50 protein-coding genes and 2 tRNA genes (2 of these 52 running past the window's edge) are annotated in these 57671 nt (G+C 58.3%); 24 read left to right on the top strand and 28 right to left on the bottom strand.

All coding sequences use genetic code 11. The features are described 5' to 3' along the window. A protein-coding gene (locus tag ABJO75_RS10335) for an FAD-dependent oxidoreductase (RefSeq protein WP_348129890.1) crosses the window boundary here: on the bottom strand, positions 1 to 1500 show its 5' portion. 909 nt of this gene lie to the left of the window's left edge; the window shows 1500 of its 2409 coding nt (coding positions 1-1500); its start codon is at positions 1498 to 1500; its stop codon lies off the left edge, out of view. 265 nt (positions 1501 to 1765) lie between these two features. On the opposite strand from ABJO75_RS10335, the gene ABJO75_RS10340 reads away from it, so the two are divergent. Next, entirely contained in the window at positions 1766 to 2107 is a 342-nt protein-coding gene (locus tag ABJO75_RS10340; protein ID WP_348129893.1) for a hypothetical protein, read from the top strand. Positions 2108 to 2267: 160 nt separating this feature from the next. Next, positions 2268 to 4688, top strand: a complete 2421-nt coding sequence (locus ABJO75_RS10345; protein ID WP_348129896.1) for an FAD-dependent oxidoreductase — start codon at positions 2268 to 2270, stop codon at positions 4686 to 4688. An 84-nt stretch (positions 4689 to 4772) separates the two neighbouring features. Here ABJO75_RS10345 and ABJO75_RS10350 read toward each other — a convergent pair whose 3' ends face one another. From ABJO75_RS10350 to ABJO75_RS10365, 4 genes are all read right to left on the bottom strand, one after another. Further along, entirely contained in the window at positions 4773 to 6080 is a 1308-nt protein-coding gene (locus ABJO75_RS10350; RefSeq protein WP_348129899.1) for an HlyC/CorC family transporter, read from the bottom strand. Positions 6081 to 6151: 71 nt separating this feature from the next. After that, the gene (locus ABJO75_RS10355; protein WP_348129902.1) at positions 6152 to 7114 is read right to left on the bottom strand and encodes a tyrosine recombinase; all 963 of its coding nucleotides are present in this window, start codon (positions 7112 to 7114) and stop codon (positions 6152 to 6154) included. 2 nt (positions 7115 to 7116) lie between these two features. Next, positions 7117 to 8622, bottom strand: coding sequence for a hypothetical protein (locus ABJO75_RS10360; protein WP_348129904.1), 1506 nt, complete (start codon positions 8620 to 8622; stop codon positions 7117 to 7119). Next, positions 8612 to 8761: a hypothetical protein gene (locus ABJO75_RS10365; RefSeq protein ID WP_348129906.1), complete on the bottom strand. Its 150-nt coding sequence runs from the start codon at positions 8759 to 8761 to the stop codon at positions 8612 to 8614. The genes ABJO75_RS10360 and ABJO75_RS10365 overlap by 11 nt, the downstream gene beginning before the upstream one ends. Positions 8762 to 8840: 79 nt before the next feature. Between ABJO75_RS10365 and ABJO75_RS10370 the strand changes: the two genes are divergently transcribed. Next, positions 8841 to 9431 carry a shikimate kinase gene (locus ABJO75_RS10370; RefSeq protein WP_348129909.1) on the top strand — a complete coding sequence of 197 codons (591 nt, stop codon included), beginning with the start codon at positions 8841 to 8843 and terminating at the stop codon, positions 9429 to 9431. 2 nt (positions 9432 to 9433) lie between these two features. Further along, positions 9434 to 10552: a 3-dehydroquinate synthase gene (gene aroB / locus ABJO75_RS10375; protein ID WP_348129912.1), complete on the top strand. Its 1119-nt coding sequence runs from the start codon at positions 9434 to 9436 to the stop codon at positions 10550 to 10552. Positions 10553 to 10679: 127 nt separating this feature from the next. Here aroB and ABJO75_RS10380 read toward each other — a convergent pair whose 3' ends face one another. After that, positions 10680 to 14630 (bottom strand): S8 family serine peptidase, encoded by a 3951-nt coding sequence (locus ABJO75_RS10380; protein ID WP_348129915.1) that lies wholly within the window; start codon positions 14628 to 14630, stop codon positions 10680 to 10682. Between the two features lie 225 nt (positions 14631 to 14855). Between ABJO75_RS10380 and ABJO75_RS10385 the strand changes: the two genes are divergently transcribed. Next, entirely contained in the window at positions 14856 to 15404 is a 549-nt protein-coding gene (locus tag ABJO75_RS10385; protein ID WP_348129918.1) for a hypothetical protein, read from the top strand. Here the strand turns inward: ABJO75_RS10385 and ABJO75_RS10390 are convergent. Together ABJO75_RS10390 and ABJO75_RS10395 are read right to left on the bottom strand one after the other, a co-directional pair. Beyond that, positions 15380 to 17311: a BTAD domain-containing putative transcriptional regulator gene (locus ABJO75_RS10390; protein WP_348129921.1), complete on the bottom strand. Its 1932-nt coding sequence runs from the start codon at positions 17309 to 17311 to the stop codon at positions 15380 to 15382. The genes ABJO75_RS10385 and ABJO75_RS10390 overlap by 25 nt on opposite strands. 6 nt (positions 17312 to 17317) lie before the next feature. Next, positions 17318 to 18181: a YcaO-like family protein gene (locus tag ABJO75_RS10395; protein WP_348129924.1), complete on the bottom strand. Its 864-nt coding sequence runs from the start codon at positions 18179 to 18181 to the stop codon at positions 17318 to 17320. A gap of 223 nt (positions 18182 to 18404) precedes the next feature. On the opposite strand from ABJO75_RS10395, the gene ABJO75_RS10400 reads away from it, so the two are divergent. After that, a tRNA-Asp gene (locus tag ABJO75_RS10400) sits at positions 18405 to 18481 on the top strand. 164 nt (positions 18482 to 18645) lie between these two features. Then, positions 18646 to 18722, top strand: a tRNA-Asp gene (locus ABJO75_RS10405). Between the two features lie 9 nt (positions 18723 to 18731). Here the strand turns inward: ABJO75_RS10405 and ABJO75_RS10410 are convergent. Continuing rightward, positions 18732 to 19445 (bottom strand): hypothetical protein, encoded by a 714-nt coding sequence (locus tag ABJO75_RS10410; RefSeq protein ID WP_348129927.1) that lies wholly within the window; start codon positions 19443 to 19445, stop codon positions 18732 to 18734. A gap of 161 nt (positions 19446 to 19606) precedes the next feature. Between ABJO75_RS10410 and ABJO75_RS10415 the strand changes: the two genes are divergently transcribed. After that, positions 19607 to 20479 (top strand): glycosyltransferase family 2 protein, encoded by an 873-nt coding sequence (locus ABJO75_RS10415; protein ID WP_348129930.1) that lies wholly within the window; start codon positions 19607 to 19609, stop codon positions 20477 to 20479. 5 nt (positions 20480 to 20484) lie between these two features. On the opposite strand, the gene ABJO75_RS10420 is transcribed toward ABJO75_RS10415, so the two are convergent. The 4 genes from ABJO75_RS10420 to ABJO75_RS10435 form a co-directional block, all read right to left on the bottom strand. Next, a complete protein-coding gene (locus ABJO75_RS10420; protein ID WP_348129933.1) occupies positions 20485 to 21153 on the bottom strand; it encodes an META domain-containing protein in 669 nt (222 codons plus the stop codon). A gap of 176 nt (positions 21154 to 21329) precedes the next feature. Continuing rightward, a complete protein-coding gene (locus tag ABJO75_RS10425; protein ID WP_348129936.1) occupies positions 21330 to 22205 on the bottom strand; it encodes an alpha/beta hydrolase in 876 nt (291 codons plus the stop codon). Next, a complete protein-coding gene (locus tag ABJO75_RS10430) occupies positions 22202 to 23584 on the bottom strand; it encodes a M20/M25/M40 family metallo-hydrolase (RefSeq protein WP_348129939.1) in 1383 nt (460 codons plus the stop codon). Before ABJO75_RS10430 ends, ABJO75_RS10425 begins: the two co-directional genes overlap by 4 nt. A 62-nt stretch (positions 23585 to 23646) precedes the next feature. Beyond that, complete coding sequence (locus tag ABJO75_RS10435; protein ID WP_348129942.1) at positions 23647 to 23976, bottom strand: 5-aminolevulinate synthase; 330 nt, start codon at positions 23974 to 23976, stop codon at positions 23647 to 23649. 619 nt (positions 23977 to 24595) lie between these two features. Between ABJO75_RS10435 and hemA the strand changes: the two genes are divergently transcribed. The 6 genes from hemA (at position 24596) to ABJO75_RS10465 (ending at position 30923) form a co-directional block, all read left to right on the top strand. After that, positions 24596 to 25819 (top strand): 5-aminolevulinate synthase, encoded by a 1224-nt coding sequence (gene hemA, locus ABJO75_RS10440; protein WP_348129945.1) that lies wholly within the window; start codon positions 24596 to 24598, stop codon positions 25817 to 25819. Positions 25820 to 25940: 121 nt separating this feature from the next. Further along, complete coding sequence (locus tag ABJO75_RS10445; RefSeq protein ID WP_348129948.1) at positions 25941 to 27155, top strand: RodZ domain-containing protein; 1215 nt, start codon at positions 25941 to 25943, stop codon at positions 27153 to 27155. Positions 27156 to 27228: 73 nt separating this feature from the next. Further along, a complete protein-coding gene (gene ispG / locus ABJO75_RS10450; protein WP_348129951.1) occupies positions 27229 to 28359 on the top strand; it encodes a flavodoxin-dependent (E)-4-hydroxy-3-methylbut-2-enyl-diphosphate synthase in 1131 nt (376 codons plus the stop codon). 268 nt (positions 28360 to 28627) lie between these two features. Then, positions 28628 to 29341 carry an ABC transporter permease gene (locus ABJO75_RS10455; RefSeq protein WP_348129954.1) on the top strand — a complete coding sequence of 238 codons (714 nt, stop codon included), beginning with the start codon at positions 28628 to 28630 and terminating at the stop codon, positions 29339 to 29341. After that, positions 29334 to 30077: an ATP-binding cassette domain-containing protein gene (locus ABJO75_RS10460; RefSeq protein ID WP_348129957.1), complete on the top strand. Its 744-nt coding sequence runs from the start codon at positions 29334 to 29336 to the stop codon at positions 30075 to 30077. Before ABJO75_RS10455 ends, ABJO75_RS10460 begins: the two co-directional genes overlap by 8 nt. 27 nt (positions 30078 to 30104) lie before the next feature. Then, the gene (locus ABJO75_RS10465) at positions 30105 to 30923 is read left to right on the top strand and encodes a substrate-binding domain-containing protein (RefSeq protein WP_348129960.1); all 819 of its coding nucleotides are present in this window, start codon (positions 30105 to 30107) and stop codon (positions 30921 to 30923) included. 18 nt (positions 30924 to 30941) lie between these two features. On the opposite strand, the gene mmsB is transcribed toward ABJO75_RS10465, so the two are convergent. The 4 genes from mmsB to ABJO75_RS10485 all read right to left on the bottom strand — a co-directional run bounded on the left by mmsB (position 30942) and on the right by ABJO75_RS10485 (position 35250). Further along, positions 30942 to 31817, bottom strand: coding sequence for a 3-hydroxyisobutyrate dehydrogenase (gene mmsB / locus ABJO75_RS10470; protein WP_348129963.1), 876 nt, complete (start codon positions 31815 to 31817; stop codon positions 30942 to 30944). A 10-nt stretch (positions 31818 to 31827) separates the two neighbouring features. Next, the gene (locus ABJO75_RS10475) at positions 31828 to 32865 is read right to left on the bottom strand and encodes an enoyl-CoA hydratase/isomerase family protein (RefSeq protein WP_348129966.1); all 1038 of its coding nucleotides are present in this window, start codon (positions 32863 to 32865) and stop codon (positions 31828 to 31830) included. 6 nt (positions 32866 to 32871) lie between these two features. Continuing rightward, positions 32872 to 34014, bottom strand: a complete 1143-nt coding sequence (locus tag ABJO75_RS10480; RefSeq protein ID WP_348129969.1) for an acyl-CoA dehydrogenase family protein — start codon at positions 34012 to 34014, stop codon at positions 32872 to 32874. Positions 34015 to 34134: 120 nt separating this feature from the next. Then, positions 34135 to 35250: a carboxylate-amine ligase gene (locus ABJO75_RS10485; protein ID WP_348129972.1), complete on the bottom strand. Its 1116-nt coding sequence runs from the start codon at positions 35248 to 35250 to the stop codon at positions 34135 to 34137. A 155-nt stretch (positions 35251 to 35405) separates the two neighbouring features. On the opposite strand from ABJO75_RS10485, the gene ABJO75_RS10490 reads away from it, so the two are divergent. Continuing rightward, entirely contained in the window at positions 35406 to 36254 is an 849-nt protein-coding gene (locus ABJO75_RS10490) for a class I SAM-dependent methyltransferase (RefSeq protein WP_348129975.1), read from the top strand. A gap of 122 nt (positions 36255 to 36376) precedes the next feature. On the opposite strand, the gene ABJO75_RS10495 is transcribed toward ABJO75_RS10490, so the two are convergent. Next, positions 36377 to 36976 (bottom strand): L,D-transpeptidase, encoded by a 600-nt coding sequence (locus tag ABJO75_RS10495; protein ID WP_348129978.1) that lies wholly within the window; start codon positions 36974 to 36976, stop codon positions 36377 to 36379. Between the two features lie 347 nt (positions 36977 to 37323). Between ABJO75_RS10495 and ABJO75_RS10500 the strand changes: the two genes are divergently transcribed. Beyond that, the gene (locus tag ABJO75_RS10500) at positions 37324 to 37902 is read left to right on the top strand and encodes a VPLPA-CTERM sorting domain-containing protein (protein ID WP_348129981.1); all 579 of its coding nucleotides are present in this window, start codon (positions 37324 to 37326) and stop codon (positions 37900 to 37902) included. 135 nt (positions 37903 to 38037) lie between these two features. Here the strand turns inward: ABJO75_RS10500 and ABJO75_RS10505 are convergent, their stop codons facing one another. After that, entirely contained in the window at positions 38038 to 39537 is a 1500-nt protein-coding gene (locus ABJO75_RS10505; protein WP_348129983.1) for a CoA-acylating methylmalonate-semialdehyde dehydrogenase, read from the bottom strand. A gap of 106 nt (positions 39538 to 39643) precedes the next feature. Between ABJO75_RS10505 and ABJO75_RS10510 the strand changes: the two genes are divergently transcribed. The 3 genes from ABJO75_RS10510 (at position 39644) to coaD (ending at position 41761) form a co-directional block, all read left to right on the top strand. Then, the gene (locus ABJO75_RS10510; RefSeq protein ID WP_348129985.1) at positions 39644 to 40540 is read left to right on the top strand and encodes a LysR family transcriptional regulator; all 897 of its coding nucleotides are present in this window, start codon (positions 39644 to 39646) and stop codon (positions 40538 to 40540) included. 143 nt (positions 40541 to 40683) lie between these two features. After that, positions 40684 to 41124 carry a CBS domain-containing protein gene (locus ABJO75_RS10515; protein ID WP_348129988.1) on the top strand — a complete coding sequence of 147 codons (441 nt, stop codon included), beginning with the start codon at positions 40684 to 40686 and terminating at the stop codon, positions 41122 to 41124. A gap of 136 nt (positions 41125 to 41260) precedes the next feature. Continuing rightward, a complete protein-coding gene (gene coaD, locus ABJO75_RS10520) occupies positions 41261 to 41761 on the top strand; it encodes a pantetheine-phosphate adenylyltransferase (protein ID WP_348129991.1) in 501 nt (166 codons plus the stop codon). A 21-nt stretch (positions 41762 to 41782) separates the two neighbouring features. On the opposite strand, the gene ABJO75_RS10525 is transcribed toward coaD, so the two are convergent. Then, positions 41783 to 41926 carry a hypothetical protein gene (locus ABJO75_RS10525; RefSeq protein ID WP_348129994.1) on the bottom strand — a complete coding sequence of 48 codons (144 nt, stop codon included), beginning with the start codon at positions 41924 to 41926 and terminating at the stop codon, positions 41783 to 41785. Positions 41927 to 42011: 85 nt separating this feature from the next. Continuing rightward, a complete protein-coding gene (gene gap / locus ABJO75_RS10530) occupies positions 42012 to 43016 on the bottom strand; it encodes a type I glyceraldehyde-3-phosphate dehydrogenase (RefSeq protein ID WP_348129996.1) in 1005 nt (334 codons plus the stop codon). A gap of 183 nt (positions 43017 to 43199) precedes the next feature. Here gap and ABJO75_RS10535 point away from each other — a divergent pair, with 183 nt between their 5' ends. Next, positions 43200 to 44177, top strand: coding sequence for a DUF808 domain-containing protein (locus ABJO75_RS10535; protein ID WP_348129999.1), 978 nt, complete (start codon positions 43200 to 43202; stop codon positions 44175 to 44177). Between the two features lie 73 nt (positions 44178 to 44250). On the opposite strand, the gene tkt is transcribed toward ABJO75_RS10535, so the two are convergent. Further along, entirely contained in the window at positions 44251 to 46269 is a 2019-nt protein-coding gene (tkt, locus tag ABJO75_RS10540) for a transketolase (RefSeq protein WP_348130002.1), read from the bottom strand. A gap of 285 nt (positions 46270 to 46554) precedes the next feature. Here tkt and ABJO75_RS10545 point away from each other — a divergent pair, with 285 nt between their 5' ends. Genes ABJO75_RS10545 through ABJO75_RS10555 form a run of 3 tightly spaced genes read left to right on the top strand, consistent with a single transcriptional unit; the run spans position 46555 to position 47833 of the window. Continuing rightward, the gene (locus ABJO75_RS10545) at positions 46555 to 47088 is read left to right on the top strand and encodes a hypothetical protein (RefSeq protein WP_348130004.1); all 534 of its coding nucleotides are present in this window, start codon (positions 46555 to 46557) and stop codon (positions 47086 to 47088) included. Next, positions 47088 to 47483, top strand: coding sequence for a cell division protein ZapA (locus tag ABJO75_RS10550; RefSeq protein ID WP_348130006.1), 396 nt, complete (start codon positions 47088 to 47090; stop codon positions 47481 to 47483). Before ABJO75_RS10545 ends, ABJO75_RS10550 begins: the two co-directional genes overlap by 1 nt. Further along, complete coding sequence (locus ABJO75_RS10555) at positions 47480 to 47833, top strand: MliC family protein (RefSeq protein WP_348130009.1); 354 nt, start codon at positions 47480 to 47482, stop codon at positions 47831 to 47833. The genes ABJO75_RS10550 and ABJO75_RS10555 overlap by 4 nt, the downstream gene beginning before the upstream one ends. A gap of 83 nt (positions 47834 to 47916) precedes the next feature. On the opposite strand, the gene grxD is transcribed toward ABJO75_RS10555, so the two are convergent. From grxD to ABJO75_RS10585, 6 genes are all read right to left on the bottom strand, one after another. Continuing rightward, entirely contained in the window at positions 47917 to 48279 is a 363-nt protein-coding gene (gene grxD, locus ABJO75_RS10560; protein WP_348130011.1) for a Grx4 family monothiol glutaredoxin, read from the bottom strand. Between the two features lie 93 nt (positions 48280 to 48372). Beyond that, positions 48373 to 48615, bottom strand: coding sequence for a BolA/IbaG family iron-sulfur metabolism protein (locus ABJO75_RS10565; RefSeq protein ID WP_348130014.1), 243 nt, complete (start codon positions 48613 to 48615; stop codon positions 48373 to 48375). 152 nt (positions 48616 to 48767) lie between these two features. Beyond that, entirely contained in the window at positions 48768 to 49799 is a 1032-nt protein-coding gene (locus ABJO75_RS10570; RefSeq protein ID WP_348130016.1) for a hypothetical protein, read from the bottom strand. Between the two features lie 3 nt (positions 49800 to 49802). After that, positions 49803 to 51962: a phosphoribosylformylglycinamidine synthase subunit PurL gene (gene purL / locus ABJO75_RS10575; protein ID WP_348130019.1), complete on the bottom strand. Its 2160-nt coding sequence runs from the start codon at positions 51960 to 51962 to the stop codon at positions 49803 to 49805. Between the two features lie 216 nt (positions 51963 to 52178). Continuing rightward, positions 52179 to 54470 carry a mechanosensitive ion channel family protein gene (locus ABJO75_RS10580; RefSeq protein WP_348130022.1) on the bottom strand — a complete coding sequence of 764 codons (2292 nt, stop codon included), beginning with the start codon at positions 54468 to 54470 and terminating at the stop codon, positions 52179 to 52181. A 302-nt stretch (positions 54471 to 54772) separates the two neighbouring features. Next, positions 54773 to 55678, bottom strand: coding sequence for a LysR family transcriptional regulator (locus tag ABJO75_RS10585; RefSeq protein ID WP_348130025.1), 906 nt, complete (start codon positions 55676 to 55678; stop codon positions 54773 to 54775). Positions 55679 to 55841: 163 nt separating this feature from the next. On the opposite strand from ABJO75_RS10585, the gene ABJO75_RS10590 reads away from it, so the two are divergent. Beyond that, positions 55842 to 57671 carry the 5' portion of an indolepyruvate ferredoxin oxidoreductase family protein gene (locus ABJO75_RS10590; protein WP_348130028.1) on the top strand. It continues 1593 nt past the right edge of the window, so only the first 1830 of its 3423 coding nucleotides appear in the window; it begins with the start codon at positions 55842 to 55844; its stop codon lies off the right edge, out of view.

Below are 57671 nucleotides of genomic sequence, written 5' to 3' on the forward strand. Positions count from 1 at the left end.
CCAGTCGCGTGCGCGAAGGCCGGTGATCCGGTATTTGCCGAAATTCTGCAATTCGTTGATGCCGACGCCCTCGCGCACACCCCGCACTTCGCGCCCGGTGGCGGCAAAGGCGTCTGATCGGCGAAAGGATGGGGTTTCGTAGGTCGGCTCGTCCCCGCGCGCAAAGTAGTTGGCGACCTCCAGTCCGAATTGCTGGCCCCAGACCGCGCCCATTTTGCTGAAGATATCGTACATCGGGTTGGTGCGGTTCGGGCGTGCGGCGGGCAGTTCTTCGTTTGGATAGGCGACGGAAAACCGTTTCTGATAGTTCTCGGTAACCTTGGGCAGCGTATAACCGGGGCTGATCCAGCTGCCAAAACGCGCCACATCCATCGCCATCACGTCCCGTTCGGGTTCACCTTCGATCATCCACTGCGCCAGCGTGAGACCGACGCCGCCTCCTTGGCTGAACCCAGCCATGACACCGCAGGCTGACCAATAGTTGCGCAGACCTGGCACCGGGCCGACCAGCGGATTGCCATCGGGCGCAAAGGTAAACGGACCATGGATGACCGATTTCACCCCCGCCGTGGCGAGCACGGGAAAGCGTTTGTACGCAAATTCAATACTATGTTCGATTTTGTCGAAATCATCGGGCAGGAGTTCGTGACCAAACGACCAGGGCGTGCCGTCCACTGCCCAGGGGCGGCAGGTCTGTTCATAAAACCCGATGCAAAGGCCGCGCCCTTCTTGCCGCAGATAGGATTCGCCCGCCGGGTCCATCACATGCGGGTGCCCTTTGCCACGCTCATAGATTTCGGGGATGTCATCGGTGACGATATACTGGTGTTCCATCGGGTGCAGTGGGAAATAGACGCCAGCCATCGCTCCGACCTCGCGCGCCCAGAGGCCACCGGCATTGACCACGTGTTCGGCGTGAATCGTGCCTTTGTCGGTAACAATATCCCAAGTCCCGTCGGCACGATGGTTGGTTTCGCGGACCATGCAATGGGTTTCGATGGTCGCGCCACCCATCCGCGCCGCTTTGGCATAGGCGTGTGTGGTGCCTGAAGGATCAAGATGGCCGTCAAGCGGATCGTAAAGCGCGCCGATGATCCCGCCGAGATTGGTGATCGGTGCAATTTTGGCGATGTCGTCAGGCCCAACGATTTCAGTTTCCAGACCCATGAACCGATGCTTGGCCCGCTCGGCCAGCAGCATATCAAAGCGGTCCTGATTGTCGGCCAACGTGATGCCGCCAACATGGTGCAGCCCACAGGACATGCCGGTGATCTCCTCCAACTCCTTGTAAAGCCGGATCGTATAGCCCTGCAGAGCCGCCATATTGGTGTCGCCGTTCAGCGTATGAAATCCGCCCGCCGCATGCCATGTCGATCCGCTGGTCAGTTCGCTGCGTTCGATCAGCATGACGTCGGACCAACCGAGCTTGGTCAGGTGGTAAAGCACGGAACAGCCGACAACGCCGCCCCCGATGACGGCAACACGGGTGGTTGTTTGCATGACATATCTCCGGTTCGATCTTGCCTAGAGGATTGGCGTACGTGGCCGCCTTGGCTGGTTCAAATGCGACAGGATATGCCGTTTTGATGCGATTGATGGCACACCATTGTGCCGCTGACTTCAACCTCTGCGTCGGTGTTCTGAATCGGCGCGACATGGTATGATCCAGATCTTATGGGGCCGCATTTCTAAAGAGCGACGCGTTTCGGCATCAAATTGATGCGGGCGCGTTTCTGTCTATCAGAACTCATTTTGAGAACCATTGTTGCTGCCGCGTTTCCCGAGCGGGGAAACATTCATCGATTACACCGAGCCTGACGATTATGGGTATGTCGCTTTAGACGTGCCTGTCGTGCGCCCGTCGGTTGATGAAGAGCCGCTTGCACTGGATCAGGACGATCTTGGTGTATCTGATGGGCTGGTTCTCACATTCACCGAGTTTGTCGACGCCGAGAACAACCTGCCACTGAATTTGGCCCCCGGATTCTTGGCCAAGGTTGCCCCGAACACGACGGCACCGGATGCGATCACAAACATCCGGATGAGCGACGGTGGCGAAGTCCGCGTCAAAGGCAATTTCACCGATGTCGCTTCGCGGCTCAGATAGACGACGTGAGCGGGCTGTGCCCGGCAATCGGCTCCGAATGTGAGTTCGGCATCCGGTGCCGACTTGTCCAGCCGCGACGAAAAATGTCGCTGGTTCGCAATCGGGCGCGGATGGGAAACGTAAGAATGTCCGGCAGGACACTCACAAAGGATCGTTTCCCATGCGCACCCACGCACAGGCCGTTGTCATCGGAGGCGGAGTGATCGGTTGCTCCATCCTCTATCATCTGACCAAGTTGGGATGGACGGATGTTGTCCTGCTCGAGCGTGATGAACTGACCAGCGGATCAACCTGGCACGCGGCTGCCAACATTCACGGTCTGCATGACAGCACCAATATTTCGCGCATCCAGCACTATACAATGAATCTCTACAAATCGCTCGAGGCGGAAACGGGCCAGTCCTGCGGTGTATTTCAACCGGGTTCGCTTTATCTCGCGCAGACCGAGGCACGCGAGCACCAGTTGCGACTGCAGGCGGCCAAGGCAAAACTCTACGATATGAACTTTTACGAGATCAGCCGGGACGAGGCCGAGCGCCTTCACCCGCTGGTCAATTTCGACGGCATCCGGTGCATCATGTGGGAGCCCGATGGCGGCAATGTCGACCCAAGCGGCGTGACCAATGCCTATGCCTCGGGCGCGCGGCAGAACGGGGCAGAGATCATACGGTTCTGTCCGGTCACCGCCACCGAGCAGCAGCCCGATGGCAGCTGGATTGTCCGCACGCCCAAGGGCGACATTGCGACGGATTGGGTGATCAACGCCGCTGGTCTCTGGGGGCGCGAAGTCGCGGCAATGGCGGGGGTTACGCTGCCGCTGCAACCGACCGAACACCAGTATTTTGTTACCGAAACCATTGCGGACATTGCTGCCTTAGATCGCCGGTTGCCTTCGGTCAGCGACCGGGACGGCGAATACTATCTGCGACAAGAGGGCAAGGGATTGCTGGTCGGTGCCTACGAGCGCGACATGCGGTTCTGGGCCGAAGAGGGCACGCCGTTGGGCTTTGGCCACGAACTCTTCGCCGATGATCTCGAACGTATCGAGGACAACATGATGCGCGCCATCGAACGGGTGCCGGCGGTCGGCGAGGCGGGGATCAAACGGGTCATCAACGGTCCGATGATCTGGTCGCCGGATGCCAACGTGCTGTTCGGCCCGGTGCCGGAACTGTCGAACTACTTTTGCTGCAACGGCATCATTCCGGGCTTTTCCCAGTCCGGTGGGATGGGGCTGATGGCGGCGCAATGGATTGTCGAAGGCGAGACCAAGTATGACATGTTCGCCTGGGACATGGCACGGTTTGGCGATTGGGCCGACAAGACCTTTACCAAGGCGCGAGTCCGTGACCAGTATGCCCATCGCTTTGCCATCCATTTTCCCAACGAAGAACGCAGCGCCGGTCGGCCTTCGCGAGCCCGACCGGTCCATGATCTGCAAAAGGAAATGGGCGCTGTCATGGGGCTCAATATCGGTTGGGAACATCCGCTTTGGTTCGCGGATACGCCGGGGGTTACGGATACCAACGGGTTCACGCGACAAAACTGGTGGGAGCCGGTGGGCGCGGAATGCCGGATGCTGCGTGAACACGCGGGGATCATCGATATCTCCAATTTTGCCAAGTATCGTTGCGCCGGGCCGGCGGCCGAGGAATGGCTGAACGCTGTCTTTGCCAACCGGATGCCGCAAAAAGTGGGCCGCTCCTGTCTGACGCCCCTGATCGGCAAACGAGGTGGTATCGCCGGGGATTTCACCGTCACGCGATTGGCCGATGACGAATTTTGGATCATCGGCTCGGGTATGGCCGAGCGATACCACCAGAGGTTCTTCAAACAGGTGTCGCTGACCGGTGGCACGACATTCGAGAGCCAGACTACGGCGCTCTGCGGATTCAACGTGGCCGGTCCCGAGAGCCGCGCGCTGTTGCAACGTCTGACCAACACATCGCTCGCCACCGAGGACTTTCCCTTCATGCGCAGTCAACGGGTCGAGATTGCTGGCGTCGACTGCCTTGCCCTGCGGGTGTCCTTCACTGGTGATCTTGGCTGGGAACTGCATTGTGCAGAGGCAGACCAGTTGCGCCTCTACACGGCACTGATCGAGACTGGCAAGGCATTCGGCGCCGGCCCGGTGGGCAGTCGCGCCTTGATGAGCCTGCGCATCGAAAAGGGCTATGGCTCGTGGGGGCGGGAATATTCGCCGGAATACTATCCGCAAGAGGTCGGGCTGGACCGGCTCTGCAAGATGGACAAGGATTTTCTAAACAAATCTGCGGTCGCCGACACTCTGGCGTCGCCTGCACGGGAACAATTGGTGCTGCTGGCGCTGGATGCCAGCGACACGGATGCCTCAAATGCCGACGCAACCGGCGGCGAGCCGATCTTCAAGGACGGGCAGGGCATCGGCCGCGTTACGTCAGGAACTTATGGGTACACTGTGGGCAAGAGCCTAGCGCTTGGCTTTGTACGCGCCGCCATTCCCGGTGATAGGGTCGAGGTTATGGTTCTTGGCAAGCCTCATGGCGCTACCATCCTTGCCGAACCACCATTTGACCCAAAAGGGGCTCGGCTGCGCGTCTGACCTCTTTTATCTTTGTGGTAAATACTCCGGGGGCGAACGGAGAAAATCGCAGATTTTCACCGGAGGGGGCAGCGCCCCCTGATACTACAGCGGGCGTATCTTCAACCCGGTGATCCGGTTGCCATCTCTGGCCATGACTTCGAACCGAAAGCCGTGGAAGGAAAAGACCTGGCCGATCACCGGGATCATCTGCGCCTCGTGGATGACCAGCCCGGCGATCGTGTTGGCCTCGTCATCGGGCAGGCCCCAATCGGTGGTACGATTGAGGTCACGGATCGTCATGGCTCCATCAATGATGTATTGCCCGTCATCTGTACGCGTGACCGGCAGTTCGGCATCGGGGTCAAACTCGTCGGTGATTTCGCCAACGATCTCTTCCAAGATGTCCTCAAGCGTGATCAGCCCCTGCAGGCTGCCATATTCATCGACCACCAACGCAAAGTGTGTCCGCATGCGCAGAAACTGCCGCATCTGATCATCCAGCGTCGTGGTTTCGGGAATGAAGTAAGGCGGATTCGCCACATCGGTTATGCGGAACCGCTGCAAGGGTTGGGCGTTGCCGCTCGCACCGCTGACCAGCTTGTACATCGCGCGCAAAAGGTCTTTGGCGTGCACAACACCGATAATGTTTTCGGGCTCGTCGCGAAATACAGGCAGACGCGTATGGGGGCTGTCCAGACATTGCTGCAATATGTCTTCGGGTGGGCTGGACGTGTCGATCATTTCAATTCCGGAACGATGCAACATGATCTCTTCGACGGTGCGTTCCCCCAGATCGAGCGCGCCTAGGATGCGATCACGGTCTTCCTTTTCCACAACGCCTTCGGAATGACCCAATTGCAGTGCTCCGACGATTTCCTCGCGCACCGCGAGCACATGGCTGTCAGGGTCGACCTCGACGCCAAAAACACGCAGCACACCTCGTACGAGGAAACGCACGGCCATTACAACCGGGGCAAACACCGTCACCACCAGACTGATTACCGGTGCGACGGCGGCTGCGGCCTTTTCAGAATTGATGATCGCATAGGTCTTGGGCAGGACTTCGGCAAAGACAAGCACAAGAACCGTCATAACCAGCGTCGCCATCGCAACGCCGGATTCCCCAAATGCGCGGGTAAAGAGCGCGGTGGCCAGCGAAGTCGCCAGAATGTTCACGAGGTTGTTGCCCAAAAGGACAGAGCCAATCAGCCGCTCGCTGTCTTCGGTGATCGCCAGCGCCTTTTCGGCCCCGTGCGATCCTTTGTCGGCCTGGCTGCGCAGCTTGCCGCGCGAGGCCGCCGTCAGCGCCGTTTCCGATCCTGAGAAAAACGCCGACAGAACCAAAAGGAACAGGATCGCGGCGCTGGTCATCCAAAAGGCGACGTCCATGACAGAAGAACTCGTTTCCATGCGTTGTTTGGGTATCCTTGATGATGATCCGGTTATGGGGTCACGGGCGTGACGGATCAAGAGGGGCGGCGTTAGGTGTCTGTGTCAGAAGGTTTGCGGCCACGGGCCAGCGGATGATGTTCCATAACCAGTTCGGTCAGTCGCTCGTCAAGTACATGGGTATAGATCTCGGTCGTGGCGACATCCGCATGCCCTAAAAGCGTCTGGATCGAGCGCAGATCGGCGCCATTGGCCAGTAGATGCGTGGCAAACGCGTGACGAAGGGTATGTGGCGTAACCTTGGCGGGGGAAACTCCACCGGCTACGGCCAGTTCCTTGATCAGCAAATAAAACCGATGCCGGGTCAGATGCCCGGACTTGCCACGCGACGGGAACAGAAAACGTGAAGGCTGCGCGCCTTTGGCGGTGGCCTTCTCCTCGGCACTGTCCCGCTCGCCGAGCCAGATGGTGAGCGCCGCACGAGCAGGGGGCGACAGCGGCACCATACGCTCCTTGCCGCCTTTGCCGAGGATCAGGAGCATCCGTGGATCACCGCGCGCCGCAGAAACGGGCAGGGCGACCAACTCGCTGACCCGCATCCCGGTGGCATAGAGCAATTCCATCAGGCAGGTGTTGCGCAATCGATCTGCTGGGCTGCGCCCGGTGTCGCGGGCAGCGGCAAGCAGGCGGTCGACCTCGACAACATCCAATGTCTTGGGCAGACGCTTGTCCCGTCCCGGTCCCTTGATCTGGATCGCGGGATTGTCGACACGCCAGCCTTCTTCAAACGCGAATCGATAGAGCTGCCGGATTGCCGAAAGTCTCCGGGCGCGGGTGGATTTTGACAGGCCCTGGGCGTCGCAATGGATCAGGTATTCCTCAATCTGCTCGCGTGTCAGCGTCGCAAAGCTGATCTTGCGTCGGTTTAGCCACGCCTGCACGTTCTTGAGATCACGCCCATACGCCAAAAGCGTATTGGTCGCCGCGCCAAGTTCGGCGGCTTGCGCCTCTAGAAAAATGGAAATCCACTGAAGGCCGTCATTAGGGCCGGGCATGGTCAGAGTTCTCCGAGCAGCATGAGTTGCAGGGACGCTTGTCTTGCCGTTTTCTCAAGGCCGAGGGCGCGTAGAGCTGCCAAGGCCTGCGTCAGGTTTCCGACATTCCCGTCGATCCCGGAGTCAAAGTCGCGAATCGCGACGAGCAGGGTCTCGCCAAGTGATAACTGGATCGCTCCGGTGCCGCTAACAGGCAGTTCGAAGGCTTCTGAGATTGCAATGGCGATGTCGTTGGGCGGTGCCACCGCAGTTGGATCACCGCTTGCCAGAGCGGCGAGAAAGCGGGTGTCTGGATTTTCATTCGGCAAAGAGGCACCGGCTATCTTGTAGGAGGACGACAGCAATCGAATGCGCCATGCAAGCTCCCGCGTCGCAGGATCGCTAAGGGCGACCTTGGCGAGGTCGTCAGCAAAGAGTTGGGCAAACGGGACCGCCAGATTGGCATTGCGCATGGCGCGCCATGCTTGCGGCAGGGTTTTTGTGACGGCGTCGGCGTCACGCGCCAGAACCGCCTTGTCTAATTTCTGCAAGGCGCTGACCCTGTCCCAAACGCCCCCCGAAGCAGATGGCCGCTGTGCCGTATAGAGGCCGAGAAGCTGGTTGGGGGCCAATGCGCCAATCCTGGTGAGGCGTTCGGCCGCTTCGATCTGGGCCTTCCAGCCCGCGACGTCGCGTAGATCGGCGGTCGCAAACGCACGTGGAAGAGATGCCGTGGGCAGTCGCTCGCCAATTGTCTCAAACAGCCGGAAGGTCAGAGGATCCGGATCCGCAGGTACCGGGAGCGGCGGCGCGTCTTCGAATACGTCCGGGCTCAGAAAACGGTCGAGCAGATCGAGCTTGGCGCGCGGCAAGAGCTCCAGCGCATGGGCGGTTTCCAATGTCAGCGCGGCGGTTTGCCAGTCGCCGCGCCGCGCATCACAAAAGATTCTCGTCGCGTAGTCAGGTGCAAGATACGCAGCTTGCGCCAACGTCGCACACCCACGGTCTTCGTCTCCGGTCAGGAGGGTGGCGTCAAACCAGCGCTGAAACACTGCGGCACTTTGGGTTGGGTCGGCCTGTTCCGCCAGGGCTTGTGCCGGATCGGTCGCGCCAAGTGTGAGCAGGCGGTCAATGCGGGCAAGCAGCAACGTCTCGGCCGCGGCTTTGCCATCCGGTGGGACCGAGTCGGTAAGCAGCAGGGTGTAAAGCAGTGTCTGCATCGCCGGGCTGCGGGCAACAGGGGCGTCGGCGATCAGCCGGGCCAGATTGTCCACATCGCTGCCCGCCCAAAGATCAAGCGGCAGCCCGGTCACGTCATACGGCACCAGACCCACCGGGATGGCCGCGGCGGCAAGCACGCTGATCTGTATCTCGGGCTGTTTCGCACTTTGAACGACCGGCGGTTCCAGATGCACCGGGGCAGTGGCGTCAGGGGGATGCTCGCCCAGCCATTCAATCACCGAAAGCGGTTCTTCGGCACAGAGCGACGCAGGCAGAAGCATCAACGCCAGTGCGGTTCTAATCCACATCCAGCTCTACCGGCTTCCTTATCTCGGTTTGCGGCTCTGAAAAATCATAGCCGAACCACGGCCCGACATAGGCATAGGCAACCACGGCGATGAACGCCAAGCAAACGAGATACAACAATAATTTAAGCAATCTACGCATTTGGCTGCAGGGTCCTGTATCAGTCTTTTGATTAAGTTATATATGGCCTTTTCCGGAAGATCACGTCATTCAGAGAAGAATGAGCAAAAATGAGCAAAGCATGACGAAAGTGCGGTCGATTCCGCATTCTGGACGGTTGAAAAAAACCGTAGTCATGGTTGGCATGATGGGCGCGGGCAAGACGGCGGTAGGCCGGGCGCTGGCAGCCAGACTGGGTGCGCCGTTTCTGGACAGTGATGCCGAGATCGAAAAGGCCGCAGACAGAACCGTACCCGAGATATTCGAGCGTGATGGAGAACCGTTTTTCCGTCACAAGGAAAGCCAGGTGATCTCGCGCCTTCTGGATGGGGAATGTTGTGTGCTCTCGACCGGGGGCGGCGCCTTTCTGGCAGAAGCCAACCGTCAGATGATTTCCGAGCGTGGCGTGTCGCTGTGGTTGAATGCGGATTTGCCGGTGCTGTGGAGTCGGGTGAAACACAAGGATACGCGTCCTTTGCTGCGTACGGGCAATCCACGCGGTACCCTGGAAGAAATCTACAACAAACGCGTACCAATCTATTCGATGGCGGATCTCTCGGTTGTCTCTGACGGTCATGCGTCGATCGAGCAGATGGTGGATCGCGTGCTCGTCGTTCTGGCGACGCGCCCTGATGTTCTGGAAGTGAAATAACTATGCCCGAAACCGTTCATGTCGCTCTTGGCGCGCGGTCTTACGACGTCGAAATTGGCCCTGATCTGATCAATGACGCAGGTGCACGCATTGCGCCGTTTCTGCATCGCCCCAAGGTGGCGGTGGTCAGCGATGAGACAGTGGCAAGTTTGCATCTTGAGCGCTTGCGCTCTGGATTGGCGTCGCAAGGGATTGAAATGACCGCGCTGGCGCTACCGCCGGGCGAGGCAACCAAAGGCTGGCCACAATTCAGCCGTACGGTGGAATGGCTGCTCGATCAAAAGGTCGAACGCAACGATGTGGTTATTGCCTTTGGCGGCGGTGTGATCGGCGATCTGGCAGGCTTTGCGGCGGCGGTATTGCGGCGTGGTGTGCGGTTTGTTCAAATCCCCACAAGCCTTTTGGCGCAGGTCGATAGCTCGGTCGGCGGCAAGACCGGCATCAACGCGCCGCAGGGCAAGAACCTGATCGGGGCTTTTCATCAGCCAGTGCATGTTCTGGCCGATACCGCCATCCTTGGATCGTTGACCACGCGGGACTTTCTCGCGGGTTACGGCGAGGTCGTGAAATATGGCCTGCTTGGCGATGCGGCGTTTTTCGACTGGCTTGAGGAAAACGGTCCTGCGCTGGCAGCAGGTGACATGGAGGCCCGCGTTGAGGCGGTGCGCCGTTCGGTAGAGATGAAGGCGGATATCGTGGCGCGGGACGAGACCGAGCAGGGCGACCGCGCACTTCTGAACCTTGGGCACACATTCTGCCATGCGCTTGAAGCGGCAACCGGGTATTCGCAGCGATTGATGCATGGCGAAGGGGTCGCGATTGGTTGCGCGCTGGCGTTTGAGCTGTCTGCGCGAATGGGGCTGTGCAGTCAGGAATGTCCCAGCCGGGTCCGGGCGCATCTGCGGGACATGGGCATGAAAACCGATCTGTCCGATATCGAAGGCACGTTGCCATCTGCAGAGCGCCTGCTCGACCTGATGGGGCAGGACAAGAAAGTTGTGGATGGGCAGCTTAGGTTCATCCTGGCGCGGAGTATCGGCGACGCTTTTGTGACATCCGATGTGCCGAGCGAGCAGGTTCTGTCGGTGTTGTCCGACGCTTTGGCCACACGCCAGACATAGACCATCGCCGAAACAGGACAGACCTGAACCAATTTGGGCTCAGGCCTGCAATGCGAGGGCGGGGCCAAATCACGAGACGGCAGTCCTTGCGGAAGTTCTCGTGGCAGTGGCCTCGCGCCAATTAGGATCAGACGAACAGAAAATCGTCACTTGAGAAATCGGCGGCCACAAGCGTATCGTCGTTGTCGTGTACGATCACGCTGTCGGTGCCATAGTGGATACGCACATGCCCTGACGCCATGTCCACAATGCTCAGATCGTCAAAGTCAAATCCTGTGAGTTCGATCAGATCGGAACCGAGGTCAAAGTCGCGTACACGGTCGATAAAGGCATCGACGATCAGGCTGAAGGTATCATTGCCACCCTGACCGAACAGATGGTCACGTCCATCGCCATCAATCAGCGTATCACCACCGCCACCGCCGCGCAGGGTGTCGTTCCCGGCATCGCCGCTCAGGGTGTCCTGCCCGCCATTGCCGCGCATGTTGTCGTTGCCGTCACCACCCGCCATCAGATCGTGACCCTGCAGCCCGCGCATCGCGTCATTGCCATCCATGCCGCGCAGCAGATTGTCGTCTGCCGAGCCGCGAATGTCGTCTGCAAGTTCGGTTCCATAGAGATTTTCGAAGTTCGCCATCGTTTCGACCTGCCCACCAGGACCTATTGCAGTTCCCGCGCCGAGATTTAAGCTGATGCCGCTTTGGTTAACGTCGCTCCAGTCGATGAGGTCGATGCCTGCGCCACCATCATAGGAATCCACACCGACGGATGTCCCCACTCTGACAAGGTCGTTTCCGGCGCCCGCGTCGATGAAATTGGTTCCTGCACCTTCAATGATGATATCCCGCTGGTTTGTGCCGATGAAGTTTTCAAACCCGAACATCACTTCGGACTGGGCACCCGCGCTGGCGGTGCCGCCGGACAGATCATAAGTTCCGTTGGCCTGCGTCGACCCTGACCAGTCGATGGTGTCGATCCCGAAGCCGCCAGTGAAACTGTCGACACCGATGGTTGTGTGAACCTCGACAGTATCATTGCCGGACCCGGCGTTGATTACGTTGGTACCTGCGCCTTCGATGATGATGTCACGCTGGTTCGTTCCGATAAAATTCTCGAACCCGAACATCGTTTCTGTGTTCGCCCCGGAGGTCGCGGAGCCTCCAGAGATATCATAGACGCCGTTTGCCTGCGAAGACCCGGACCAGTCGATGGTGTCGGTGCCGAAACCGCCGTTAAAGCTGTCAACGCCGATGGCGGTATTGACCTCGACCGTATCGTTGCCGCCGCCTGCATGGATCACGTTGGTTCCCGGACCCTCGATGATGATGTCGCGCTGGTTGGTCCCGATGAAGTTCTCGAAACCGAACATCGTTTCCTGATTGCGACCCGATGTGGCGGTACCGCCAGAGATGTCATAGACGCCGTTTGCCTGTGACGATCCGGACCAATCGATGGTGTCGATCCCGAACCCGCCGGTAAAGCTGTCGACGCCGATCACGGTGGTGACTTCGACCGTGTCATTGCCGCTTCCGGCGTGGATCACGTTAGGGCCGTTGCCTTCGATGATCGTGTCTGCCTGATTGGTCCCGATAAAGTTTTCGAACCCTTCCATGACTTCGGTATTGGCACCAGAACTGGCCTGGCCGAGTACAAAATTGTAGACGCCGTTGACCTGTGAAGACCCAGACCAGTCGATGGTGTCATTGCCGAATCCGCCGCGAAAGATGTCGCTGCCGATACCGGTGGTGACCATAACAATGTCGTCGCCGCCGCGCGCATGGATGTCATTGATCGCACCGCTTTCGATGATCACGTCATCATTTTCGGTGCCAAGAATGTTCTCGAAACCGTCCATGACTTCGGTATTGCCAACTGAATCCGTGGCAAGCCCGGTTGCCAAATTGAACGTTGCACCGTTTTCATTGACCGCTGACCAGTCGATGGTGTCCCGGCCCGACCCGCCGTGAAAGGCGTCGGCGGCGATGGCGGTGGTCACGATCACGGTATCGTCGCCATCGTAGCCATCGATATCGTTGGTTGCCCCGCTTTCGATGATGGTATCGCCATAGGCCGTTCCGATGATGTTGGCAAAGCTGCTCATGACCTCGCTGTTGCCATTGCTGTCACGGGCCTCGTTTCCGGCAAGATCAAAGGTGGCCGTGGTTTCGCCGCTTTGGGTCCAGCTGATGGTGTCGCGGCCCGCGCCACCATAAAAGGCATCGCCCCCGATGGCGGAGTATACCTGAACCGTGTCGTTGCCTTCGCCGCCATAGTAGCGGTCATTGCCGCCCGCAGTTGTGTCACGCAGGATATCGTTGCCACGCATGCCATAAATGTCGTTGGCACCGGTCCCATCAAAGATGATATCCTGATGATCGCCGCCATAAACGTCCTGAATGCTCGACATTGTAACACCCACACCATCGATGATGCCCTGGCCGATCTGCAGATTGATGATCGAGGCCGCATCCACCGCCGCCACGTTGATCGTGTCGGACCCGGCCCCACCGGCGAAGTTGGTGCTGTGACCGGCAACCCCGGCATAGTCTGAGAACTCATTGGTAAAGATGAACAGATCGTCGTTGGTGATCGACGATCCATGGGTGCGCAGATCAAGGTCGTTGATGACGATGGGGGACGTGATCGCGTTGTCGTCATCCCGCACTTCCACACGCCAGACACCTGCGCTCATCTCGCCCCGGAAGCCTGTCGCACCAAACCGCCATTCACCGCTGTAATTCTGCGTGTCGCCGGTGTCGGCGATCAGTTGAATCCGGGTGCCTTGAGGAGAGGTCAGATAGACTTCGAGATCTGCAAGGTCTGCGGCTGAAACGATTTCAACCTCAAGCGAGACATGCTCGATCCGGATGTTGGTCGCCTCGTTGATGTTGAAAAAATTTGACCCGCCGGATGCCGAACCGTTGGCAATGGTGACATTCCCGTTCAACCCATCCTCGAACGTCGAAACATCATTCGCGCTGGTCGACGTGCTGGTCCATGTTTCTGCCAGTCTGACGGCCGCCTTGGCGTCAACCAGACCGAAGCCGTAGTCATTGCTGACATGCAAGCCACCGCCGTTCCAGTTGTTCGCATCGTTCCAGCGCCAGCTAGCGGCACCGGCGGTACCCTGTTCAAAACCTTGCGCCGCCGCGCCGACATCGCTGCCCACATGGCGCGCGGTATAGGAAAGGATCTCCTGGACATCCCGCCAGCCGAGATTGGGGTTTGCTTCGAGCATCAGGGCAACGACACCAGCGACCTGCGGGGCGGCTGCAGACGTGCCGCCGAATGTGTTGGTATAGTCGGAGTTGGTATACCCTGCGGTCCCAGTGTTGTCGGTCGTGGAAATCGCGGCGTTGTTGTTGGTATCATCGGCAAAGGCCGACACCAGAACATTTGCGCCCGGTGTCGAAAAATCCGTAACCTGCCCGTCTTGACGCACGGCGGCTACCGAAATCGTCCCGTGATGCGAATCGATGGCTTCGGCGGTGCCTTCCTCGCGGAGCGCGCCATTGGCTGCTGAACGGCTGTTGCCGGACGATTTGACCAGCACAGTTCCTAGGTCCACACCACCAACTGTGCGACCATTGGCCAGAGCGTTTTCAACGGCAGTGATCAACCCGTCGCGATCTTGGAATACGCCGGAACCTTCACCATAGCTCATGCTGACCACGTCGTGGTTGGCCGTTACGGCCAGATTGATGGCATCTTCGATCTCGTCGCGCGACCAGTCGGTCTTGTAGCCGATCAGATCTGCGCCAAAGGCCACGCCAACGGTGCCCTCGCCATCGACTGCTGCGCCGATGATACCCATGACCGGCGTGCCGTGGTTGTCCGGTTCATTTGGATCGGGCAGGGCGATTGCGTCGCCATTCTCGAAATCCCAGTCGAGATCGGTGCGGTAGTTGTCAAAATCTGGGTGGTTATAATCAAATCCCCGGTCAATGACCGCGACCCGGACGCCCGAGCCGTCATAATCATCCCAGACATCGACGAGATTGAGATCGAATTGTCCGGGGGTGTTGTTCTGCAGATGCCACTGGTTTGCGAAGCGGGGGTCGTTGGGAATAAAGGCCATGACGTTTTCCAATCAAATTTATCTATTGCGAACGCCACAGAACTGGCCCGCTAATCGGCAGGCCCTGCGGCTCACACTCGCTTAGCGGGTGTCCGTAGGTGAAACCGTCAATGTTGCGTCAATCTGTGCAACCGGCGGCTGAGGGTTACCTATGAAATGCAGCCGTTTCCCGTATAGTCAGGTTATCCTCTATTGATGGACATTGGCTGTTTAGGAGATTTTGATATGGCACCGCGTTATTCAGTGTTTGGAAACAATCCGATCGAACTCAAGACGCGCAAGGCGTTGCGGGTGATGGGCAGGCTGATCGAAGGGTGGAGCATTGATCCCGACAGCCGTCCCGCAGGCGCACGGACCGAGCTGGACGGGCGGCTTATCGTCTTTCCCCGCGCCGCGTTGCAAAAAACGTTGGAGGGGCTGCCGGATGCGGACCGGCTGACTGAAGACGACTATGAATTGCGCGACAACATCGCCGAAATCGAACTGTTACTGCGCCGCCCCGACCGGTTCTCGATCGTATTGCCCGAACCCGAGGCTATCGAGTTCCAGCATCGCGCGCTGCAACAGGATCTCTGGCCGACGGTTACCCTGCCGATGGTCTATGGGGATATTCCTTGGGACACGGCCAGCCAGGATTGGGCGGTTCATGTCGAAATCGCTGAAATGCGGGACGACGATCCGGCCGGGTACATGGTTCAATTGTCAGGCGAGAACCCGCTGGATGAATTCCTGCGTCCTTATCTGGCGGGCTATTGTTGCACGCAATGCAGTTGAAGCCCCGCGGCACCCGCCGCTCCTTCGGCCATCCAGCGGCGTTGCGTTGCATTCCGGACCGGAAAACACGAAAGATACCAGGCACATATCGACTGGTCGCTCGGTTTGGCTTCACCTGACCAGTTGGCCAGTGACAGCGCCTCGAACTCTGCCCAGGATGCACGCGCTTCGTCTCGTCGGTCCAGATGCCAGAGCGCTGCTGCCTTCCATGCGGGAACGTTGAGGATCGCGGACCCCGCATTGTCGGCGGCCGCGACACAGCCCTCGAAATCACCGGCGAGAAACCGGATCGGCATGTGAAACCCCCATTGAAAGGGCGCGGTGGTCCAACCTTCATCGATCACCTTCTGGCTGAGTTCGGTGGCAAGCGGCAGTTCATCGGAAAAGGCCGCGCCCAGAGCCGACGATAGCATTGTCCAGGGATCGTTCGGGTTGCAGTGCCGCGCCATCGCATACCCGGCTGAGGCCTGATCATATTCTTCCAGCAGACAGCAGGCCCAGGCCCGGTGCAGATGCGCGCGCGCGTCCAGCGGGTCTAGCGCAACGGCCTTGCTCGCCAGTCGTTTGCTTTCCTGATGGGTCTCTTTTTGCCGGAACATGCAAGGCTGCATCAGATGCATAGAGTTCATCAGGCGTGCGAGACTACTGTAGCCCATCGAGGCTTCGGGTGCCTTGTCGATCACCCGTTGGAAGCAGCGCGCCGCAGCGGCACGGCCTTGCGCGCGGAATTCGTCGAGATGCTGATTGCCGATCAGCCAGTCATCAAATGCGCTCGCCCCGAACTCAGTTCTGCTCAGTTCCTGAATCCGCGTCAGGGACACATAGATCGACAATGAAGATGCCAGTCGGCTGACGATCGCGGCCTGGGTTTGCAACCAGTGATCGGTGAGTTCGGTCCAGCGGTCGCTCCACAACGCCGCCCCGTCGCTGGTGCGTTTCAGCACGGCCAGCAACAGAAGCTCTCGTTCGTCGCCGCCAAGGGACACGTCGAGCGCATAGTCCACCGGAGCGCTGACAATGCTCAGATCCACAATCTCAAACGCGCGGAACCGCAGCAATGTCGCCATCAGTTCGGCGCGAAACAGGATGGCGACACCGGTGGCATAGGATGACCCGCCCGCAGTCACAGGGGGCAGACCAATGCGAAGCTGTTGCATTGGGTTGTTTGATGTCTCTGGAGTTGGCGTGGGTTCCTGCGCCTTGATCCGGGCGATCAGGGCGAGGGTCTCGCTACCGGGCTCTGCGTCAAATTCTTCTTCGAGATGTGTCCAGAGCGCTTCGTATGTGCGTAGTGCCTGTGCCGTCTGACCGTTCGCGTGATAGTGCCGGATCAGGAACCGCACCGCCTTTTCGTCGGCAGGGTCCAGTGCCAGCAGCGCATCGGCCGCGCGGCGCGCAACCTGTTGATCCGGCTGATCTAACAGCGCCGCCAGCCTTTCGCGCATGCGGTTTTCCATGTCCTGCCGCAGCAGACGCCGCCAGCTCTCGTACATCTCGCCTCGCGCGGGCTCTGCCGCCAGTAGATCATCGGGGCGAAGCGCACCATGCAGCAGGTCTTCTCTGACATGGCCGCTGTTGATTTCCTGCAATAGAAGGCTGACATCTGTCTCGATGTCCTCGGTCAACAGAGCAACGGCGTTGCGGTCGGCGCGCAGGGCAGAAGCAATTGGACCATCCGGACGACTCAACGCGTGCAGAACCTGCCGCAGATTTTGGCGGGCCCGAGCGTCTGGTGACGCTTCCCAGATTGTTGCGGCGAGCCGTCCGCGATCTTCTGAATGATTCTTGCACACCGCGAGATAGGCAAGGATCGCGCGCGCCGAGGCTGATCGTATCGGGATCTCCTGACCTGTCAAAGTGACCCGAAAGCGTCCAAAGAGATGTAGGCGCAATTTGGCGTCAGTCATGAGGGGTCACGCTCCGTACAGATTCCAGCGCAGCGCAGTGTTGCACTGATTCTTGTCTTGTGAAAGCGGTGCGAGATCGGCGGACGTCGCGGTGACAATCTGGTGGCCGTCAATGGGTTGTGTAAGGCGGTTCACGGATAGGGCGATACCCGCGTCTGAAAGGGAGGCGCCGATATCACCCCGAAATCGGTTATCCGCATGATCCTTGATCTTAAAATGGTTATTCATCTGTTCGATTGTGAGCGACTCAGCGCGATCCAGAACGCGTTGTTCAAAGCCTGACAACGCTACCCCGGCGGCTTGCCGGTGCTGAGCAACGGAAAGACCAAATTCCATCTGATAGAGTTCCCGCAACGCAGCGGTCGCCGCGTCGGAATTGTCCAGTTCGCAGGCCGCTCCAAAACAAAGTGAGCGACCCGTTTGATCGCAGGACCAGGCAACAAAGGCGGGCGGTAAATTTGGTTGCCCAAGTTGTAGCAGCCCCGTCCGGCGCGGTTTGCGGCGTTTCCAGTTTGCCTCGGCTTTGGCAAAGGCGGCATTTGTCGCGGGTGAAGGTTTGCTCGCCAGCAGAGTGCCGGCCCACCACGACAAACAGGTCCAGCGTTCGACCAGTTCCAGGATAGCGCGCGTTTCAATCTGTGCCACGTCATCGCGGCCTGCGGCCATGCCCGAAATGGCGACGTTGTCTTGTGTATCTGGTGTCGCACCAAGCGCTTGCGCCACCCGCTCTGCACGTTCGCCATCATGACGCAACTCGGCCTCTTGTGGAGTGCATCCGATGCCTGTTGCGCTGATCGGTTGATTGCCCTGCCGCGTAACTGACGCGTGGACAAACAAGTTGGGAACATCAGGCAAAGAACCGCGAAACATGTGTGAATCGAGCATTGACGCGAGGGATAGTCAATTCCGCATTGGTTCACCAAAGGCGCTTATGCGCCGATCATCCGGTTTGGTGTTCACTGGGCGCAAGACAGGCAGGGCGGCGAGGTGTGATCTGCTCGACGATAATAAATGTGTCGTGGAAAAGTGAATTTCTGCACAAACGCGGCTTGACGGGGCAGGGACGTCGCCATATTACCCCCTGACGCAGCGGGCGGTTGTAGCTCAGCTGGTTAGAGTGCCGGCCTGTCACGCCGGAGGTCGCGGGTTCGAGCCCCGTCAACCGCGCCACTGCTGCGTTTCAACTGAGAAGCACGAAACAGGCTCGCATTTGCGGGCTTTTTTCATTTTGCGTTGCTTGGTTCGACGTAAACGACAGTGCCCATCGCAGAGATTAAACAGTTCACTTATGCGCTTGACGCGCGCAATTGCTTGGCCTATCCCGCCGCTACTGCGCGGTTGTAGCTCAGCTGGTTAGAGTGCCGGCCTGTCACGCCGGAGGTCGCGGGTTCGAGCCCCGTCAACCGCGCCACTTCTCTCATTACTCATATGCGTAAAAGTATCCGAGCCGGGCCTCTTCTTCCCGGTCCAGTTGCGCTTGCAGGTAGGCGAGGTCGCTCGGTGACATCCTGTCAGGTGTCTGCGGGCGTTGTTCGACGGCGGGTTTGAATTTGGAGCCCAATCGCTTTGCCACCGGACGGAACGGGGCGTCGCGCGCGGGCAGGCCGAGGGCCGTAATCAGATGATCGATGCGTCGCTCGGGGTCAGCCTGAACCTCTTCCATCCGCAGGATCACACAGGTGCAGTCGCGGTTGAGGTAACCGATCAACGAGGCGAGCTTGGCGCTGCGAAGGGCAAACAGGTTTTTGTAAAACATACCAGTAAGCGGATCGCGATCCTGCAACAGCGGCTGACCAACAATACCGCTGGCGCCGTCGAAATAGCGGGGGCGGTCGATGATGGTCTGCCATGGTGTGCGTATGAAATCGGAAAACGCGAGCCGTTGAATCTCAGGCACCGTATGCCACGGCTTGGCATGCATCGACAGCGCCCAGTCCACTGCATTGCGCACTACGCAGATCACCGCAAGATCCGGTGGAACCGCCATGGCCTGCGCAAACCCATGTTTCCAGCCTAGCGCCTCTGTCGGTTGCAGCGGCGTATTGCGGCCCATCAGGCGTTTGACAAAGTTCGTGCCGGACGATCGCTCGCCAAGCACCTGAAAGCGGGTCGGGGGCGTATTGGTGCGCTGCACCATCAATCCGGTTTGGGCGAAATCGGGAGAGAGCAGGGCGCGGTCCTCTTGTATCTGGTGTGGATGTCCGGAGCGACGGAAACCCGAAATTAGAAATTCTCTTATACCGGCATTGCCGCTAAGACTAAGCCAAAACGCAAACAGCGAGCAGGATTGCTTACATGCAGACAGCGGCGGCCCTGACGATGGTGCGTGACGACGCCTTTTTTCTCAAGGCGTGGCTGCGCCATTATGGTGGTCTATTGGGCCGGGAAAACTGTTACATCGTGAACCACGGGCGCGGCGAGATCGTTGCCGATCTTGCACAGGGCTGCAACGTGATCGGGATACCGGGCGACGCCCACAAGAATTTTGACATGAAGCGGTGGCGGTTGCTGAACAACCTCGTAATGGGGCTGCGCTGCTACTACGATCATGTGATCGTTGGCGATGTGGATGAACTTGTGGTGCTGGATCCCGAGGCTGGCATCGATCTGCCACAGTTCTTGAGCAGTGTTCCACCCAACCGGGTGCTGACGCCTCTGGGGCTTGAGGTGATCCACCGGATTGAGTTGGAGCATGACAGGATTGAGGATCACATCCTCGGACCGCGCAGACATGTCCGGCCAGCTCCGCATTACTCAAAACCCTGCGTGGTCTCGGCAGGGACCAAGATCGCACGCGGTGGACACTTCACCCAATACGAGAGGCTGCACACGCCCGATCATCTGTATCTTTTGCACCTGAAATTCTGTGACCAGGGCGCCTATTCCGAGGCGATGGACCGGCGCAATGCGATGAGCGCCGCCACGGGCGCAGGCATCAAGGAGGCTTCGATTGGCCGCCATTGGTTTGCCGAGGTCCGGGGGGAGGACCGCGCAGTGTTCGAGGCGTTCTCAGCCTTGAAAATTCAGGACGGGTTTGAAATGGGCCCGTTGCGCAGACGCATGCACAGAACATGGAAAAAGCGCGGGGAAACAGGATATTGGGAGTTTGATCGACCTGATTTCGATACTCAATACCTGCTGCCGGAACGTTTCAGCGGGCTTGTTTGATCCGGTTACTTGCGTCGCGCCTTGATTGATTTCCCGTTCTCGCCGGTCAGGATCAACGCGCCGGTTTCATCAACGCTGGCGCGAAGTGGTGCGGCGATGCTTTCAAAGAATTTCTGCTCTTGATTGCTGATCGCAGGCGGACAGGCCTTTCGCGTGGCGGCCAGAGGGCCAAAGCTGAGCGTCTCGGCCGTTAACTCGTAGCTGCCGGAATAGCGGTTGCAACCTCCGCTGCCCGAAACCTGCCCGTCTGAACCAAAAGTAAGGGTGGTTTGCAGGATATCCATGACACCCTCGCCATTGATGTCTTCGACCAGCCATTCGCCGCCGGTCAGGTCCAGTGCCGGTGCTGCAACTTGTTTGAGCATGAGCAGGCCCAGATCGGCCTCCGTCTGCGTGGGATCGACCGAATGTATGGTGTCGGTGGTCCAACGCAATTTGCCGTCGCTGTCGCGGATGATGGCGCGCACCGCATATGTGTTGCCGGTATTCAGGCTGTCTTGCGCTAGCTTGAGTTCAAAAGGGGCGGGTACACGGGCGATTGTGAATTCTGTCTGCGCAATCACAGTCGCCGCAACATCCTGTTTCGAGATGTCGCTGAGGGTGATGGTTGCTGTGCTGTCCGGTAACAGCGCAATGCGCTCGCGATAGCCGATTTGCCCAGTCACTGTGATCATATCAGTCTCCTCCGCATGGGCCGGACCAGAAAGCGAAACAAGCATCGCAAGGCAAGAATACATGATCAATGAGAGGGGGCGCATGATGATGGTTCTCCTGGGTCGGTCGTGACGGTTTCGCCCTCTAGATGGGTGCCTTAGGCGACTGTGCAAGAACGGTTGGAAATGACGCAGGATCATTGATCTGTCAGGAAATCCCGCACGACCTCGGCAGTTTCCATCGGATGCAGATCGGGAAAGAAATGACCGCCGGGCAGGGCGCGGGCACGCATGTTGGTCAGCCGGTCGGACCAACTGGCCGGAACGTCGTATGCTTTGGCCATCGCGCCATCTACGCCGAACAACACAAGCGACGGGCAGGTGACCTGTCGCCCGAGGTCTGCGGCATCATGAGCAAAGTCGTATTGGATCGCCGCGCGATAGTCGTTGCACATTGCGGCGATGGTATCCGGCCAGCGCCAGCTTTGCTTATAGGCATACAGCGCTTCGGGATCAAAATCGTCCAGATCCGCCCCGCCCCATGTGGTGAGGCAATTTTCGTAATACCAGTCGGTGTCCTGCCCGATCATAGTTTCCGGAAATGGCGCGGGTTGGGCGAGGAAAAACCAGTGATAGTAACCGGTTGCCACCTCTTTGCCGAGGTTGTCCAGCAGGAAATGGGTCGGGACGATATCCATCAGAGTCAGGCTGCGCACGGCCTTTTCTGAGTCTAGCGCCATGCGGTGCGCCGTGCGCGCACCCCTGTCGTGCCCGACCAGATGAAAACTGTCAAAACCCAGCGACGCCATCAACGCCTTTTGGTCGGCAGCCATATTGCGAAAGGTATAATCCTGAACCGCATCAGGCTTGCTGCTCTCACCGTACCCCCGCAGATCGGCGGCGATTACCGTGAAACGTTCCGCCAGTGCGGGGGCAATGCCATGCCACATCGCCCGTGTCTGGGGGAAACCATGCAGCAACAGAACGGGCGGGCCATCGCCGGCGTGGGAATAGGCGATGGTCTGGCCGTTCACCTCAGCACTGGCATCGGTGAAACCGGAAAGGACGCTCATGCCCGCGTCAGCGCATCAAGAACGCGCGCCCAGCTGCGGATGCCCTTGTGAAAGCTTGTCAGGTCATACTTCTCGTTGGGCGAGTGGATCGCGTCGTCTTCGTTGGCATAGCCGATCAGCATCGAATCCAAACCCAGAATGTCTTTGAAGAAACCGGCAATCGGAATGGAGCCACCCATGCCCACAATCACCGCCTCGCGCTCCCATTCATCTGACAGCGCTTGCCGCGCGGCCTCGAATTCGGGGCGGTCGGTGTTCATGACCGACGCGGGGGAGCCATCCAGATTTCCGTCCCATGTTACGCGCGCATCGGGCGAAAGCTGCGCCTCGACATGGGCGCGAATGCGCTCGCGCAGACGGTCCGGGTCCATGTCGCCAACCAGTCGGCAGGTCAGTTTGCAATGGGCCTCGGCCGGGATCACTGTCTTGGTTCCCGCGCCTTGATAACCACCCCAGAGCCCGTTGATCTCAAGCGTCGGGCGCGACCATTGCTGTTCAAGTGTCGAATAGGCCTTTTCGCCATGGGCTTGCGTATATCCAACGCCGTTCAGATAGGCCGCTTCGTCAAAGCCTGAGTTCCGCCATTGGCGCAGCATCTCTTCGGATACCTCGGGCACACCTTCATAGAAACCCTCGACTGCCACGGCCCCTGTTTCGGTGTCGTGAAACGAGGCGATTATCCGCGACAGTTCGCGCAGCGGGTTCAGGCCTGGCCCGCCGTAATGGCCCGAATGCAGATCGCGGGTGGGTCCGTGGATGGTGAATTCATCCTTCAGCATGCCACGCAATTGTCCGGCGATAGACGGTACACCTGGAGAGACCATAGACGTGTCGCAGATTAACGCGATGTCCGCTTTCAGCTCTGCGGCATGTTCTTTCATGAATGGCACGAGGCTGGGGGATCCGCTTTCTTCTTCGCCTTCCAGAAAAAAGGTCAGCTTGCAGGGAAGTGTGCCATGCACCGCTTTCCAAGCCCGGCACGCTTCGACAAAGGTCATCAACTGTCCCTTGTCGTCAGAGCTGCCACGTCCGCGAATGATCTTGCCTGCCGGGGTTTCGTGGATGTCCGGATCAAACGGGTCGTGATCCCACAGGTCCAGCGGATCCACTGGCTGAACATCGTAGTGACCATAAAACAGAAGATGCGGGCCGGTGCCGTCCAGATGGCCAACGACCATTGGATGACCCGGGGTTGCGCGCTTTTCCGTTGCGATCCCGAGGCTGTTGAGGTCAGAAACCAGCCAATCGGCGGCCCGGTCGCAATCTGCTGCGTAGGCCGGATCGGTCGAGATTGACGGGATGCGCAAGAGATTCATCAGACGGTCGGTTGCGGCGGGAAGATCGGTATCGATGCGTGAAAGAACATCTGTCAGGGACATTTTCGGCTCCGGTTGATGCGAGTCGCGCCGACCGTATCAGCGCCGCATCGAGTGTCCAGCCGTCAGTGCGAAACCAATATCATGCCGACCAGCACCAAAGCGCCGCCCGAAAGTTGCAAAGGTGTCAGGCGATCACCGATCAGAGCGGCAACGGAAAGAACAAGGATCGTTTCAACTGCAATGATCCCGAGATAAATGACCGACAGGTTCGCCTGTCTGAGCAGCGTGATCTCGGCCAATGCGGCCCCTGCAAGCCCTGTTGCCATGAGCGCCAATGCCAAGGCGTTTATTTGATCAGAGGCAATTTTCATGCCCAACGTGGCAATCGCGTATCCGCTCGCGGTCAGTGCCATGAGTATCACGGTTGTGGTCATGCTGATCTGGGCAGTCATCTTGACCTCTCAATCGAAAAAGGCGTTGGGCGCAGGATAATTCTGCGGTGACTCCCTGTGGTGCACGCTATGCAACCGGAGCATCCGGGCAGGGCGCCACAACCAAGGGCCTTAACCGGTGTTCAGCGTTCGCGGACTTTGCTTGGTGGTGGCGAGTTCGGCAGCAATCGGCCCCGAAGCCATGAAGCGGGTGCCGACTGCTGCCGTATCCTCGTCTGGATCCCGCAAAATAACGGGGTTGCGCTACTCTTTAACTAAAAAAACACATCACAAAAAAACTGACGCCGACGGGGAAGAGAAAAACACTTTACTGACTACCAAACTCCAGAACTTCAAACCGTGAAACGAGTAACTGAACAAAAAAACCAAGGGGTTGAAATCATTACTTAACCTATGAACCCAACATCTCTTTTTACGGCGAAATGAACAAGTCAGGTATTCCCGACCCAATCGACCAAAAGCAGAGCGAGCTTGATCCAGATCAGGACTGCGACATGACGCCCATCGTTATGAGTTGATCATGGGCTGCACAAACTATAATCATTCCAGAACGTGAATGCGGTGCTACCGTATGCCAAAGCTGACGCCCAGTTTGGCAAGACAAAAGATGGAGGAGCGGGTGGACTATACCGCAAAACTCGACACCGCAATTGCGCGCCTGCACGAAGAAGGCCGCTATCGCACGTTTATTGATATCGAACGCCGCAAGGGGCATTTCCCGAACGCGGTCTGGACACGCCCCGATGGCACCGAAGCGGATATCAGCGTGTGGTGTGGCAACGATTACCTTGGCATGGGGCAGAACCCGGTTGTACTTGAGGCGATGAAAACGGCCGCTGATGCGGCTGGTGCCGGGTCCGGTGGGACACGCAACATCTCGGGCACCACAGTTTACCACAAACGGCTCGAAGCCGAACTGGCGGATCTGCATGGCAAGGAAAGTGCCTTGCTGTTCACCAGCGCCTACATCGCCAACGACGCGACACTAAGCACGCTGCCCAAGCTGTTTCCCGGTCTGATCATCTATTCGGATGAACTGAACCACGCCTCGATGATCGAAGGTGTTCGGCGCAATGGCGGGGCCAAACGCATATTCCGCCACAATGACGTTGCCCATCTGCGCGAACTGCTCGAAGCAGATGATCCGGATGTGCCCAAGGTGATTGCCTTTGAATCGATCTATTCGATGGATGGCGATTTCGGGCCGATCGAAGCGATCTGTGATCTGGCAGACGAATTCAACGCACTCACCTATATCGATGAAGTTCACGCCGTCGGCATGTACGGTCCGCGTGGGGCAGGGGTTGCTGAACGCGACAGGTTGATGCATCGGCTGGACATCATCAATGGCACGCTGGCCAAGGCTTATGGCGTGATGGGCGGCTATATCGCTGCCAGCTACAAGATGTGCGATGCCATCCGGTCTTATGCGCCGGGCTTCATCTTTACCACGTCGTTGCCACCTGGGGTGGCCGCCGGTGCCGCAGCTTCCGTGGCCTACCTCAAGAAGGCGCAGGATCTGCGCGAGAAGCATCAGACTCAGGCCCGCATTCTGAAAATGCGCCTTAAAGCCATGGGATTACCAATTATTGACCACGGCAGCCACATTGTGCCTGTCATTGTCGGTAACCCAGTTCATACGAAAAAGTTGAGCGACATGTTGCTGCAAGATTACGGCATCTACGTTCAGCCAATCAATTTCCCAACGGTGCCGCGCGGGACAGAGCGGCTTCGCTTTACACCGTCGCCAGTGCACGGCCCCAAGGAAATGGATCGCCTTGTCACCGCAATGGACGCCCTTTGGTCGCATTGTGCGCTGAATCGCGCCGAACTCTCTGCTTGAAATCAAGCCTGTGTGCAAAATGCTTGTGCTGTGTTAGCATAATCTAAAGAAGAGCGTGAACGAGTCGATAGGGACGACTCAAAACGCTGTGACGGGACGCAGCAGTCGAGATGGGGCAGGCATGATTGGGCGCAAGCAAACGCGCAAATCAGAGGTCGAAGAGGATATCGTGAAACCCAAGGGGTTTGACGACTTTGAACTGCGTCTAGGTGATACGATGCGCGGCGAACGCGCGACGATGGGCAAATCGCTGCTCGATGTGCAGCGTGAATTGCGCATCAAGGCATCCTACGTCGCCGCGATCGAGAACTCCGACCCTTCTGCGTTTGACACACCCGGATTTATTGCCGGTTACGTGCGGTCCTACGCGCGTTACCTCAATATGGACCCGGACGAGTCCTTTTCTGCGTTCTGCAAAGAAAGCGGGTTTGCCGTCGCGCATGGCATGTCCGCAGCGGCATCGACGGTCAAAAAACAGGATACCAGCTCTGGAAACGCTGGCCGGGACAGCCTGAGCGATCCGTTCACCACACCCAACACGCCATTCATCCCGTCACGGGAGAGTGCGTTCAGCCATATTGAGCTGCGTGCCGTTGGCTCGATGCTGGTGCTGTTGGCTTTGATTGGTGGCATCGGCTATGGCGGCTGGAGCGTGCTGAAGCAGGTGCAGCAGGTGCAACTCGCCCCAGTTGAGCAGGCCCCTGTGGTTCTCTCGGATCTTGATCCGCTAAAAAGTGCAATTCAGAGCGATGAAGACGAGGTGACAACGCCACGGGCCGAGGCGCTGGATCGTCTCTATCGGCCGCAGGCGCTGGACGTGCCGGTCCTGGTGGCGCGCGACGCGCCGATTTCGACACTTGATCCGCGCAACGTGGGAACGTTCAGCCAGCCTGACCTGCCCGATGTCCAGATGGCGGGAAATATGCAGAGCTACGATCCTCGCCTTGATGGGCCACGGCCCGAAGGTGTGCTTGTCCCACAGGTCGTCGAAGACGCAGCGCCGCTGTTGCAGATGGTTGCCGTGCGCCCATCCTGGGTTCGTGTGACGTCCGCTGACGGGACGGTGATCTTTGAAGGCATCATGGAAGGTGGTCAAAGCTATGATGTGCCGCTGACCGAAGAGCCGCCGACCTTGCGAGCAGGCGAGTCCGGCGCAATCTATTTTGCCTATCAGAACCAGCATTTTGGTCCAGTCGGAGAGCGTGGCCGGGTCACCTCCAAGTTGCCGCTGTCCATCGACACGGTACAGGATCGGTTCCAAGTTGCCGATCTTGAGCAGGACCGCGATCTTGCGCGTATGGTCGCAGAAGCGAACACCACGCCGATACAACCCTGAACCGGCCATTGCCGTTGACGTCTGGGCGAACTATCTAGAGGCTGCAATCCACACGGAATATGGACCTGTCGTCATGTCGCTCAATCCCGTTCGTCCTTGGCGCAACATTTACCGCCGCGAATCCCGCCGGATCATGGTTGGCAATGTGCCTGTGGGTGGGGATGCTCCGATAACCGTACAGACGATGACCAATACGCTGACCACCGACGTGGCGGCGACGGTGGCGCAGGTGCAGGCCGCGGCGGACGCAGGCGCGGATATCGTGCGGATTTCAGTCCCGGACGAGGCGTCATCCAAGGCATTGAAAGAGATTGTTGCCGAAAGCCCGGTGCCGATTGTTGCGGACATTCATTTTCATTACCGGCGTGGTATCGAGGCGGCAGAGGCGGGGGCGGCTTGCCTGCGGATCAATCCCGGCAATATCGGTTCTCCCGAGCGCGTGCGCGAAGTGATCGGCGCGGCGCGGGACCATGGTTGCTCGATCAGAATCGGCGTCAATGCGGGAAGCCTCGAGAAACATCTGCTCGAAAAATATGGCGAGCCTTGTCCCGATGCGATGGTCGAGAGCGGTTTGGAACATATCCGTATCCTGCAGGACAATGATTTCCACGAATTCAAGATCAGCGTGAAAGCGTCTGATGTGTTCATGGCGGCGGCGGCCTACCAACAACTGGCCGAAGCGACCGATGCGCCTATCCACTTGGGCATCACCGAAGCGGGCGGCTTCGTTAGCGGCACGATCAAATCAGCGATCGGGCTTGGCAATCTCCTCTGGATGGGAATCGGCGATACCATCCGTGTCAGCCTGAGCGCGGACCCGGTGGAAGAGGTCAAGGTCGGCTACGAGATCCTGAAATCTCTGGGATTACGGCATCGCGGCGTGAATATCATCAGCTGCCCAAGCTGTGCGCGGCAGGGCTTTGACGTGATTAAGACTGTCGAGGTGCTGGAGCAGCGTCTGGAACATATCAAGACGCCCATGAGCCTCTCGATCATTGGCTGTGTGGTGAATGGCCCCGGCGAAGCATTGATGACGGACGTCGGCTTTACCGGTGGCGGCGCCGGGAGCGGGATGGTGTATCTTGCGGGCAAACAAAGCCACAAGATGGGCAATGAGGCCATGATTGATCACATCGTCGAGCAGGTCGAAAAGAAGGCCGCCGAACTCGATGCAGCGGACGTGGCGGCGCAAGCAGCAGAGTAAGCTCTTTGCCGGTTCATGCTTCGCAGGTATCGGCAATGCTGTGAAAGATGGACCTGTGTGATCGGGAGCGTTGGCCTGAATTCTTCGGGCAATCGCGCTGTACTTTCCCGAAGCCAACAAATTCAAGAACCAGTCCGTGGACCCGTCTCTCGCAGCCGTGCGCGACACAATTCTGTTTGGGTTTGCGGTGTGCAATCAGGGATGACGGCTAGTGATTTATATGCCATGAATTGCATAATATCCGGCGGAACGCGAAATTTCGGAGAAAATGCAGAGTTTTTCGCAAGAATTCACATCGGCCATGGCACTGATTCTCACCGGGGACTCAGATCTTTGGGCGATTGTGCTGCTTTCCTTGAAAGTTTCCTTGATGGCTGTGCTGATCGCCGCTGTGATCGGCATGCCTTTAGGGGCGGCGTTGGCAGTTGGTCGGTTTCCGGGGCGGCGGCTCGTCGTCGTCTTGCTGAACGCGCTGATGGGTTTGCCGCCGGTGGTGGTTGGTCTGCTGGTCTATCTGATGTTGTCCCGCTCGGGGCCGTTGGGCGTTCTGCATCTGCTCTATACACCAACCGCGATGATCATTGCGCAGGTGGTATTGGTGACGCCGATCATTGCCGCACTTACGCGCCAGACGGTTGAAACGCTGGATGACGAATACGCCGAACAGCTACGCAGTATGGGCGTGTCGCGTCTGGCCTCGATTCCGACACTGGTCTGGGATGGCCGCGTTGCGCTTTTGACGGCACTGCTGGCCGGATTCGGACGCGCGATTGCCGAGGTGGGTGCGGTGATCATGGTCGGCGGCAACATCAACCATGTCACGCGCGTCATGACCACGACGATTGCGCTGGAAACATCCAAGGGAAATCTGGCGCTGGCCTTGGCGCTCGGGGCAATTTTGATCGGAATCGCCGTGAGCGTTACCGGATTGGTCAGCCTGCTCGCATTGCGCGAAGGGCAGGGAGAGATGCGCCATGCGTGATCTCCTGTCTGACGAAGCATTTGGCCAACCCCTGATCGAAGCGACTGACCTTCGGATCGGACGAAATGGCGGAACGTTGTTGGATGTCGCGCATCTGGCGCTGGACGCTCCGGGACCTACGGTGATTCTGGGACCAAACGGCGCGGGCAAGAGCCTGTTGTTGCGTTGTCTTCACGGGCTTATCGCGCCGGATCGCGGGCAGGTGCGCCAGAACGGGTCGCTGCTCAATGCCACAACGCGGTCGCAGCAGGCGATGGTGTTTCAAAAACCGGTTCTGTTGCGCCGATCCGTTGCCGCGAATCTGGATTTTGTCCTGAAACGACAAAAGTTATCCCGATCCGAACGCAAGGTGCGTATTGCGCTGCTTTTGGAAGAGGGCGGTCTCGCTGGCAAGGCCCGGCAACCTGCGCGCAGCCTGTCAGGCGGTGAAGCGCAGCGGCTTGCGGTATTGCGGGCACTGGCGAGCGTTCCGGATATCCTGTTTCTTGACGAACCGACCAGCGCGCTGGACCCGGCGGCGACACAGGATATCGAGGCGATGGTTTTGCGTGCGGCGCGGCGCGGGACACGGATCATCATGGTCACCCATGATATTGGTCAGGCCCGGCGTTTGGGCCATGACATCGTTCTGATGCAGGCCGGGCAGATCGCGGAACATGCGCTCGCACACGACTTTTTTGACTCTCCACAAAGCCAGGCGGCCCGGCGGTTCCTGGCGGGGGCGCTGGTTTTGTAATCCTAAACACTGATGGAGACTAAGAATATGATCGGGAAATTTGTCCGAGGCCTGACTTTGGGTTTGGCGCTGACCTCTGGGGCGGCGGCGCTCGCGGATGAGAACTTTATTGTTGTGCAATCCACAACGTCGACACAGAACTCGGGATTGCTGGACGCGATCCTGCCCACATTTAAGGACAAGACCGGCATCGAAGTGCGGGTCGTGGCGGTCGGCACCGGGCAGGCAATCAAGAACGCGATGAACGGGGACGGAGACGTCTTGCTTGTTCACGCAAAGCCGGCGGAAGAGAAATTTGTCGCTGAGGGCTGGGGCGTGGCGCGCAAGGACGTGATGTACAATGATTTCGTATTGATCGGACCGGAAGAGGACCCCGCAGGTATCGCCGGTGGTGACGATATTGTCGCGGCACTGAAAGAGATTGCCAGTGCCGAGGCCCCGTTTGCGTCGCGCGGGGATGACAGCGGTACCCACAAGGCAGAACTGCGCCATTGGGGTGCTGCGGACATTGATGTCACAACGCACTCAGGCGACTGGTATCGCGAAACCGGGTCGGGCATGGGCGCGACGCTGAATGCGGCCGCCGGGATGGATGCCTATGTCCTTAGCGACCGTGCCACATGGATCGCCTTTGGCAACAAGGACGGCATGGATATCCTCGTCGAAGGCGATCCGCGCCTCTTTAACCAATACGGTGTGATCCTCGTGAACCCGGAGCAGCATCCGGACGTCAAGGCTGCCGAAGGGCAGAGCTTTATCGACTGGTTGACCGGTGCTGAGGGGCAGGCGGCGATCGCAGGCTATCAGCTTGACGGGCAGCAGCTGTTCTTTCCTAACGCGGAATAACCATTCGCGGGCGAGGGATCAGCTCTCTCGCCCGCGTTTCTCGAAACGCGGCAACATCGCGCTAAAGTCGCGGCCTTTGCCATCCTCGCTCTCAACAAACTGCGCATAGAGCGCTTGTGCCAACTGGCCCATCGGTGTGTCCGCGTCGGCACTTTCGGCGGCTTGCTGACTCAGACGTAAATCCTTGAGCATAAGATCCGCTGCAAAACCGGGTTGATAGCCATTGTCCGCCGGGCTTTGCGGGCCGACACCGGGGGCAGGGCAATAGGCATTCATCGTCCAGCTATAGCCGGATGACGTGCTGACCACGTCGAACATTTTCTGCCGGTCCAGACCCAGTTTGTCGGCAAGCGCAAAGGCTTCGCATGTGGCAATCATGGTGACGCCAAGGATCATGTTGTTGCAAATCTTGGCGGCTTGTCCGGCACCGGCTTCGCCGCAATGCACTGCCTTTTGACCCATGATTTCGAACAATGGCGCGGCCTTGGCGAATGCTGCCTCGCTGCCACCGGCCATGAAGGTCAACGTGCCCGCCGACGCGCCGCCTACGCCGCCGGACACCGGCGCGTCGACGGCCAGCAACCCGGCCGCTTCGGCATCCGATGCAACGGCGCGGGCGCTGTCCACATCCACGGTCGAGCAATCGACCAACGCCGCCCCTTTGGCCATTGCCGGAATGATATCGGCGGCAACGGAACGCAGGATCGCGCCGTTGGGAAGCATGGTGATGACGACCTCGGCGTCAGTTGCGCATTTGGTGGCAGTGTCTGCCATGGTCACGCCGTCAACACTCACCTCGGCCATGTCGAACCCGATCACCTCGTGACCGGCTTTGGCCAGGTTGGCGGCCATTGGCGCTCCCATGTTACCCAGACCGATAAATCCGATTTTCATGACATTCTCCTCATGTTTCAAACTTCAACCCATCCACGCCAAGCGGGGCAAGCATCCTGTCAATGGCGTCGCGCGGAACCGGCTGGTTCGCGAATTTCCACTGCGGGTTGCGATCCTTATCGATGATCGCGGCGCGGATACCTTCGAGAAAATCGCCCTCTTGCATGGCCCGGTGGGTATAGCGGTATTCCATCCTCAGCGCGCGGTACATATCGGGGGTTTCAGCCTGAAGGTAGCGGATGATCTCGATCGCGCAAGCCATGGCCAAGGGCGAATTGCGCTGCATGACAGCGAGCGTGTCTTGGGCAAATGTGCTGCCGTATGCAGCAAGCTGTGACTGAATTTCAGCCAGATTCGGCGCATCAAACAGCCTGTTGATTTCTGGCAAGAGGTTCAGAAGGTCGGCCTGGGGCGGCGTGTGGGCATGGGATATAATATGGTCGACTTCGCCGCTGGCTTCGAGGATCTGGATCAGATCATCCCATTGCGCGCGGGGTATGAAGTGATCCGCAAAGCCAGCCAGAATCGCGTCGCTTGCGTTCATACGCGCCGCAGTAGTGCCGAGATAGACACCGAGTTGGCCCGGAGCGCGCGCCAAAAGATAACTGCCCCCGACGTCCGGCACGAGCCCGATACCACATTCGGGCATCGCAATGCGGCTGCTTTCTTCGACCACGCGATGGCGACCGTGACAGCCGATGCCGACACCACCACCCATGGTGTATCCTTGCATGAAACTGACCACCGGTTTCGCATAGGTCGCCAGCAGCGCATTCAGTCGGTATTCATCCCGCCAGAAGGACTGACCATAATCGAAATCACCACGCATGCCCGTTTCATAAAGCTCGGCGATGTCACCACCGGCACAGAACGCCTTGTCACCCTCGGCGTCAATGATGACGAGGGCTACTTGTTCCTCTTCGCGCCACAGATGCAGCGCCGTATCAATGGCCATGCACATGTCATGGCTAAGCGCGTTGAGCGCCTTCGGGCGGGTCAGGGTGATCCGCCCGGCGCGCCCTTCAACGCGGATGTTGATATCGCTCACGTTGACCTACCGCGCGGCGAGCATATTCCGCGCGACGATCACGCGCATGATTTCGTTGGTACCTTCGAGAATTTGGTGAACCCGCAAATCGCGGACCAGCTTTTCGATCCCGTAATCCGCGAGATAGCCGTAGCCGCCGTGTAATTGCAGACATTGATCGACGATCTTGCTGCCGGCTTCGGTCACGAACTTCTTGGCCATGGCACAATGCTTGGAGGCATCGGGCGCGCCTTGATCCAGTTTCCATGCCGCCTGGCGCAGGAACACCCGCGCGGCCTGCAGTTCGATTTCCATGTCGGCGAGTCGAAACTGCAATCCCTGGAACTGGTCGATGGAGGTTCCGAATGCCTTACGCTCTGACATGTAGGTCAGCGTCAAGTTCAACGCCGTCTGTGCCGCTCCCAACGAGCAGGACGAAATGTTCAGGCGTCCACCGTCAAGGCCCATCATGGCATATTTGAAACCTTGACCTTCGTCTCCGACCAAATTGTCGGCGGATATCTTGCAATCGTCAAACTGCACTTGTGCGGTGGGTTGCGAACGCCAGCCCATCTTGTCTTCCATCGCACCAAACGACAGGCCGGGTGTGCCATCCTCGACATAGACGGTCGAGATCCCCTTGGGACCCGCATCGCCGGTCCGCACCATGCAGACATAGGCGTCGGAATATCCGCCGCCGGATATGAACGCTTTGGTGCCGTTCAACACATAGCCTTCGTTGGTTTTTTCCGCGCGGGTCTTCAGCGCGGCGGCATCACTGCCGGAACCCGGTTCTGTCAGGCAATAGGACAGCACGGTTTCCAGCGACAGCACACCCGGCATGATCCGCGATTTCATCTCGTCGCTGCCGAAAGTGTCGAGCATCTTGGCGCACATATTGTGGATCGACAGGAATGCCGCAACGGACGGGCAGGCCATGCTCAGGGCCTCGAACACCAACGTGGCGTCGAGCCTGCTCAGACCCGAACCGCCGGAGTCTTCGCTAACGTACAGCCCGCCAAAGCCCAGCTCGCCAATCTGTGGCCAGAGCGATTTTGGTATTGTGCCCTCACTCTCCCATTGCCGTGCGAAGGGGGCGATGTTTTCCTGTCCGAACGCATGCGCCATATCAAAGATGGCGGTTTGTTCTTCACTCATTGCAAAATCCATGCAGATCTCCTCCAACGCATCGAATTGAACAGATGTTTAATTCCCAACCCTTACAGGAATGTTGCCACGGTCCGCAATCCGCTCTTGCTGTCTATCGACAGGCGCGGGTGCTTAGGGTCGCTACAGATCAGCATGAAACTCTTCGATCAGATTTTTCACGACTGCGGGGCCGGGCGCATTGCCAGCCTCTTCGGCCTCGGCATGTACCCGCCGCTGACGCGCCGCACTGGTACCATCGCGGACGATTCCCCGCAGTGTGGCCAGCTCGCTCTGAATCTCAAGTGCCTCGGCGTCTTCGGACAAGAGACCAGTCAACTCATCCATCAGCGTCGCAAATGGTTTGATCGACCGGTCGCCGAAATCGATCAGCCCCTCGGTGGTGCCATAGCGCTGTGCCCGCCAGCGGTTTTCTGCAATCAGGAACCGGTCATAGGCGCGCCAACGCTGGTTCCGCTCGCGCAGTCGGCACAGCATCCGGGTGAGCGCCTGTATCAAAGCGGCCAGCGCCAGCGTATGTTCAAGACGTGGCTGCACGTCCATGATGCGGGTTTCCAGCGTCGGAAACTTGTGTGACGGGCGCAGATCCCACCAGATTTTGCTGGTGTCCTCGATGATTTCAAGATCGATCAGCGTTCCGGCGGTCCGTTCGTATTCAGACCAGCTGTCAAAATGTGGCGGCAGTCCCGTCCGGGGCAGGTTGTCAAAGATCGTCAATCGGTAGGACGCCAGCCGCGTGTCATCCCCTTGCCAGAACGGAGAAGATGAGGACAGCGCCAAAAGATGGGGCAGGAAATAGCTGAGCTGTGGCATTAGATCGGTGCGCAGCGATTTTTCCTCGATCCCCACGTGAACATGCATGCCACAGATCAGCATGCGTCGCGCCACCCCGCCCAGGGCGCGTTCAAGCGCGTTATATCGATCTTTTTCCGTGTGCTGTTGGTCCTTCCAGTCCGCAAACGGATGGCAAGAGACCGCGATCGGGGCGAGGTTGTGCTTGGCTGCGTGACGCGACACGCAGGCGCGCAGATGTTTCAGATCTTCGCGTGCTTCGGCAATCGATGCGCAGACCCGGGTGCCGACCTCGATCTGGCATTGCAGGAATTCGGGGCTAACCTGATCCTCGAGATCTGATTGGCAGGCTGACATGAGCTCGGGCGGCGCTTCGGCCAGATCAAGGCTGTCACGATCGACCAGCAGGTATTCTTCTTCGATTCCGAGGGTGAATTCCCGCTGCATGATGTATCTCCATCGGTGACTTTGCCCCAGTGAACGGGTTGACCGCGTTCTTGCCAAGTGAAAAATCGACCGGCTGCGGGTTGCGGTGGTTGATGGAACCGGGCAAATCGGCTGGATGGAATTGGGTTTGGTGGCCCGTTGACGGAGAGTGTGCGATGGGAAACGGTAGCAAGATACGTAAGATCAACAGCTTGCTGGACGGTCTTGATGTTTGTCTGACCGACGGTCAGGCGCATCGCGCCGAACAGGAAAGGCTGCGCGCATTCGAGGCCCGAGGTGGTTTGGATGGTCCGGCTTATGCCCTGTCGCCGGGGATGGACGGGTTTGATATATCCTCGCTGGTTTCGGACTTTAGCGAACATGGCGCCGATTTGGCGCGGTTGATGACCCACGGATCGAACGATACCGGATATGCGCCGGGCAACGGGTATTTCGACACTCCGGACGCCGAGGCGCTCTATCTCATGGTACGTCGTGCGCGGCCGCGCCGGGTGATCGAAGTTGGTTGTGGCAACTCTACTCGAATTACGCGCCAAGCCATTCTTGACGGTGGGTTGGACACAGTACTGACCGCGATTGATCCATGGCCGCGCGCGGATATTGCGGATGTCGTGGACCGGTTCGAACAGGCGACACTGGAGAGCGTGGATCCATCGCTGTTTGCGGATCTGACTGATGGCGATATCCTGTTCATCGACAGTAGCCATCAGGTCCGGATGAGCAATGATGTGGCGCATCTGTTCTGCCGGATCATTCCGGCACTGGCATCCGGTGTGGTGATCCACGTCCATGACGTGTTTCTGCCTTATGAATATCCCAAGCGGTTTTTCTATGATTGCCCGTCCTGGGCCGAGCAATACATGCTGCATGCGCTGCTTCAGGGTGGGGGCTATGATATCCTGTGGCCCGGATACTATCTGCAACAGAGCCGACCGGATGCCGTAGCCGCGCTGCCGTTCCTGTCGGAAGGGCGTGCGCAGAGTTTCTGGATCAGAAAGAGATGAACCGGTCGGTGTTGGGGTAGGAGGCGCTGCCCCTCTGGTGAAAATCGGGGATTTTCACCATTCACCCCCGGAGTAGTTTGACAAAGCTGAAGCTCTGGTCAGGGTTATTGCCGGACTGGACGTCAGAGCAGGCGGACCTGGGTTCCGATCTGAACCAGCGGATAGAGCTGTTCCACGTGCTGGTTATACAGACCGATACAGCCCGATGAGCTTTGACGGCCGATCTTGCGCGTGTCGTGGGTGCCGTGCACGAGATAGGCAGGCCAATCCAGATACATCGCACGGGTGCCAAGCGGGTTACCGGGGCCACCTTCCATGTAATCAGGCAGCGTGGGGTCGCGTTCGCGCATGTTGGCCGTCGGTGTCCAGCGCGGATTTTCCGCCTTGCGCACGACTTTGGAGTAGCCCCGTCGCGTCAACTCTTCGGACATAGGAACCGAAGACGGGAACAGGAGGTAAGTGGAATCATCCGGGCCCCAGTAGTGCACCGCCCGGCTTGTTATGTCGGCCAAGAGGCACCCTTTGCCCAGCGTATCAAAGTGATCTTGCCAGCGTTGCATCTGGAACGAAGAGGTATTGCGGCGCACAGGCAGTTCGTCGCGAATGGCGGTTTCGGATTGCGGAAACGCGTCCGAAGATTGCGCGCGAAGCAACGCGGGAGTCGCGAGCGTAGTGGCCATCCCCAGCACTAGAGAACGCCTGGTCAAATTACCATGGGTCATGTCGAAGCCTCGTATTCTTGTTTGGTCCAGTCTTTACGACGCACTGCGCCTTGATGCAAAGGCCGAAAGCGAAGCAAGCGCGGCTCTCACGCGAATGTTAGCGTTGTGTGTGTTCGGTTGCAGAAACAGCTTGAAATTCGCCCTTTTCGGTCGCAAATCGCTTTAGAATTGCAGAGCAAGTATCTACTCGCCAGACACATTCCTAAACTTGATTGCAAACGCGCCAGATGATAGTGTGAAAAGCGTGATGCTGTGCATTTAAGGCGCGGTTGGTAACGAGATTTTGGAGCAGGGACTTAAATCATATGAGTAAGAAGAGATTTTTCGCAACGTGCGCTGCAGGTGCCATGATGCTGGCAACAGCCGGGATCGCACATGCATCGACCTTTACCATTGGATCGGGTTCGTCGGTCAGCCTGACGCCGACTGGTGGTTTTTTCTCTGGGTGTACCGGGGCAGGCGACTGTATCGAAGAAAGTCTGGCATCCGGCTTGGTTGGAACAACATTCGATCTCAATGAGGTTGGTGATTACGAAACCTTTGATTTTCTGACGTTCACCGGCAACGGTACCGGGTTCTACGAAAACTACACTGCTTCGGCGACGTTGGCGTTCAGTGCGCCGACGATTGATGCTAGCAGCGGTGGAGCGGGCGGTGTCGTTGGTGTCATTGGTGGCTTCATCGGCGCCGGTGCGCTTGAATGGGATGATGTGCCAGTTGATGTCGCATTTGGTAACACCGGAATCGTGTCCATCGATTTCCAAGGCGGTAGCACGATCTTGCCAGGTACTTCGATCACCACCACGGCAACCGTCACATTGGTACAGGCCGACATCTCGCCGGTGCCGCTGCCTGCGACAGGTCTGCTGCTCTTGGGTGGTATGGGTGGCCTCGTCGCCATGCGCCGCAAGAGGAAAGCAGCCTGAAGCCAACATTTTCATCGGATTGAAGAGGGCGGTCAATTGACCGCCCTTTTGCTTTGGCGCGGTTGCTTGCAGGTGTTTGCCGACAGACGAAAAAAGGGCGCCGATTGGCGCCCTTTCCGTTGAAATCTTCAGACCTTACTCCATCACGGGGATGGAGAATTCGCCACCATCCTTGATGCCACTTGGCCAGCGCGAAGTCACGGTTTTGGTGCGTGTGTAGAATTTGAACGCATCTGGACCATGCTGGTTCAGGTCGCCGAACACAGATTTTTTCCAGCCACCAAAGGTATGATATGCCAGCGGCACAGGGATCGGCACGTTGATGCCAACCATCCCGACGTTCACTCGGTTTGCGAAATCACGGGCTGTATCTCCGTCGCGGGTAAAGATCGCGGTACCGTTGCCGTATTCATGATCCATCGCCAGTTTCAGCGCCTCTTCGTAGGTCTGGGTGCGCACGGTGGTCAGAACCGGGCCAAAGATCTCGGTCTTGTAGATATCCATGTCGGACGTGGCGTGGTCAAATAGGTGTGGGCCGATAAAGTACCCGCCCTCATATCCCTGCAGCTTGAAGCCGCGACCATCGACCACCAGCTTGGCCCCTTGATCGATACCGGTCTGTACCAGCCGCTCGATGTTGGCCTTGGCGGCGGCTGTTACCACCGGGCCATAGTCAACCTCATCACCCGCTGTGTAGGGGCCGACCTTGAGGCTTTCGATACGCGGCACCAGTTTTTCGATCAGGCGGTCTGCGGTTTCATCGCCTACGGGGACTGCGACCGAGATCGCCATACAGCGCTCGCCTGCCGCGCCATAGCCGGCGCCGATCAGCGCATCAGCGGCCTGATCCATGTCGGCGTCGGGCATGACGATCATATGGTTCTTGGCTCCGCCGAAACACTGTACGCGTTTGCCCTGCGAACAGCCGGTGCCATAAATGTATTCCGCGATCGGGGTCGAACCGACAAAGCCGATCGACTGAATTTCGGGGTGGTAAAGGATGGCGTCAACGGCCTCCTTGTCGCCATTGACCACCTGCAGGATGCCCTTGGGCAGGCCTGCCTCTTCCAGAAGCTCCGCCAGCATCAGCGGGACCGAGGGGTCACGTTCGGAAGGCTTGAGAATAAAGGCGTTGCCGCATGCGATGGCGGGGGCGAACATCCACATCGGTATCATCGCGGGGAAATTGAACGGGGTGATACCAGCCGTCACGCCCAAGGCCTGACGCATGGAATACATGTCGATACCGGGGCCGGCGGCGTCGGTGAATTCACCCTTCAGCATCTGCGGCGCGCCAATGCAATATTCCACGACTTCCAGCCCGCGCTGTACGTCACCGGCTGCGTCGGGCAAGGTCTTGCCATGTTCACGTGACAGGGCCTCGGCGAGTTTCTGCATGTCGCGGTTCAGCAGATCGACGAATTTCATCAAAACCCGTGCGCGGCGCTGTGGATTGGTCGCGGCCCAACCGATCTGGGCATCCTTGGCGATATCAACGGCAAATGCCATTTCCTCGGCGTTGGCGAGCGGAACCTTGGCCTGCACTTCGCCGGTGGCGGGGTTCATGACGTCGGCAAAGCGGCCCGACTGTCCCTTTACGTGTGCGCCGTTGATGTAATGCGTCAGTTCTTGCATGTGAGATTCCTCCTGGGTGACGATTTGCCCGAACCATAGGCTTGCAAAAAATCATTGAACAGAGGCAAGATTTCAAAAAGGCTTTGCAAAATTGCAGGGGAGGCGGATGGAACCGCATTGGGACGATGTTAGAATATTTTTGGCCGTGGCCCGGCACGAGAGTCTCTCTGCCGCCGGGCGCGCGCTCAAGATTGATCCGGCGACGGTCGGTCGGCGTGTATCGCGGCTTGAGGCGGCGTTTGGCGCCCCGCTTTTTGTGAAATCGCCACAGGGTTATGCGCTGAGCGAGGCTGGTGAACGGTTTCTGGCGCATGGCGAAGCGGCGGAGCAGGCGATGCGCGCCGCGACCGAGGTGCTGGATGGTCAGAGCGAAGGTTTGTCAGGACAAATGCGGATCGGGGCACCGGATGGCTGCGCCAATTACCTGCTGCCTCAGGTGTGCGCGCGCATCGGGCAAGATAACCCGGAGCTTGATATCCAGATCGTTGCCTTGCCAAGAATCGTTAACTTGTCGCGCCGCGAGGCGGATATGGCGGTCGCAGTCAGCGCGCCCTCGGCCGGGCAGTTGTTGGTCAAGAAGATCACAGACTACAAGCTGCACCTTGTTGCGACCCGCCGCTATTTGCGCAGTCACCCGCCACTTGAAAAGGTCGAGGACCTCAGGGGGCGGCGGATGGTGGGCTATATTCCGGACATGATCTTTGACGATGAACTAGATTACCTGAACAAGCTTGGCGTGGAAAGGGTGCCGCTGGCGTCAAATTCGGTGCCAGTTCAGTTGAAACTGCTGTGCCAGCATGTCGGGCTTGGTATCGCCCACGACTTTACGCTGCCTGCACACCGGATGCTGTGCAAGGTGTTGACAGAAGAGATCAATCTCACGCGGAGTTTCTATCTTGTGCGCCATCAGGGGGATCAGCGCAGTCAGCGGTTGAACCGGTTTGCCGAAGCGCTGGCGAGCGGATTGCGGGACGAAGTGGCACGTCTGGAGGCGCAAACCTGAGCGTGCAATGAGGTTTTGCGCTGACGGCTAAAATCAACCGCAAATACAGGCCCTGACGCCGCAACCCGGCAGCGGAGTCTTGACACGATCGCATATTGCAGCAACGCTCTTAATATTGAAAGAATATTGCGGAGGTCTCCTCAATGCTGGTGCAGCAGATTCTAAAATCCAAGGCCACAACGGGTGTGCTGACCGTGGCATCCACAGCGAAGGTTTCAGAGGCCGCCAAGGTTCTGGCCGAGAACCGGATCGGGTCTGTGGTGGTATCAGATGATGATGGCACGACCGCGGCAGGCATCCTTTCAGAGCGAGATATCGTGCGCGAACTGGCAAATGTCGGCAGCGTCTGTATGGAGCAGCCGGTGAGCGCCTATATGACCAGCAAGCTGGTCACCTGCAGTATCGAGGCGACCGCGCAGCAAATCCTTGGCATGATGACCGAGGGCAGATTTCGCCACATGCCGGTTGTTGAGGAGAACGGCACAATGATCGGTCTTGTAACGCTTGGCGATGTGGTCAAGGCGCAGCTATCCGAACTGTCGATGGAGAAACAGGCCCTTGAAGGCATGATCATGGGGCACTGACCCCGTCACCTGACGCCCGAACTGAGCACCTCCTGCTGATGAGAATTTTCTGTTCTACAGCATAAGCTTGCTTGCAAATACAGCCCCTCTGATATTGGTTGATTAGCAGACCGCATCAGGCAGGAGACCCCCCAAAATGCGCGTAGCACTTTATCCCGGAACGTTCGATCCGATTACGCTTGGCCATGCAGACATTATCCGCCGCGCCTGTCTCATGGTTGATCGTCTGGTCATTGGCGTTGCGATCAACCGGGACAAGGGCCCATTGTTCTCGCTCGAAGAGCGGGTCACGATGATCAAGACAGATTGCGCCAAGCTGACGGAACAGCTCGATACAGAAATCGTGGTTCATCCGTTTGAAAATCTGCTGATCGATTGTGCCCAGGATGTGGGTGCGCAGACGATTGTGCGCGGTCTGCGCGCGGTTGCGGATTTTGAGTATGAATATCAGATGGTCGGCATGAACCGGATGCTGAACGAAGACGTCGAGACCGTGTTTCTGATGGCGGATGCCAAGTACCAGCCGATTGCCAGCAAGTTGGTCAAGGAAATCGCACGGCTGGGGGGCGACGTTTCAAAGTTTGTAACACCCGAGGTTCGCCGCGCCTTGCTTGAAAGGCTGCAACATCCGTCGTGATGGCGGCGGACGCATCCTATTTCAGCGCCAGAACGCAAGCCATTCAATAAATGCAGAGAGTTTCTTGCCCAGAAAAAGCAGATGTTCGCTGTCAAAGAGCACGGCATCGCCGACGATAGCCCCAAGGACCATCAGGCCCAGAACGAGAGCGAGGGTATTGGACATTCACACCTCGGTGGAATCAAAAAACGCCCGGTCAGCTATGCCTGACCGGGCGTCTGTCTTCAATGGCGATCCAATGAAATGGTTATCAGCCGTTAAGGCGACCCATCGCCGTGGCAACATCCGCCATGCGAACCGAGAAGCCCCATTCATTGTCGTACCATGCGAGAACACGCACCATACGGCCATCCACGACGCGGGTCTGGTCGGGGGCAAAGATGCTGCTTTCCTCGGTGTGGTTGAAATCGATGGATACTTTTTGTTCAGGATCATAGGCCATGACTTTGCCGATCGGTCCTTTGACAGCGTCGGCAACAGCGGCATTCACCTCTTCGGCAGTGACGTTGCGCGCGGCGCGGAATGTCAAATCGACCGCTGAGACGTTGGGCGTCGGCACTCGGATGGCTGATCCGTCCAGCCGGCCTTTGAGGTTGGGCAGAACTTCCCCCAAGGCCTTAGCTGCTCCGGTTGAGGTCGGGATCATTGCCATCGCGGCAGCGCGCGCGCGATAAAGATCGCTGTGACGTCGATCCAGCGTTGGCTGATCACCGGTGTAGGAATGGATCGTGGTCATGATGCCGTGTTCGATACCGACCGCTTCGTCCAGAACCTTGGCCAAAGGGGCGAGGCAGTTGGTGGTGCAAGACCCGTTGCTGACCATGGTGTCGCCCTTGGCGAGCATCTCGTCATTGACGCCAAAGACCACGGTTTTCTGCACGTTTTTGGCGGGCGCTGAGATCAATACTGATTTCGCGCCGCGCTCGATGTGGACCGATGCCTTGTGGCCATCGTTGAACTTGCCCGTGCATTCCAGAACCACGTCGCATCCGGACCAGTCGAGTTCCTGCGGATCGTAGGTCGAGAACATCTCGATCTCGCCCTGACCCAAATCCAATGTGCGCTCTCCGACGCGGATATCTTGCGAAAAGCGGCCATGGATGCTGTCATAGCGCAGCAGATGGGCTGCGGTTTCGATTGGGCCTGTCGCATTGGCCTTGATAACCCGAATATCATTGCGGCCGCTGGCTGCAATATGGTTCAGGGTACAGCGGCCGATCCGGCCAAATCCGTTAATACCGACGTTAATGGTCATGCTCTATGGCTCCACAATTTTGTGCCTTGTGGGGCATATAGCCTCGTAATCGATTCATAAAAAGGGAGAAAGTGCCGCATTCTTAATGTGTTAGCGCAAACTAAGCACGGTTGCGCTAACGCTTGTCCTATGGGATCAATGCGTTAGGCTCATTTCGCGGGCCAAATGAAAAAGGGGCAGGGTATGAGTGGTCTTCTGGCATTGTTGGATGATGTTGCCGCAATCGCCAAGGTGGCGGCGGCATCGGTTGACGATGTGGTGGCGGCCGCTGGCAAGGCTGGCGCGAAAACCGCAGGCGTTATCATCGATGATGCGGCGGTAACCCCGAAATATGTGCAGGGTTTTGCCCCGGCGCGTGAATTGCCGATTATCTGGAGGATTGCGCGTGGATCGTTCTTCAACAAGCTCGTTCTGTTGTTACCGGTGGCGATGCTACTGGCTAATTTTGCGCCTTGGCTGATTACACCGCTCTTGATGATGGGTGGGGCCTATCTCTGTTTTGAGGGGGCGGAGAAGATATTTCATGTGCTGTTCCCGCATGGCGACGCGAAGGTCGCCGAGGACATGTCGATCAAGGATCCCGGCCATCTGGAAGAGCAAAAGATCAAGGGCGCAATCAAGACTGATTTCATCCTGTCCGCCGAGATCATGACGATTGCGCTGGCCGCAATCGAGGCCCCCAATGTCTGGATGCAGGCGGCGACGCTGGCCGTGGTTGGGGCAGGCGTCACCATCGCTGTTTACGGCGTCGTGGGCGTGATCGTCAAAATGGATGATGTCGGCCTCTACGTTGCAAAGAATGGCCACACCAACGTCGGACGCGCCTTTGGTCGCTGGCTCGTCAAAGCGATGCCTGTGTTGATGAAGGTTCTGTCGATCGTCGGAACTGCCGCGATGCTTTGGGTTGGTGGCTCTATTATCTTGCATGGGCTGGATGTGCTGGGTTTGCCATGGCTTTATCACCACATCCACGACCTTGCGGTCGCGGTTGGTCACATGGTTACCGAACAGTGGCGGGCGACCGTCGAGTGGATTGCAACGGCCACGATGGATGGTGTGTTCGGGCTGGCGCTTGGGTTGGTTCTGATCCCGATTGCAACGCGGATCGTTTCACCAGTGATCCAACGCTTGTCAGGCAAGGGCGGCGCTCCGACGCACTGATGAGGTCGGCTGACGAAAAAGGCCGCGCTCGTTTCCGAGAGCGGCCCGTTCAGTCTCTAAATCGCGCGGGACGCTAGCCCAGCAGGTCTTTTACTTTGGCAACGGTCGCCTTTGCGGTGATGCCGAACTTTTCAAACAGTTCTTCGGCAGGTGCTGAGGCGCCAAAGCTGTCCATGCCGATGAAGCCAGCCTTGGCGTCGCGTCCGCGCTCGCCCAGAAGCCAGCGATCCCAGCCTTGGCGAACGGCCGCCTCGATGCCGACCCGCACGGGGCCTGCTGGCAGAACGCGCTTGCGATAGGCCTCGTCCTGCTCGGCAAACAGTTCCATGCAGGGCATGGAAACGACGCGGGTGCCGATGCCTTCGGCTTGCAGCATGTCACGCGCTTCCATTGCCACGGCGACTTCGGAACCGGTTGCGATCAGGATCACTTGGCGTTTGCCTTCGGCATCGGCGAGCACATAGGCCCCCTGTGCCGTCAGGTTCTTCTGCTTGTGCTCGGTTCGCACAGTCGGCAGGCCTTGACGAGTGAGGGACAGAACCGACGGCGTGGTCTTGCTGGTCAGGGCCAGTTCCCAAGCTTCGGCGGTTTCTACTGTGTCGGCAGGGCGGAAGACGTGCGTGTTTGGGGTTGCCCGGCTGATGGCCAGATGCTCGACCGGTTGGTGGGTCGGACCATCTTCGCCCAGACCGATGCTGTCATGGGTCATGACAAACACGCTGGGGATTTTCATCAGCGCGGCCAACCGCATAGCAGGGCGGGCATAGTCGGTGAAACACATGAACGTGCCGCCGTAAGGGCGGATGCCGCCGTGCAGGGCCATGCCGTTCATCGCGGCCGCCATGCCATGTTCGCGGATGCCGTAGTAGATATAACGGCCCTTGCGATCCTCGGGCGTAAACACACCGAGATCACCGGTCTTGGTGTTGTTGGACCCCGTCAGGTCGGCGGAGCCGCCGATGGTTTCCTTCATCACCGGGTTCACGACCTCAAGCACCATCTCGCTGGACTTGCGTGTCGCGACCTTGTTTGCGGCTTCGCTAGCTTGCTTCTTGAGCGCCCGGATGGTTGCGGATAGGCGTTTGGGCGCATCGAGCGCGTAGGCGCGATTAAATTCGTCGCGACGACGTTCCGACAAATCGGCAAGCCTTGTTTCCCATTCCGTGCGCGCGGCGGCGCCACGCGCCCCGATCGCTTCCCAGGACGACTTGACGTCGTCCGGGATCACAAATGGGCCAGTCGTCCAGCCATAGGCGTCTTTGGCGGCCTTAAGCTGATCCGGGTCTGTCAGTGCTCCGTGGCCTTTGGATGTATCTTGCGCCGCGTGGCCCAGTGCGATGTGGGTTTTGCAGGCGATCATCGAAGGTTTGCGGGTTTTCTTGGCGGCTGTAAGCGCCTCGTCGATGGCTGCCGGGTCGTGACCGTCGATCTCGATCACCTGCCAGCCGGCTGCTTTGAAACGCGCAACCTGATTGGTGCAGTCAGAGAGTTCGACCTTACCGTCGATGGTGATGTTGTTGTTGTCCCACAGCACGATCAACTTGCCCAGTTGCAGTCGGCCAGCGAGGCCGATGGCTTCGTGGCTGATGCCTTCCATCAGGCAACCGTCGCCAGCGATGACATAGGTGTGGTGATCCACGACCTTTCTGCCAAAGCGGGCGCGCTGCGCCTCTTCGGCAATCGCAAAGCCGACGGAATTGGCGATGCCCTGACCAAGCGGGCCGGTGGTGGTCTCGATCCCGCTGGCGAGGAAATTCTCGGGATGCCCTGCGGTTTTTGCGCCCCACTGGCGAAAGTTCTTGATCTCATCAAGGGTGATTTCCGTCGATCCGGTAAGATAGAGCAGCGAATACAGCAGCATGGAACCGTGACCAGCGGACAGGATAAACCGGTCGCGATCCGGCCATTCCGGTGCGGCGGCATCAAATTTAAGGTGCTTTTCAAAAAGAACGGTTGCGACATCCGCCATGCCAATCGGCATGCCCGAGTGACCGGAATTGGCCGCATGGACGGCATCCAGCGTCAGGGCGCGAATGGCGGTCGCTTTTGACCAGTGGTCCGGGTTGGCGTTGCGCAATGCGGTAAGATCCACGTGGCGGCTCCTTTGGCTGACAGATCGTGTTTGCGGTAAACTGGTTTGCTCAATACCAGCCGCGTCCCAAAGATCAAGCGCCAGACCAGCGCAGTTTGGCCATTGGATGAGCGGGTTCGGCCAAGTCTTTGAAAGCAAAGGTCAGGAAAATTGCCTTGCCCTTGGATAGACTGCTAAGAATTGGTGAACAGGGTCGATTCGCGACCGAGCTGCGGCGTGTGGCACGGCGCGGGATCAACCGGTAAAACGTACGAAATCGAAAAAACCGTACGAAAGGTGAGGGGCATGAGTCAGATCGAAGAATTGCAAAGCCGGATCACACTGGCAATGGCGCGGATAGACGCCGGGGTCAGTCAGATTGCAGGACGGGCGGACGATTCCGCACCTGAGCCGGATTTGAGTGCCGCGCTTGAAGAAGAGCGCCGCACCAGCGCCCATCTCGAAGACAGGTTGCGGGCTTTGCGGGCCGAGCATGATGACGAGATCGCAGCCCTCAAGGCCGATCTGGATCGATCCGCAGAAATTGACGCCCTCAAGGCCGAACTCGCGACGTTCGATCAGGCGATGGGGCAGCTGGATATGGATCTGCAACGTCTGCGCGAGGCCAACGAACAATTGCGCAACAGCAATGCGGCGCTGCGTACGGCCAATGAGAACGGCGTTGGAAAGCCGCGCCTGATCAACAAGGCGATGCTGGCGGAACTGGAAGCGCTGCGGGCTGCACGTGCCACCGAGGTTGCCGAGGTGGGTGTGGTTCTGGCCAAACTCAAACCGCTTTTGGCCGAAGCAAACGGATTGCCCGACGGGGAGGATTTGTAATGCCCGAAGTTACCATTCGTATCGGAGGCCGCCCTTTTAACGTGGCGTGTCAGGAGGGCGAAGAGAATTTTCTGCATTCCGCGGCCAAGATGCTGGACGACGAGGCACAGGTGCTGTCGGATCAGGTTGGCCGCATGCCCGAAGCACGGATGCTGTTGATGGCAGGGCTCTTGCTCGCCGACAAGACGGCGGCATCCGAAGATCGGGTCAAGGCGCTTGAAGCGACGCTTGCCGAGCGTCAGGCCGAGGTGGAGCAGCTGCGCGATGCGCCCAAGCCCACGCCGGAGCGGGTAGAGGTTCCTGTGGTGCCGCAAGCCGTGACCGATACCTTGGCAGAGCTGGCCGCCCGCGCAGAAGCGCTGGCAAGCGAGATCGAGGAAAAAGCTCAGACATGAAGGTTCTCGGAACCTGCGCGGCCTTGATGGCGTTGCCGATGGCATTGTCCGCGCAGGACACTTTGGATGTTACGAGCCTGACCTATCGGTGCGAGCGGAACGTGATGGTGCCTGTGACATTCATCAATCTGCCCGAGGGGCCGGCACTCGCGGTCATGCAGATCGAAGGCAAGCAGATCGCGTTGCGCGCGCTGCCCTCGGGGTCAGGTGTCCGGTATGTGGGATTTGATGAACAGGACAGCTATCGGCTTTACACCAAAGGCGACGGCGCCTTCGTGATGCATATGGCGGCGGATCACACTGCAGAGGAAGTGCCGGTATTGGGCGACTGTTCGGTGGCAAACCAGTAGTCCAGTTTGGCATCTGGCAGCGCGATGCCAGAACGCAAAACCGCCCCAAAAGGGGGCGGCGCTGTTGGGACTTAGTCGGTTGATCAGCCGTTGGCTTCGCGAATTTTGTTTGCGGCATCCTTGTCATAGGTAACGCCGTTGTCTTCAAACAAGGTGTCGAGCTCGCCGGACAATGTCATTTCGGTGATGATGTCACATCCGCCGACAAACTCGCCTTTGACGTAAAGCTGCGGGACGGTCGGCCAGTCGGAATAGTCCTTGATGCCCTGACGCAGCGCTTCGTCTGCCAGAACATTCACATCGGCAAAGTCGACGCCCATGTAGTTCAGCACACCGGCGACGCGAGAGGAAAACCCGCATTGGGGCATTTCCTTGGTGCCTTTCATGAACAGCACCACGTTGTTGGTGGTGACGGTGTCTTTGATCTGGGTGGCGGTATCGCTCATCTCGCTATCCTCGTGTCGTGCGCTGCCGTTGGCTCGCGCTGTGTCGGTTGTCTAAACTCGTGCCGCCGGTTCAGTCGTTGGCACCAAAGTTGTTTATGCAGGGACCTTGGTGGTCAGAGCCAGCGCGTGGAGTTCGCCGCTGGCACCATCCATCTTGCCCTTGAGTGCGGCGTAGACTGCACGTTGCTGTTGCACCCGGTTCTGACCGCGAAAGCTCTCGTCGATGACTTCGGCTGCGTAATGGTTCCCATCGCCAGCCAGATCTGTGATCGAGATTGATGCATCCGGAAAGCTGGCGCGGATCAGTTCTTCGATTTCATGGGCTTGCATTGCCATGTGGTGCGTTGCTCCTGCTGAGTTAGAACAGATGTAGGGCGATGCTGCGCAGGGCGCAAGGGATCGGTTCGTTGCATTTTGGCGCAGTGTTGGCCGGGATGGGCGTTATTTGCAACAGGGGGCATCATGCGCTGAAACAACGAGGCAGGGGCTCATGGACGCAGCCGTTTACCAAACATGGCAGGGTCATCATCCATTTGTCGCAGGAGGAGATCGGCCCAACACGTCATCACACGCAAGGTTTCGGCGTCAAAATGGGTCTCTACGTTCAGATCCTGCGCTGTGGCCACCGTGTCGTTGGCGGCGTCCTCAAGTGCGGGCGCAAAGCAAGGCCCCTGAAACCAGATTTCATCCATTTGTCTCGCGTCGTCGCTGTATCGCGCCGCGAACCAGTCATAGAGCGTTTGCGACAGGCGCAGCTTTTCGGTTGATCTTGGCGACGGTGCTGCCAGCAATAGGCGTCCGAATTGTTTGCCGAATGGTATGCAGGACGGGTGCTCTGCCCCCAATTCGGCCGCAAAGCGTCGTTGCAGCATACGCATCAACGCGAGGTCGGATAGGCAAAGCGATGCATTGGTAACGGAATCGTCGCCGATCTCGAAGGGGCGATCACCGAGAATTCTGGCCATGAAATCGTGACGCACATCACCATTGAGCAGCCGGTCGCGCACAAACGGACGCACGTTCAGCCGGTCTCCGAAGGCGTCGTGCCATCTTTTCAGTCGGGGCGCATAATCGAGCCGGCCGAGGCGGTCCATCCGCGCAGCAAAATCCTGCATGTCGCCAGTTGCATGGCCGTTCTTCAGGTTCTCGGAAAATTGCGACAGGAAGCGTCCGACGTGGGGGCGAATATAGGCGATGACCTGAACGGTTTCGGCGTGATCGGGGATGTGTTGCTTGATCGCTGCGGCGACGCGTTCGGGAGCAGAAAACTCGAACAACTCTGTCGAGATCACAGCCACGTCCCAATCCGGGTTCGCGAGATTCTTGGCAATGGCGCACCAGCGTTTGTCTTTCAGATGCTTATGCGTCGTCAAGCTGCGCGCCAGCCTGCCGTGCTGTATCGGTTTGGGCAGCAACAGCCTTGTGCCGGGCGTGTCATATCCATTGCCCATCAGCATTGATTGGATCGCGGTTGACCCGGTCTTGCAGTCACCGATATGCAGATAGAGCTGTTGCGTCATCCTCTAGCCGAGCGCGTCTCGAAACGCGCTTCGATAGGTTTCGGAGAGTTCAGACAGTGGTGCCGAAACCGAGCCGAATTGAACGGTGTCACCAGTGAAACGGCCAACCGATGAAATCGGTACACCTGCCTGTCCGGCGGCGATCATCAAGGCCTCGGCCTGATCAAAGTTACAGGCCACAAGATACCGGGCTTGATCCTCGCCAAAGAGGAATTCGGTTGCCAATGCGTCAAGCTGAATGCCCACGCCGGTACGTTCGGCGAGTTCAAAGGCGGCAAGCGCCAGACCACCATCAGACAGGTCGGTACAGGCGGTAACCATCGCGCGGTTGTCGCGGATAAAGCCGCCGTTGCGCTTTTCTGCGTCCAGATCAACCGCCGGTGCGTCGCCTTCCTCGCGGTTGAAGACCTCGGCGAGCAGAGCGGATTGACCGAGATGACCCAGAGTTTCGCCAACCAGCAACGCGACGTGGCCATCACGCACATCACATCCGATGATGTCATCTGTATGCGCCAGCAGCCCGACGGCGCCGATGGTCGGAGTGGGCAAGATGCCCGTACCGTCGGTTTCATTGTAAAGCGATACGTTACCCGAGACGATCGGCATATCGAGCGCTTCGCAAGCGGCGCCGATGCCCTTGATGGCACCCACGAACTGGCCCATGATTTCGGGCTTCTCCGGATTGCCAAAATTCAGGTTGTCGGTGGTCGCCAGCGGTTTTGCCCCAACGGCACAAAGATTGCGCCAGGCTTCGGCGACGGCTTGCTTGCCGCCTTCCTCGGGATTGGCGCGCACATAGCGAGGGGTGACATCGCTGGTAAAGGCCAGCGCCTTGTCCGTGCCGTGCACCCGCACGATGCCTGCGCCTAGGCCCGGTGTGCGGGCGGTGTCGGCCATGACCATCGTGTCGTATTGTTCATAGACCCATTGCTTGGCTGCATAGTTGGGCGAACTGATCAACGCGCGCAGTCCGTCAATCGGATCGATGCCCGGCACATCGGCCAAGGGCTCGGCCGGTGGGGTAGGGACCCAAGGACGGTCGTATTCAGGGGCAGAGCCAGACAGTGTGGCCAGCGGCAGATCGGCCATGACCTTACCGTTGTGTTCGACGATAAAGCGATCTTCGGCGATGGTTTCACCGACGATGGCAAAATCCAGATCCCATTTTTCAAACACCGCACGGGCCTCGGCCTCGAGCTCGGGGTTGAGAACCATCAACATCCGTTCCTGGGATTCCGACAACATCATCTCGTAGGCCGACATGTTTTCTTCGCGCTGAGGGACGGCGTTCAGGTTCAGCCGCACGCCGAGGCCGCCTTTGTCACCCATTTCAACGGCCGAGCAGGTAAGGCCGGCGGCACCCATATCCTGAATGGAAATCACGGCACCGGTCTGCATCAGTTCCAGTGTCGCCTCCATCAGGCGCTTTTCGGTGAAGGGATCGCCGACCTGAACCGTGGGGCGTTTTTCTTCGATGGTATCATCGAATTCGGCGCTGGCCATTGTGGCCCCGCCGACGCCGTCGCGACCTGTTTTGGCACCGAGATAGACAACAGGGCGACCGACGCCGCTGGCCGCCGAATAGAAAATCTTGTCGCTGTCAGCGAGCCCTGCAGCAAAGGCATTCACGAGGCAGTTGCCATTATAGGCCGGGTGAAACCGGACTTCGCCTCCGACAGTCGGCACGCCGAAACAGTTGCCATATCCCCCGACGCCTTCGACAACACCATTGACCAGTTGCTTGGTCTTGCGATGGCTGGTTTCGCCAAAGCTGAGCGAGTTCATTGCCGCGATCGGGCGGGCGCCCATGGTGAACACGTCGCGAAGAATTCCGCCAACACCGGTGGCCGCGCCCTGATAGGGTTCGATATAGGAGGGGTGATTGTGGCTCTCCATCTTGAAGACCACCGCTTGCCCATCGCCAATATCAACGATGCCCGCGTTCTCTCCGGGGCCGCAGATCACCTGAGGGCCGGAAGAGGGCAGGGTTCGAAGCCATTTTTTCGAGGACTTGTAGGAACAATGCTCGTTCCACATGGCCGAAAAGATACCGAGTTCCGTGAATGTGGGTTCGCGGTCAATGATACGCAGGATCTCGGCGTATTCTTCAGGTTTCAACCCGTGGTTTTCAATGATCTCAGGCGTGATGGCAGGCTCTTGCATCCAGTCGTTCCCCAGGGTGGCGTGATTGCCGTGTTGTTAGTGCAAGCGGCGTCCGGGGAAAAGCCCTGTTCCCATCTTGTCGCTTTTGACGCTTATTTCCTGCGGCCGGTGCGACATGTCCCCTTCAAAATGAAGCGCCGCCCAGCGTAAGTGCGGGGCGACGATCCTTGGTTCCAGTGGCGGCCATCGCGTACGTCGCAATGGTCGCCATGCTTGCTACTTCTTGGCGTTCTGATCTTCGATCTGCGCCTGCACCGCGCCGCTGGCACCAGCGGCAATCGCCTGCTTTTCCGCATCGCTCAGATCGTCATCGTGATCCAGTCCGGGGATCGCAACGCGAACTTCGCGGCGAGCGAATTCGATGCCGTTCTCGGCGAACTCCTTGCGAACGCGGTTGTAGATTTCCTTGCGGATGGTGAACTGGGTGCCCGGCTTGGCCATGAATTTGCCCCGCATGACAATGCCCACGTCATCGAACTGCAGAACACCCTGGCTCTTGAACGGTTCAAGAAAGTCATTCTCGAACAACGGATCGGCAAGCATCTCGGCACCAATCTTCTTGAAGATCTTCTTGACCTTGTTGGGGTCGGTATCGAACGGAACAGTGAACATCAGTTTCATGATCACCCAATCACGGCTGAAGTTGGTGACCTTTTCAACGCTGCCGTAGGGAATGGTATGCACGTTGCCCCGGTGATGGCGCAATTGCATCGAGCGGATGGAGATTTTTTCGACAGTACCCATGGTGCCCCCGACATCGACATACTCGCCAACCCGGAAGGCATCGTCGATCAGGAAAAAGACACCTGACACAATGTCTGTCACCAGTTTTTGGGCACCAAAACCGATAGCAAGGCCAAGGATACCGGCACCGGCCAGAAGCGGCGTGATATCGATGCCAAGCGATCCGACGGCCAGAAGCGTGAAAATGATAATGATGCCTGTCAGCGCACTTAGCCGCAACAGCGGCAGCACTGTCGCCAATCGCGAGCCACCGGCACCGCCTCCTTCGCCTCCTGCCGCGTCTTCGCTGACAGGTCCGCCGCTGGTCTGTTCCTTGGCCAGCTTGCGGTTGATCCAAAGCGAAACCAGTTCGAAGACGATGTAGCCAACTGCGAGCGTCATCAGAAATTCAACCAGACGCGAGCCAAAACCCTGCCGTTGAGCCGTAAAGTCGGCGATATTCATGTCCCAGGAATTAGCGATCAGCACGAGAACAATGCCCGCAATCAGGACCCGGCCGATGCGGATATAGCTGCGTTTGGTTGAACGATAGGCGCGTTCGGCGATTGGCCCCTGACCAATCATCGGAGGAACCAGATGACGGACAAGCCCGCGGACCAGCATATCCAGTGTCGGGGCCAGAATGAGCCAGAACAGGGTGGTGAAATGCGCACCCTTCAACAAGAGTTCGACCTTGCCGAGCCCGGTGAGCGTGGTGACCAGGACCCACATGAGGATCGCGACGGTAATCACATAGGACGGATAATAGCGCGCAACCACTTCATCATATTCGGAGCGATCAGGGTCTGAGCCCCGCATAAGTTCGACCAATCCGTCACGGGCAGTCCATGCGATGAAGATGATATAGATGTACACTGCTGTATCGAGCCAGAAACCGAGGCGTGTTTCGGCCAGTGAATGGCCGGAGTTCAGGTTAAAGCCGACCGCAAAAATCGTGAACCCGGAGAGCAGGATTAAGCCGACCAAGTTCTTGTGAAGGAATTTGGCCCAATTGTCATCAAGGCTGACAAGGCGCATCGCGGGTTGCTGCGGGGCCAGGACCAGTCGCGAGACCGCAGCACCAAGCCGTGGCCACCAAACCAGATAGGTGACCAGCGGAGCGACAAAAGTCATTTGTTGTGCATCCAGCAAAGCGCGACCAACCATCCGAATCGTGAAATAGAATATGATCAGCCCAAAGATTTCGCGCATGAAGCGTCGGAAAAGAAACTTGAGGGACTCTTGCAGGGTGGCGGTATCGGATGGCGGCCGGCTTCGCTGCCAGCGTTTCGTCAGCCTCTCAGCGAGATATTCTACGCCGAAGCCGACTGCGAGTGCGATTGCCGTGAGGCCCAGCATCTTGAGGACGCCAGACAGGCCTCCAAACTCTGCCACGAAGCTGCTGATCGCTTGGCCTTGTTTCTGAAGCAGGGTGGGCAGTTTTACGATTGCATCCAGTGGGTTCGAATAGAACGCAGTCCACAGAGTGTGGAGCCGTCCAAAGAAGCTGGTGCCGGCGGGTGTTGCGGATTGCGCTTCTGCGGCGGCTACAGCATCCAACCGATCCAGAAGCATGTTGCGGACCTGGTCATCGGACATGCGCGCGACCATTTCGCGAACGGCATCCTGTGTCAGTGGCTCGGGGAGTTCAGTGGTTGTGGTCTTTTCAGCGCTGCCTGAGCCGCCGCTGATCGCTGCCAGGGCCTGGCTTTGCGCATCTGTCGCTATCGTTTGGAAAGCAATGATGGTCACCAAAACAGCGCAAATGCGCGAAACTAGACCCATGATCAAACCTCCGAGTGTATTATTTCTTCCGTGATACATCTCATTGGCCGGGAATCACTCATAATTCAACAGAATTGACCAGTTCTCTCCCGTTAGTTGCGCGCTCGCGCCCAAGTTCTGGACGGCGCGGGACAAAAAAAGAGGCCGAGCACTAAGCTCGGCCAAAGTCCAACAGGGAGGTATGAAGTGATGAGCTATTAAGCATCAATCGCTTCGTGAGTTCAATTAGGCATCGGTTTCTGTTCGATCAAGACCCATATTGCCGCATCCATAGCAATGCCGCTATGCAGTGTTTGCATGGCTTAGTTATTTTCAAGTGATCTCAGGTGTTTACGGTAGGTAATGATTTCTTCCTGAACGAAGTCCCGAAAGGCGGCAATCCGCTGTGATTGGCGTAATTCCTCGGGATAGGCGAGAAACACCGGTACATCTGCCGACTCAACCTCGGGTAGAACCCGGACCAGTTGCGGAAAGTCATGCGTTACATAGTCCGGCAAGACACCGATACCCAGGTTATGTAGAACACCCTGAAGAACGCCAAAGTAGTTGTTGACCGTCAAGGTTGATCTCGGATTGTAGGTCATCAGGCTTTGAACCATGCTCGCACCGGCCATGACCTGGGCCGCATCCGTACTTTGACAGATCAATCTGTGGTCGGCGATGTCCTCGGCACTGTCAGGCATGCCATTCTGATCGAGATACTCACGCGAAGCATACATGAGCATCTGCACTGACATTAGGCGTTTGCGGATCAGGTCGGCCTGACTTGGTTCCTTCATGCGGATGGCAACGTCAGCCTCGCGCATGGGCAGATCAAGAACACGTTCATCAAGGATCAGGTCAACCTTTAGTTCCGGATACTTTTCATAGAGTTTGGGCAGGCGCGGGGCCAGCCAGAGCAGTCCGAAGCCAAAGGTTGTCGTGACGCGCAGCTCTCCAAAGACTTCCTCTTCGCTGTCCTTGATGCGCGCCGCTGCGGTTTCGAGCCGCTTGGACATGGAATTGGTTGCGTCAAACAACAACTCGCCCTGTTCGGTCAGTATCAGCCCACGCGCGTGGCGGTGAAAGAGAGTCGCACCCAGGCTGTCTTCGAGCGCACGGATCTGACGGCTGACAGCCGATTGAGAAAGATTCAGGCGGTCGCCAGCATGGGTCAGGCTGCCCGCATCCGCGACGGCGTGAAAAATTCTGAGCTTGTCCCAATCCATGCGAGATGCCTTCGATGCTGTGTCTTGCCCTATAAGAAGGGCCGCTATGCCCTCCATGCAACAGTCGCATCGTCACGGCAATCGTTTTTGGGCTATACAGGTCAGAAATTGTGACCTATTATCGGCGGAAATCTGGCACAATCATGTAAAGCGGGGAGGCAACATGAGCACGCAAAAGATCTCGTTGAATGATCGGTTCGATTTGACCAAGAGCCCAGTCATGCTCAATGGCACACAGGCGTTGGTGCGATTGATGCTGATGCAAAAGGCGCGAGACAAGGCAGCGGGGCTCAATACGGCCGGACTTGTTACGGGGTATCGGGGTTCGCCCCTGGGAGCCGTAGATCTTCAGATGCAACGTGCAGCCAAGCCTTTGGCCGAACATGACATCACATTTCAGTTAGGATTGAACGAAGACCTCGCGGCGACAGCGTTGTGGGGCAGCCAGCAAGCAGAGTTGCGCGGCGAAGGAAAGTTCGATGGCGTATTTGGGCTTTGGTACGGCAAGGGGCCGGGCGTGGACCGATCCGGCGATGTGATGAAGCACGCCAACATGGCCGGGACCAGCCCCAAGGGCGGTGTCCTGATGGCGATGGGGGATGACCATACCGGTGAATCCAGTACAGTTCTGCACCAAAGCGAATGGGCGTTGGTGGATGCCTATATGCCTGTGGTCAGCCCGGCTGGGGTGCAGGAGATCCTTGATTACGGCATCTATGGTTATGCACTGTCGCGCTATGCCGGGGTTTGGGTCGGCCTAAAGACCATGAAAGATACCATCGAAGTCACTTCGGTGGTCGATGGCGATCCGATGCGAAAGCAATTTGTCACGCCAGAGATCGACCTGCCCGAGGGTGGGCTGAGCATTCGTCTAATCGATACGCCCGCTGCACAGGAATCGCGTGTCATTGATCACAAACGCTTTGCAGCTGAGGCCTTTGCTCGTGCGAACCGCATCGACAAGCGTGTCTGGGGCAAGCCCGGGGCCAAGATCGGTTTTGTCGCAGCAGGCAAGAACTGGCTTGATCTCGTGCATGCGATGTCGCTGCTCAATATCGATGCAAACGAAGCAGAGCGTCTGGGTATCACCACCTACAAGGTCGGGCAAACGTTCCCGCTGGACATGGACAGTTTTCACGAATGGGCCGACGGTTTGGACCTGATCGTCGTCATCGAAGAAAAACGCAAACTGATCGAAGTGCAGGTCAAGGAAGCGATCTTCGATGATCGTGGTGGTCGTCGTGTCTATGGCTGGCACAAAGGCGATTCCTGGGAGCATGGGCGCCGGATGGAGCTGTTTCCGACGCGCGGGGCTCTCGATCCGATCATGATCGCCGAAAAGCTGGGCGGCATTCTGATCGAAGAGGGCCGTGAAACTGACGGAATCCGGGCCGGGATGTCGGCGTTGGATGATGCGCGCCGCAACGACAACGCCGAAGAGATTGCCGCGCGTTTGCCCTATTTCTGTTCGGGCTGCCCGCATAACAGCTCAACCAAACTGCCGGATGGCAGCAGGGCCTATGCCGGGATCGGGTGTCATTATATGGCGCAGTGGATGGACCGATCGACCATCGGTTACACGCATATGGGCGGCGAAGGTGCCAACTGGATCGGGGAAGCACCGTTTTCCCAGACCAATCACGTCTTCCAGAACTTGGGGGATGGCACCTATAACCATTCAGGCATTCAGGCGATCCGCGCCGCGCAGGCCGCGAAAACGAATATCACCTACAAGATCCTGTACAATGATGCCGTCGCGATGACTGGCGGGCAACACAATGAGGGCGATCTGGACGCGCCCCGTATCGCGCGGGAACTAAAGGCCATCGGGATCAAACGGGTTGCCGTGGTCTATGATGAAAAGGAAGAGCCTGCGCGCGATGTCTTTCCAAAAGGATTGGAGTGGCACGAACGGGCCGAGATGGACGCGGTGCAACGCGAGTTTCGCGAGATCGAAGGCGTCAGTGCCATCATCTATATCCAGACCTGTGCT

Source organism: Sedimentitalea sp. (assembly GCF_039973035.1).
GTDB lineage: Bacteria > Pseudomonadota > Alphaproteobacteria > Rhodobacterales > Rhodobacteraceae > Sedimentitalea.

What these genes read in the sequence shown, in the direction of transcription:
- ABJO75_RS10515 (WP_348129988.1), top strand. Translation starts at nt 40,684, where the DNA reads ATGCTGGTGCAGCAGATTCTAAAATCCAAGGCCACAACGGGTGTGCTG.
- ABJO75_RS10390 (WP_348129921.1), bottom strand. Translation starts at nt 17,311, where the DNA reads ATGACTGACGCCAAATTGCGCCTACATCTCTTTGGACGCTTTCGGGTC.
- ABJO75_RS10490 (WP_348129975.1), top strand. Translation starts at nt 35,406, where the DNA reads ATGGGAAACGGTAGCAAGATACGTAAGATCAACAGCTTGCTGGACGGT.
- ABJO75_RS10365 (WP_348129906.1), bottom strand. Translation starts at nt 8,761, where the DNA reads ATGCGTAGATTGCTTAAATTATTGTTGTATCTCGTTTGCTTGGCGTTC.
- mmsB (WP_348129963.1), bottom strand. Translation starts at nt 31,817, where the DNA reads ATGAAAATCGGATTTATCGGTCTGGGTAACATGGGAGCGCCAATGGCC.
- purL (WP_348130019.1), bottom strand. Translation starts at nt 51,962, where the DNA reads ATGCAAGAGCCTGCCATCACGCCTGAGATCATTGAAAACCACGGGTTG.
- ABJO75_RS10420 (WP_348129933.1), bottom strand. Translation starts at nt 21,153, where the DNA reads ATGATCACAGTGACTGGGCAAATCGGCTATCGCGAGCGCATTGCGCTG.
- ABJO75_RS10585 (WP_348130025.1), bottom strand. Translation starts at nt 55,678, where the DNA reads ATGGATTGGGACAAGCTCAGAATTTTTCACGCCGTCGCGGATGCGGGC.
- ABJO75_RS10580 (WP_348130022.1), bottom strand. Translation starts at nt 54,470, where the DNA reads ATGGGTCTAGTTTCGCGCATTTGCGCTGTTTTGGTGACCATCATTGCT.
- ABJO75_RS10385 (WP_348129918.1), top strand. Translation starts at nt 14,856, where the DNA reads ATGGCACCGCGTTATTCAGTGTTTGGAAACAATCCGATCGAACTCAAG.
- ABJO75_RS10510 (WP_348129985.1), top strand. Translation starts at nt 39,644, where the DNA reads ATGGAACCGCATTGGGACGATGTTAGAATATTTTTGGCCGTGGCCCGG.
- ABJO75_RS10465 (WP_348129960.1), top strand. Translation starts at nt 30,105, where the DNA reads ATGATCGGGAAATTTGTCCGAGGCCTGACTTTGGGTTTGGCGCTGACC.
- ABJO75_RS10350 (WP_348129899.1), bottom strand. Translation starts at nt 6,080, where the DNA reads ATGGAAACGAGTTCTTCTGTCATGGACGTCGCCTTTTGGATGACCAGC.
- ABJO75_RS10445 (WP_348129948.1), top strand. Translation starts at nt 25,941, where the DNA reads ATGATTGGGCGCAAGCAAACGCGCAAATCAGAGGTCGAAGAGGATATC.
- ABJO75_RS10550 (WP_348130006.1), top strand. Translation starts at nt 47,088, where the DNA reads ATGCCCGAAGTTACCATTCGTATCGGAGGCCGCCCTTTTAACGTGGCG.
- ABJO75_RS10380 (WP_348129915.1), bottom strand. Translation starts at nt 14,630, where the DNA reads ATGGCCTTTATTCCCAACGACCCCCGCTTCGCAAACCAGTGGCATCTG.
- ABJO75_RS10570 (WP_348130016.1), bottom strand. Translation starts at nt 49,799, where the DNA reads ATGACGCAACAGCTCTATCTGCATATCGGTGACTGCAAGACCGGGTCA.
- gap (WP_348129996.1), bottom strand. Translation starts at nt 43,016, where the DNA reads ATGACCATTAACGTCGGTATTAACGGATTTGGCCGGATCGGCCGCTGT.
- ABJO75_RS10395 (WP_348129924.1), bottom strand. Translation starts at nt 18,181, where the DNA reads ATGTTTCGCGGTTCTTTGCCTGATGTTCCCAACTTGTTTGTCCACGCG.
- ABJO75_RS10535 (WP_348129999.1), top strand. Translation starts at nt 43,200, where the DNA reads ATGAGTGGTCTTCTGGCATTGTTGGATGATGTTGCCGCAATCGCCAAG.
- ABJO75_RS10555 (WP_348130009.1), top strand. Translation starts at nt 47,480, where the DNA reads ATGAAGGTTCTCGGAACCTGCGCGGCCTTGATGGCGTTGCCGATGGCA.
- ABJO75_RS10545 (WP_348130004.1), top strand. Translation starts at nt 46,555, where the DNA reads ATGAGTCAGATCGAAGAATTGCAAAGCCGGATCACACTGGCAATGGCG.
- ABJO75_RS10500 (WP_348129981.1), top strand. Translation starts at nt 37,324, where the DNA reads ATGATGCTGGCAACAGCCGGGATCGCACATGCATCGACCTTTACCATT.
- ABJO75_RS10495 (WP_348129978.1), bottom strand. Translation starts at nt 36,976, where the DNA reads ATGACCCATGGTAATTTGACCAGGCGTTCTCTAGTGCTGGGGATGGCC.
- grxD (WP_348130011.1), bottom strand. Translation starts at nt 48,279, where the DNA reads ATGAGCGATACCGCCACCCAGATCAAAGACACCGTCACCACCAACAAC.
- ABJO75_RS10460 (WP_348129957.1), top strand. Translation starts at nt 29,334, where the DNA reads ATGCGTGATCTCCTGTCTGACGAAGCATTTGGCCAACCCCTGATCGAA.
- ABJO75_RS10565 (WP_348130014.1), bottom strand. Translation starts at nt 48,615, where the DNA reads ATGGCAATGCAAGCCCATGAAATCGAAGAACTGATCCGCGCCAGCTTT.
- coaD (WP_348129991.1), top strand. Translation starts at nt 41,261, where the DNA reads ATGCGCGTAGCACTTTATCCCGGAACGTTCGATCCGATTACGCTTGGC.
- ABJO75_RS10360 (WP_348129904.1), bottom strand. Translation starts at nt 8,622, where the DNA reads ATGTGGATTAGAACCGCACTGGCGTTGATGCTTCTGCCTGCGTCGCTC.
- ABJO75_RS10355 (WP_348129902.1), bottom strand. Translation starts at nt 7,114, where the DNA reads ATGCCCGGCCCTAATGACGGCCTTCAGTGGATTTCCATTTTTCTAGAG.
- ABJO75_RS10485 (WP_348129972.1), bottom strand. Translation starts at nt 35,250, where the DNA reads ATGCAGCGGGAATTCACCCTCGGAATCGAAGAAGAATACCTGCTGGTC.
- ABJO75_RS10435 (WP_348129942.1), bottom strand. Translation starts at nt 23,976, where the DNA reads ATGACTGCCCAGATCAGCATGACCACAACCGTGATACTCATGGCACTG.
- ABJO75_RS10415 (WP_348129930.1), top strand. Translation starts at nt 19,607, where the DNA reads ATGCAGACAGCGGCGGCCCTGACGATGGTGCGTGACGACGCCTTTTTT.
- ABJO75_RS10430 (WP_348129939.1), bottom strand. Translation starts at nt 23,584, where the DNA reads ATGTCCCTGACAGATGTTCTTTCACGCATCGATACCGATCTTCCCGCC.
- ABJO75_RS10505 (WP_348129983.1), bottom strand. Translation starts at nt 39,537, where the DNA reads ATGCAAGAACTGACGCATTACATCAACGGCGCACACGTAAAGGGACAG.
- ABJO75_RS10370 (WP_348129909.1), top strand. Translation starts at nt 8,841, where the DNA reads ATGAGCAAAAATGAGCAAAGCATGACGAAAGTGCGGTCGATTCCGCAT.
- ABJO75_RS10345 (WP_348129896.1), top strand. Translation starts at nt 2,268, where the DNA reads ATGCGCACCCACGCACAGGCCGTTGTCATCGGAGGCGGAGTGATCGGT.
- ABJO75_RS10525 (WP_348129994.1), bottom strand. Translation starts at nt 41,926, where the DNA reads ATGTCCAATACCCTCGCTCTCGTTCTGGGCCTGATGGTCCTTGGGGCT.
- ABJO75_RS10480 (WP_348129969.1), bottom strand. Translation starts at nt 34,014, where the DNA reads ATGGATTTTGCAATGAGTGAAGAACAAACCGCCATCTTTGATATGGCG.
- ABJO75_RS10425 (WP_348129936.1), bottom strand. Translation starts at nt 22,205, where the DNA reads ATGAGCGTCCTTTCCGGTTTCACCGATGCCAGTGCTGAGGTGAACGGC.
- ABJO75_RS10455 (WP_348129954.1), top strand. Translation starts at nt 28,628, where the DNA reads ATGCAGAGTTTTTCGCAAGAATTCACATCGGCCATGGCACTGATTCTC.
- aroB (WP_348129912.1), top strand. Translation starts at nt 9,434, where the DNA reads ATGCCCGAAACCGTTCATGTCGCTCTTGGCGCGCGGTCTTACGACGTC.
- ispG (WP_348129951.1), top strand. Translation starts at nt 27,229, where the DNA reads ATGTCGCTCAATCCCGTTCGTCCTTGGCGCAACATTTACCGCCGCGAA.